Source organism: Kitasatospora sp. NPDC059827 (genome assembly GCF_042731675.1).
Classification (GTDB): Bacteria; Actinomycetota; Actinomycetes; order Streptomycetales; family Streptomycetaceae; genus Kitasatospora.
On record NZ_JBHWIV010000003.1, the window covers coordinates 1 to 55,113 of the forward strand.

At 70.5% G+C, this 55,113-nt stretch carries 55 protein-coding genes and 3 pseudogenes; 33 read left to right on the forward strand and 25 right to left on the reverse strand.

Annotated elements, in window-relative coordinates; translation table 11 throughout:
• Nucleotides 1-68: 68 nt before the first annotated feature.
• Both ACFV8H_RS02300 and ACFV8H_RS02305 read right to left on the reverse strand, forming a co-directional pair.
• Nucleotides 69-722, reverse strand: a complete 654-nt coding sequence (locus tag ACFV8H_RS02300) for an MBL fold metallo-hydrolase (protein ID WP_380396166.1) — start codon at nt 720-722, stop codon at nt 69-71.
• 57 nt (nt 723-779) lie between these two features.
• The gene (locus ACFV8H_RS02305) at nt 780-1,514 is read right to left on the reverse strand and encodes a maleylpyruvate isomerase family mycothiol-dependent enzyme (RefSeq protein ID WP_380396167.1); all 735 of its coding nucleotides are present in this window, start codon (nt 1,512-1,514) and stop codon (nt 780-782) included.
• A gap of 268 nt (nt 1,515-1,782) precedes the next feature.
• Between ACFV8H_RS02305 and uvrA the strand changes: the two genes are divergently transcribed.
• The 11 genes from uvrA (at nt 1,783) to ACFV8H_RS02360 (ending at nt 14,842) form a co-directional block, all read left to right on the forward strand.
• Nucleotides 1,783-4,779 carry an excinuclease ABC subunit UvrA gene (uvrA, locus tag ACFV8H_RS02310; RefSeq protein WP_380396168.1) on the forward strand — a complete coding sequence of 999 codons (2,997 nt, stop codon included), beginning with the start codon at nt 1,783-1,785 and terminating at the stop codon, nt 4,777-4,779.
• A gap of 122 nt (nt 4,780-4,901) precedes the next feature.
• Complete coding sequence (locus ACFV8H_RS02315) at nt 4,902-5,345, forward strand: Rieske (2Fe-2S) protein (protein WP_380396169.1); 444 nt, start codon at nt 4,902-4,904, stop codon at nt 5,343-5,345.
• 42 nt (nt 5,346-5,387) lie between these two features.
• On the forward strand, nt 5,388-7,445 hold the full coding sequence (gene uvrC, locus ACFV8H_RS02320) for an excinuclease ABC subunit UvrC (RefSeq protein ID WP_375888359.1): 2,058 nt from the start codon (nt 5,388-5,390) through the stop codon (nt 7,443-7,445).
• A gap of 118 nt (nt 7,446-7,563) precedes the next feature.
• Nucleotides 7,564-8,448: an RNase adapter RapZ gene (gene rapZ / locus ACFV8H_RS02325; RefSeq protein WP_375888361.1), complete on the forward strand. Its 885-nt coding sequence runs from the start codon at nt 7,564-7,566 to the stop codon at nt 8,446-8,448.
• Between the two features lie 64 nt (nt 8,449-8,512).
• Nucleotides 8,513-9,598: a uridine diphosphate-N-acetylglucosamine-binding protein YvcK gene (gene yvcK / locus ACFV8H_RS02330; RefSeq protein ID WP_380396336.1), complete on the forward strand. Its 1,086-nt coding sequence runs from the start codon at nt 8,513-8,515 to the stop codon at nt 9,596-9,598.
• Nucleotides 9,589-10,569, forward strand: coding sequence for a DNA-binding protein WhiA (whiA, locus tag ACFV8H_RS02335; protein ID WP_188308910.1), 981 nt, complete (start codon nt 9,589-9,591; stop codon nt 10,567-10,569). The genes yvcK and whiA overlap by 10 nt, the downstream gene beginning before the upstream one ends.
• Before the next feature lie 300 nt (nt 10,570-10,869).
• A complete protein-coding gene (gene gap / locus ACFV8H_RS02340; protein ID WP_375888364.1) occupies nt 10,870-11,874 on the forward strand; it encodes a type I glyceraldehyde-3-phosphate dehydrogenase in 1,005 nt (334 codons plus the stop codon).
• A gap of 152 nt (nt 11,875-12,026) precedes the next feature.
• Nucleotides 12,027-13,232: a phosphoglycerate kinase gene (locus ACFV8H_RS02345; RefSeq protein ID WP_380396170.1), complete on the forward strand. Its 1,206-nt coding sequence runs from the start codon at nt 12,027-12,029 to the stop codon at nt 13,230-13,232.
• 7 nt (nt 13,233-13,239) lie between these two features.
• On the forward strand, nt 13,240-14,025 hold the full coding sequence (tpiA, locus tag ACFV8H_RS02350) for a triose-phosphate isomerase (protein ID WP_375888370.1): 786 nt from the start codon (nt 13,240-13,242) through the stop codon (nt 14,023-14,025).
• Between the two features lie 87 nt (nt 14,026-14,112).
• Nucleotides 14,113-14,349: a preprotein translocase subunit SecG gene (gene secG, locus ACFV8H_RS02355; protein WP_375888373.1), complete on the forward strand. Its 237-nt coding sequence runs from the start codon at nt 14,113-14,115 to the stop codon at nt 14,347-14,349.
• A gap of 205 nt (nt 14,350-14,554) precedes the next feature.
• Entirely contained in the window at nt 14,555-14,842 is a 288-nt protein-coding gene (locus ACFV8H_RS02360) for an RNA polymerase-binding protein RbpA (RefSeq protein ID WP_030308030.1), read from the forward strand.
• Between the two features lie 126 nt (nt 14,843-14,968).
• On the opposite strand, the gene pgl is transcribed toward ACFV8H_RS02360, so the two are convergent.
• The 5 genes from pgl to tkt form a co-directional block, all read right to left on the reverse strand.
• On the reverse strand, nt 14,969-15,757 hold the full coding sequence (gene pgl / locus ACFV8H_RS02365; RefSeq protein WP_375888375.1) for a 6-phosphogluconolactonase: 789 nt from the start codon (nt 15,755-15,757) through the stop codon (nt 14,969-14,971).
• Complete coding sequence (opcA, locus tag ACFV8H_RS02370; RefSeq protein ID WP_380396171.1) at nt 15,754-16,842, reverse strand: glucose-6-phosphate dehydrogenase assembly protein OpcA; 1,089 nt, start codon at nt 16,840-16,842, stop codon at nt 15,754-15,756. The genes pgl and opcA overlap by 4 nt, the downstream gene beginning before the upstream one ends.
• Nucleotides 16,839-18,395 (reverse strand): glucose-6-phosphate dehydrogenase, encoded by a 1,557-nt coding sequence (gene zwf, locus ACFV8H_RS02375; RefSeq protein ID WP_375888493.1) that lies wholly within the window; start codon nt 18,393-18,395, stop codon nt 16,839-16,841. Before zwf ends, opcA begins: the two co-directional genes overlap by 4 nt.
• 64 nt (nt 18,396-18,459) lie before the next feature.
• Nucleotides 18,460-19,602 (reverse strand): transaldolase, encoded by a 1,143-nt coding sequence (tal, locus tag ACFV8H_RS02380; RefSeq protein WP_380396172.1) that lies wholly within the window; start codon nt 19,600-19,602, stop codon nt 18,460-18,462.
• 93 nt (nt 19,603-19,695) lie between these two features.
• Nucleotides 19,696-21,795 (reverse strand): transketolase, encoded by a 2,100-nt coding sequence (gene tkt / locus ACFV8H_RS02385; protein WP_380396173.1) that lies wholly within the window; start codon nt 21,793-21,795, stop codon nt 19,696-19,698.
• Between the two features lie 463 nt (nt 21,796-22,258).
• Between tkt and ACFV8H_RS02390 the strand changes: the two genes are divergently transcribed.
• Nucleotides 22,259-23,206 carry a heme o synthase gene (locus ACFV8H_RS02390; protein ID WP_380396174.1) on the forward strand — a complete coding sequence of 316 codons (948 nt, stop codon included), beginning with the start codon at nt 22,259-22,261 and terminating at the stop codon, nt 23,204-23,206.
• 66 nt (nt 23,207-23,272) lie between these two features.
• On the opposite strand, the gene ACFV8H_RS02395 is transcribed toward ACFV8H_RS02390, so the two are convergent.
• Complete coding sequence (locus ACFV8H_RS02395) at nt 23,273-23,914, reverse strand: DUF2461 domain-containing protein (RefSeq protein WP_380396175.1); 642 nt, start codon at nt 23,912-23,914, stop codon at nt 23,273-23,275.
• A 72-nt stretch (nt 23,915-23,986) separates the two neighbouring features.
• On the opposite strand from ACFV8H_RS02395, the gene ACFV8H_RS02400 reads away from it, so the two are divergent.
• The gene (locus ACFV8H_RS02400; RefSeq protein ID WP_380396176.1) at nt 23,987-24,319 is read left to right on the forward strand and encodes a hypothetical protein; all 333 of its coding nucleotides are present in this window, start codon (nt 23,987-23,989) and stop codon (nt 24,317-24,319) included.
• Between the two features lie 84 nt (nt 24,320-24,403).
• On the opposite strand, the gene ACFV8H_RS02405 is transcribed toward ACFV8H_RS02400, so the two are convergent.
• The 5 genes from ACFV8H_RS02405 to ACFV8H_RS02425 all read right to left on the reverse strand — a co-directional run bounded on the left by ACFV8H_RS02405 (nt 24,404) and on the right by ACFV8H_RS02425 (nt 26,856).
• Nucleotides 24,404-24,706: a hypothetical protein gene (locus tag ACFV8H_RS02405; protein ID WP_380396177.1), complete on the reverse strand. Its 303-nt coding sequence runs from the start codon at nt 24,704-24,706 to the stop codon at nt 24,404-24,406.
• 66 nt (nt 24,707-24,772) lie between these two features.
• Nucleotides 24,773-25,972, reverse strand: coding sequence for a methyltransferase domain-containing protein (locus ACFV8H_RS02410; protein ID WP_380396178.1), 1,200 nt, complete (start codon nt 25,970-25,972; stop codon nt 24,773-24,775).
• Nucleotides 25,969-26,103 carry a hypothetical protein gene (locus ACFV8H_RS02415; protein WP_380396179.1) on the reverse strand — a complete coding sequence of 45 codons (135 nt, stop codon included), beginning with the start codon at nt 26,101-26,103 and terminating at the stop codon, nt 25,969-25,971. Before ACFV8H_RS02415 ends, ACFV8H_RS02410 begins: the two co-directional genes overlap by 4 nt.
• An 82-nt stretch (nt 26,104-26,185) precedes the next feature.
• On the reverse strand, nt 26,186-26,347 hold the full coding sequence (locus ACFV8H_RS02420; protein WP_380396180.1) for a hypothetical protein: 162 nt from the start codon (nt 26,345-26,347) through the stop codon (nt 26,186-26,188).
• A complete protein-coding gene (locus tag ACFV8H_RS02425; protein ID WP_380396181.1) occupies nt 26,344-26,856 on the reverse strand; it encodes an ATP-binding protein in 513 nt (170 codons plus the stop codon). Before ACFV8H_RS02425 ends, ACFV8H_RS02420 begins: the two co-directional genes overlap by 4 nt.
• A 127-nt stretch (nt 26,857-26,983) precedes the next feature.
• Between ACFV8H_RS02425 and ACFV8H_RS02430 the strand changes: the two genes are divergently transcribed.
• The 5 genes and pseudogenes from ACFV8H_RS02430 to ACFV8H_RS02450 all read left to right on the forward strand — a co-directional run bounded on the left by ACFV8H_RS02430 (nt 26,984) and on the right by ACFV8H_RS02450 (nt 29,580).
• Nucleotides 26,984-27,796: a Scr1 family TA system antitoxin-like transcriptional regulator gene (locus tag ACFV8H_RS02430; protein WP_380396182.1), complete on the forward strand. Its 813-nt coding sequence runs from the start codon at nt 26,984-26,986 to the stop codon at nt 27,794-27,796.
• A 17-nt stretch (nt 27,797-27,813) separates the two neighbouring features.
• Nucleotides 27,814-28,026, forward strand: a complete 213-nt coding sequence (locus ACFV8H_RS02435) for a DUF397 domain-containing protein (protein WP_380396183.1) — start codon at nt 27,814-27,816, stop codon at nt 28,024-28,026.
• Nucleotides 28,027-28,557 (forward strand): annotated as a pseudogene (locus ACFV8H_RS02440) (flavoprotein); the annotation flags it as partial. It lies immediately after the preceding gene.
• The gene (locus ACFV8H_RS02445) at nt 28,529-29,161 is read left to right on the forward strand and encodes a GNAT family N-acetyltransferase (protein WP_380396184.1); all 633 of its coding nucleotides are present in this window, start codon (nt 28,529-28,531) and stop codon (nt 29,159-29,161) included. The pseudogene ACFV8H_RS02440 and the gene ACFV8H_RS02445, both read left to right, overlap by 29 nt.
• Complete coding sequence (locus ACFV8H_RS02450) at nt 29,158-29,580, forward strand: NUDIX hydrolase (protein ID WP_375888413.1); 423 nt, start codon at nt 29,158-29,160, stop codon at nt 29,578-29,580. Before ACFV8H_RS02445 ends, ACFV8H_RS02450 begins: the two co-directional genes overlap by 4 nt.
• A gap of 50 nt (nt 29,581-29,630) precedes the next feature.
• On the opposite strand, the gene ACFV8H_RS02455 is transcribed toward ACFV8H_RS02450, so the two are convergent.
• A complete protein-coding gene (locus ACFV8H_RS02455) occupies nt 29,631-30,611 on the reverse strand; it encodes a heme A synthase (protein ID WP_380396185.1) in 981 nt (326 codons plus the stop codon).
• 185 nt (nt 30,612-30,796) lie between these two features.
• On the opposite strand from ACFV8H_RS02455, the gene ACFV8H_RS02460 reads away from it, so the two are divergent.
• A complete protein-coding gene (locus tag ACFV8H_RS02460) occupies nt 30,797-32,152 on the forward strand; it encodes a choice-of-anchor A family protein (protein WP_380396186.1) in 1,356 nt (451 codons plus the stop codon).
• Nucleotides 32,153-32,478: 326 nt separating this feature from the next.
• Entirely contained in the window at nt 32,479-33,168 is a 690-nt protein-coding gene (locus ACFV8H_RS02465) for an LAETG motif-containing sortase-dependent surface protein (RefSeq protein ID WP_380396187.1), read from the forward strand.
• A 129-nt stretch (nt 33,169-33,297) separates the two neighbouring features.
• Here the strand turns inward: ACFV8H_RS02465 and ACFV8H_RS02470 are convergent, their stop codons facing one another.
• Both ACFV8H_RS02470 and ACFV8H_RS02475 read right to left on the reverse strand, forming a co-directional pair.
• Complete coding sequence (locus tag ACFV8H_RS02470) at nt 33,298-34,017, reverse strand: ABC transporter permease (protein WP_380396337.1); 720 nt, start codon at nt 34,015-34,017, stop codon at nt 33,298-33,300.
• Nucleotides 34,018-34,067: 50 nt separating this feature from the next.
• Nucleotides 34,068-34,997 carry an ABC transporter ATP-binding protein gene (locus ACFV8H_RS02475; RefSeq protein WP_380396188.1) on the reverse strand — a complete coding sequence of 310 codons (930 nt, stop codon included), beginning with the start codon at nt 34,995-34,997 and terminating at the stop codon, nt 34,068-34,070.
• A 177-nt stretch (nt 34,998-35,174) separates the two neighbouring features.
• On the opposite strand from ACFV8H_RS02475, the gene ACFV8H_RS02480 reads away from it, so the two are divergent.
• From ACFV8H_RS02480 to ACFV8H_RS02515, 8 genes are all read left to right on the forward strand, one after another.
• Nucleotides 35,175-35,990, forward strand: a complete 816-nt coding sequence (locus ACFV8H_RS02480) for a helix-turn-helix transcriptional regulator (RefSeq protein ID WP_380396189.1) — start codon at nt 35,175-35,177, stop codon at nt 35,988-35,990.
• A 49-nt stretch (nt 35,991-36,039) separates the two neighbouring features.
• Nucleotides 36,040-37,455, forward strand: coding sequence for a Fe-S cluster assembly protein SufB (gene sufB, locus ACFV8H_RS02485; protein WP_375888428.1), 1,416 nt, complete (start codon nt 36,040-36,042; stop codon nt 37,453-37,455).
• A gap of 62 nt (nt 37,456-37,517) precedes the next feature.
• Entirely contained in the window at nt 37,518-38,750 is a 1,233-nt protein-coding gene (sufD, locus tag ACFV8H_RS02490; RefSeq protein WP_380396190.1) for a Fe-S cluster assembly protein SufD, read from the forward strand.
• Between the two features lie 5 nt (nt 38,751-38,755).
• Nucleotides 38,756-39,073, forward strand: a complete 318-nt coding sequence (locus ACFV8H_RS02495) for a bifunctional 3-phenylpropionate/cinnamic acid dioxygenase ferredoxin subunit (protein WP_375888434.1) — start codon at nt 38,756-38,758, stop codon at nt 39,071-39,073.
• A 6-nt stretch (nt 39,074-39,079) separates the two neighbouring features.
• Nucleotides 39,080-39,844, forward strand: coding sequence for a Fe-S cluster assembly ATPase SufC (sufC, locus tag ACFV8H_RS02500; protein WP_380396191.1), 765 nt, complete (start codon nt 39,080-39,082; stop codon nt 39,842-39,844).
• On the forward strand, nt 39,841-41,100 hold the full coding sequence (locus tag ACFV8H_RS02505; protein ID WP_380396192.1) for a cysteine desulfurase: 1,260 nt from the start codon (nt 39,841-39,843) through the stop codon (nt 41,098-41,100). Before sufC ends, ACFV8H_RS02505 begins: the two co-directional genes overlap by 4 nt.
• A gap of 20 nt (nt 41,101-41,120) precedes the next feature.
• Entirely contained in the window at nt 41,121-41,573 is a 453-nt protein-coding gene (gene sufU, locus ACFV8H_RS02510; protein ID WP_380396193.1) for a Fe-S cluster assembly sulfur transfer protein SufU, read from the forward strand.
• A gap of 23 nt (nt 41,574-41,596) precedes the next feature.
• A complete protein-coding gene (locus tag ACFV8H_RS02515; protein ID WP_380396194.1) occupies nt 41,597-42,022 on the forward strand; it encodes a metal-sulfur cluster assembly factor in 426 nt (141 codons plus the stop codon).
• Nucleotides 42,023-42,230: 208 nt separating this feature from the next.
• Here ACFV8H_RS02515 and ACFV8H_RS02520 read toward each other — a convergent pair whose 3' ends face one another.
• From ACFV8H_RS02520 to ACFV8H_RS02530, 3 genes are all read right to left on the reverse strand, one after another.
• On the reverse strand, nt 42,231-43,118 hold the full coding sequence (locus ACFV8H_RS02520) for a hypothetical protein (protein ID WP_380396195.1): 888 nt from the start codon (nt 43,116-43,118) through the stop codon (nt 42,231-42,233).
• A gap of 135 nt (nt 43,119-43,253) precedes the next feature.
• Nucleotides 43,254-43,427: a hypothetical protein gene (locus ACFV8H_RS02525; protein WP_380396196.1), complete on the reverse strand. Its 174-nt coding sequence runs from the start codon at nt 43,425-43,427 to the stop codon at nt 43,254-43,256.
• Nucleotides 43,428-43,434: 7 nt separating this feature from the next.
• Entirely contained in the window at nt 43,435-43,821 is a 387-nt protein-coding gene (locus tag ACFV8H_RS02530) for a GNAT family N-acetyltransferase (RefSeq protein WP_380396197.1), read from the reverse strand.
• A 249-nt stretch (nt 43,822-44,070) separates the two neighbouring features.
• Here ACFV8H_RS02530 and gltX point away from each other — a divergent pair, with 249 nt between their 5' ends.
• Nucleotides 44,071-45,432: a glutamate--tRNA ligase gene (gltX, locus tag ACFV8H_RS02535; protein ID WP_380396198.1), complete on the forward strand. Its 1,362-nt coding sequence runs from the start codon at nt 44,071-44,073 to the stop codon at nt 45,430-45,432.
• A 56-nt stretch (nt 45,433-45,488) separates the two neighbouring features.
• Here the strand turns inward: gltX and ACFV8H_RS02540 are convergent, their stop codons facing one another.
• The 6 genes and pseudogenes from ACFV8H_RS02540 to ACFV8H_RS02565 all read right to left on the reverse strand — a co-directional run.
• Entirely contained in the window at nt 45,489-46,583 is a 1,095-nt protein-coding gene (locus ACFV8H_RS02540; protein ID WP_380396199.1) for a radical SAM protein, read from the reverse strand.
• 16 nt (nt 46,584-46,599) lie between these two features.
• Nucleotides 46,600-47,715 carry a radical SAM protein gene (locus ACFV8H_RS02545; RefSeq protein ID WP_380396200.1) on the reverse strand — a complete coding sequence of 372 codons (1,116 nt, stop codon included), beginning with the start codon at nt 47,713-47,715 and terminating at the stop codon, nt 46,600-46,602.
• On the reverse strand, nt 47,712-48,500 hold the full coding sequence (locus ACFV8H_RS02550) for a nucleotidyltransferase domain-containing protein (protein ID WP_380396201.1): 789 nt from the start codon (nt 48,498-48,500) through the stop codon (nt 47,712-47,714). Before ACFV8H_RS02550 ends, ACFV8H_RS02545 begins: the two co-directional genes overlap by 4 nt.
• Nucleotides 48,497-49,924 (reverse strand): FAD-dependent oxidoreductase, encoded by a 1,428-nt coding sequence (locus tag ACFV8H_RS02555; protein ID WP_380396202.1) that lies wholly within the window; start codon nt 49,922-49,924, stop codon nt 48,497-48,499. The genes ACFV8H_RS02550 and ACFV8H_RS02555 overlap by 4 nt, the downstream gene beginning before the upstream one ends.
• Complete coding sequence (locus tag ACFV8H_RS02560) at nt 49,921-50,877, reverse strand: hypothetical protein (RefSeq protein ID WP_380396203.1); 957 nt, start codon at nt 50,875-50,877, stop codon at nt 49,921-49,923. Before ACFV8H_RS02560 ends, ACFV8H_RS02555 begins: the two co-directional genes overlap by 4 nt.
• A 219-nt stretch (nt 50,878-51,096) precedes the next feature.
• Nucleotides 51,097-51,231 (reverse strand): annotated as a pseudogene (locus ACFV8H_RS02565) (DegT/DnrJ/EryC1/StrS family aminotransferase); the annotation flags it as partial.
• Nucleotides 51,232-51,396: 165 nt separating this feature from the next.
• On the opposite strand from ACFV8H_RS02565, the gene ACFV8H_RS02570 reads away from it, so the two are divergent.
• The 4 genes and pseudogenes from ACFV8H_RS02570 to ACFV8H_RS02585 all read left to right on the forward strand — a co-directional run bounded on the left by ACFV8H_RS02570 (nt 51,397) and on the right by ACFV8H_RS02585 (nt 54,977).
• Nucleotides 51,397-52,722 (forward strand): helix-turn-helix transcriptional regulator, encoded by a 1,326-nt coding sequence (locus ACFV8H_RS02570; RefSeq protein ID WP_380396204.1) that lies wholly within the window; start codon nt 51,397-51,399, stop codon nt 52,720-52,722.
• A gap of 216 nt (nt 52,723-52,938) precedes the next feature.
• A pseudogene (locus tag ACFV8H_RS02575) lies at nt 52,939-53,343 on the forward strand (NUDIX hydrolase); the annotation flags it as partial.
• A gap of 138 nt (nt 53,344-53,481) precedes the next feature.
• Nucleotides 53,482-54,135: a hypothetical protein gene (locus tag ACFV8H_RS02580; protein WP_380396205.1), complete on the forward strand. Its 654-nt coding sequence runs from the start codon at nt 53,482-53,484 to the stop codon at nt 54,133-54,135.
• 101 nt (nt 54,136-54,236) lie between these two features.
• On the forward strand, nt 54,237-54,977 hold the full coding sequence (locus tag ACFV8H_RS02585; RefSeq protein ID WP_380396206.1) for a BTAD domain-containing putative transcriptional regulator: 741 nt from the start codon (nt 54,237-54,239) through the stop codon (nt 54,975-54,977).
• Nucleotides 54,978-55,113 lie beyond the last annotated feature (136 nt).

Consider the following 55,113-nt stretch of genomic DNA (forward strand, 5'->3'; position numbering starts at 1 on the left):
CGGGCCCCCGGCGCGGGGCCCCGGCGCCGACCTGGGCGTCGCGGGGCCCCTTCGCGTCCGGGGGCGGGCTACCAGCCGCGATCGCGCCACTCGGCGAGGTGCGGGCGCTCGGCGCCGAGGGTGGTGTCGTTGCCGTGGCCGGGGTAGACCCAGGCCTCGTCGGGCAGGACGTCGAAGATCTTCTCGTTGACGTCCCGGAAGAGGCTGTCGAAGGCCGCCGGGTCGCCCCAGGTGTTGCCGACGCCGCCCGGGAAGAGGCAGTCGCCGGTGAACACGTGCGGGTGGCCCTGGGGGTCGTCGTAGACCAGCACGATCGCGCCCGGGGTGTGCCCGACCAGGTGCCGGACGGTGAGCCCGACCTCGCCGACCCGCAGGGTGTCGCCGTCCGCGAGCCGCAGCTCGGTGGGTACGGGGATGCCCTCGGCGTCGTGCTCCCCGGCGGCGGTGCGGGCGCCGGTGGCGGCGACCACCTCGGCCAGCGCCCCCCAGTGGTCCTGGTGCCGGTGGGTGGTGACGACGGTCGCCAGGGCGTCCCCGACCGTCTCCAGCAGCACCGGGGCGTCGGCGGCCGCGTCGATCAGCAGCTGCTCGTCGGTGGCCCGGCAGCGCAGCAGGTACGCGTTGTTGTCGTACGGGCCCACGGCCACCTTGCTGATGATCAGGTGGGCCAGCTCGCGCACGTCCGGCGGCCCGCCGACCTTGACCGCTCCGTGGTACGTCATCCGTCCGCTCCTCGTCAGGGTCCGACTGAAACAGGTTTCGGGATCATCCTCGCGCCCTCAGCCCAGCGGGGGAAGCGGGGGGAGGGCGGTGTCGGGGGTGCGGGCCAGGTCGGCGCCGGCGGAGCGGCCGGAGAGCCAGGCGAGCAGGGCGCGGACGGGGCCGCGGACGGTGAGGGCGGCGCCGCCGGTGCCGATCAGGCCCTTGTCCCCGGTGTCCTCGGCGACCAGCTCGACGGCGGGCAGGTCGGCGCCGGCCAGCCTGCTGGCGAGCTTGCGGAACTCGGTGACGGCGAAGACCTCCGGCCAGCGGGCGGGGGTGTAGCCGCCGTCCAGGTCGACCAGGTGGTACTCCAGCTCGCCGAGGCGCTTCCAGACGAGGTCGCAGGCCGGGAAGACCGCGCCCGAGCGGTGGCGCACCTCGGCGGCCCAGTCCTCGGGGGTCATCAGCGCGACGGCCGCCAGGAAGTGCTCGTGGGACTCGCGCAGGTCGGCGAGCTGGGCCTCCAGCGGGCGGGCGGCGCCCTCCTGGATGCCGTCCTCGCGGGCCTGCTCGCTCGCGTACTGCGGGATGTCGGTGCCGGTGCGGGCGCCGGTCAGCAGGTTGACCAGGGAGTCGGCGTTGCGGGAGACGTGGGCGAGTACGTGGCCGCGGGTCCAGCCGGGGAGCGCGGAGGGCTCGGCGAGGGCCTCGGGCGCCAGCCCGGCGACGGTCTCCAGCAGCGCCCGGGTGCCGTCCTCCACCAGGGCCAGGTGGTCGGCGGCGATCGCGGCTGCGGACTGCGGGTCGGTCATCGGATCTGCCTTCTGTACGGGGCGGTGCGTTGCCCGGAGGGGGCTTCGCTCGTTGACCAGCCGACGCTACCGCCCGGTTCCCGGTCCTGAGCAGGGGTTTTTCGGTCCGGGTACGGACGGTCCGGCGGGCGCTGTCACTCGTTCGGGTGGACTCCACTGGACGAAGTCGAGATTCGAACGTCTGAGCTATAGGCTGGCTGCCGCATCCTGGAAGAAGAACACCCCACACACCGCAAGCCCTCTCGTCCGGAGAAAGGCGCCAGAAGCAGTGGCCGACCGCCTCATCGTCCGCGGTGCTCGCGAGCACAACCTCAAGAACGTCTCGCTCGACCTGCCCCGCGACTCCCTCATCGTCTTCACGGGCCTCTCCGGCTCCGGCAAGTCCTCGCTCGCCTTCGACACGATCTTCGCCGAGGGCCAGCGCCGCTACGTCGAGTCGCTGTCCTCGTACGCCCGGCAGTTCCTCGGGCAGATGGACAAGCCCGACGTCGACTTCATCGAAGGCCTCTCCCCGGCCGTCTCGATCGACCAGAAGTCCACCAACCGCAACCCCCGTTCGACCGTCGGCACCATCACCGAGGTCTACGACTACCTGCGCCTGCTGTTCGCCCGGATCGGCAAGCCGCACTGCCCGCACTGCGGCCGCCCGATCGCCAAGCAGTCGCCGCAGGCGATCGTCGACAAGGTGCTGGAGCTCGCCGAGGGCACCCGATTCCAGGTGCTCAGCCCGGTGGTGCGCGAGCGCAAGGGCGAGTTCGTCGACCTCTTCGCCGACCTCCAGTCCAAGGGCTACTCGCGCGCCCGGGTCGACGGCGAGACGGTCCAGCTCGCCGAGCCGCCGAAGCTCAAGAAGCAGGAGAAGCACACCGTCGAGGTGGTCGTCGACCGCCTGACCGTCAAGGAGAGCGCCAAGCGGCGGCTCACCGACTCGGTGGAGACGGCCCTGCGGCTGTCCGGCGGCATGGTCGTGCTCGACTTCGTCGACCTCCCCGAGGGCGACCCGGAGCGCGAGAAGATGTACTCCGAGCACCTCTACTGCCCGTACGACGACGTGTCGTTCGAGGAGCTGGAGCCGCGCTCGTTCTCCTTCAACTCGCCGTTCGGCGCCTGCCCGGACTGCTCGGGCCTGGGCAACCGGATGGAGGTCGACCCGGAGCTGGTCGTGCCGGACGTCGAGCGCTCGCTCGACGAGGGCGCGATCCACCCGTGGTCGGCCGGGCACGCCAAGGAGTACTTCCAGCGCCTGATCGACGCGCTGGCCGGGGAACTCGGCTTCCGCACCGACATCCCCTGGGCCGGGCTGCCCGCCCGCGCCAGGAAGGCGCTGATGTACGGGCACAAGCACCAGGTGGAGGTGCGCTACCGCAACCGCTTCGGCCGCGAGCGCTCGTACAGCACCGGTTTCGAGGGCGCCGTCCCGTTCATCCAGCGCCGGCACACCGAGGCGGAGAGCGACAGCAGCCGCGAGCGCTTCGAGGGCTACATGCGCGAGGTGCCCTGCCCGACCTGCCAGGGCACCCGGCTCAAGCCGGTGGTGCTCGCGGTCACCGTCGAGGACAGGTCGATCGCCGACGTCTCCTCGATGTCGATCAGCGACTGCGCCGAGTTCCTGGGCGCGATGAGGCTCAACGACCGGGACAAGCAGATCGCCGAGCGGGTCCTCAAGGAGGTCAACGAGCGGCTGCGCTTCCTGGTCGACGTCGGCCTGGACTACCTCTCGCTGGACCGCGCGGCCGGCACCCTGTCCGGCGGCGAGGCCCAGCGCATCCGGCTGGCCACCCAGATCGGCTCCGGCCTGGTCGGCGTGCTGTACGTGCTGGACGAGCCTTCCATCGGCCTGCACCAGCGCGACAACCACCGGCTGATCGAGACGCTGGTGCGGCTGCGCGACATCGGCAACACCCTGATCGTGGTCGAGCACGACGAGGACACCATCAAGACCGCGGACTGGGTGGTGGACATCGGCCCGGGCGCCGGTGAGCACGGCGGCAAGGTGGTGCACTCCGGCGCGTTGAAGGGGCTGCTGGCCAACGAGGAGTCGCTGACCGGGCAGTACCTCTCCGGCAAGAGGTCCATCCCGATCCCGGCCGCCCGCCGCGAGCGGGACAAGAAGCGCCAGCTGACGGTGCACGGCGCCCGCGAGCACAACCTCAAGGACGTCACGGTCGGCTTCCCGCTCGGCACCTTCACGGCGATCACCGGCGTCTCCGGCTCCGGCAAGTCGACGCTGGTCAACGACATCCTCTACACCCACCTCGCCCGGGAGCTGAACGGCGCCCGCAGCGTGCCCGGCCGGCACACCCGGATCACCGGCACCGACCTGGTGGACAAGGTGGTGCACGTCGACCAGTCGCCGATCGGCCGCACCCCGCGCTCCAACCCGGCCACCTACACCGGGGTGTTCGACCATGTCCGCCGGCTCTTCGCGGAGACCCAGGAGGCCAAGGTCCGCGGCTACCTGCCCGGCCGGTTCTCCTTCAACGTCAAGGGCGGCCGCTGCGAGAACTGCACCGGCGACGGCACCATCAAGATCGAGATGAACTTCCTGCCGGACGTCTACGTCCCGTGCGAGGTGTGCCACGGCGCCCGGTACAACCGGGAGACGCTGGAGGTGCACTACAAGGGCAAGTCCATCGCCGAGGTGCTGGACATGCCGATCGAGGAGGGGCTGGCCTTCTTCGAGGCCGTCCCGGCGATCGCCCGCCACCTGCGGACGCTCAACGACGTCGGCCTCGGCTACGTCCGGCTCGGCCAGTCCGCGCCGACGCTCTCCGGTGGCGAGGCGCAGCGCGTCAAGCTCGCCTCCGAGCTGCAGAAGCGCTCCACCGGGCGGACGGTCTACGTGCTGGACGAACCCACCACCGGCCTGCACTTCGAGGACATCAGCAAGCTGATCAAGGTGCTCAGCGGGCTGGTGGACAAGGGCAACACGGTGATCGTGATCGAGCACAACCTCGATGTGATCAAGACCGCCGACTGGGTCGTCGACATGGGCCCCGAGGGCGGCTCCGGCGGCGGCACGGTGGTCGCCGAGGGCACCCCGGAGCAGATCGCGGCCTTCCCGGAGAGCCACACCGGCAAGTTCCTGCGGGACATCCTGCCGGGCGACTTCGCCGACGCCCCGGTCGCGGCGCCCGCCAGGAAGGCGCCCGCGAAGAAGGCACCCGCCAAGAAGGCGGCCGCCGCGACGGCCGCCAAGGCCCCGGCGGCCAAGGCGGCCGTCAAGAAGGCCCCGGGCAAGCGGGCCGCCGCGGCGAAGAAGTAGCTCCTGCCCGCCCTGCCGTTCCCGGACGTCCCGCCCTCCTGGACATCCCAGGAGCGGCGGGGCGGGTGCGGCATAGACTTCCGTGGTCCCTCGCAGCAGCAGCACACCGTAGGAGCGCACCGATGTCCGAGGCCCCCGAGACCAGCCCCGCCACCTCCCGGCGCACCCTGCTCTGCGGAGCCGCGGCCGTGCTGGCGGCCGGCGGCACCGTGGCGGTCACCGGCTGCGGCTCCTCCGCCGGCTCCTCGGACACCGGCGGCGCCGCCAAGGGCCCGGTGGACCTCGGCCCGGCCTCGGCCGTCCCGGTCGGCGGCGGCACGGTGTTCCGCGAGCAGAAGATCGTGGTGACCCAGCCGACCGAGGGCCAGTACAAGGCGTTCAGCGCCAAGTGCACCCACGCCGGCTGCATCGTGGACCAGGTGAAGAAGGAGCAGATCCAGTGCCCCTGCCACGGCAGCCGGTTCGGCATCGCCGACGGCGCGGTGCAGGACGGCCCGGCCCCCAGCCCGCTGCCCTCCTACGCCGTCACGGTCGAGGGCGGGAACCTCAAGGTCACTCCGAGCTGAAGCAGTTGATCGACGTGCAGCCGAACTCGGTACGGTGGACCCATGGCTGACCCGAGCACCTACCGCCCGGCGCCGGGCGCGATCCCGACCTCCCCGGGCGTCTACAAGTTCCGTGACGCCCACGGCCGGGTCATCTACGTCGGCAAGGCCAAGAGCCTGCGGCCGCGGCTGTCGTCCTACTTCCAGGACCTCGCCGGCCTGCACCCGCGCACCGCGACCATGGTCACCACCGCCGCCTCGGTGGAGTGGACCGTGGTCGCCACCGAGGTCGAGGCGCTCCAGCTGGAGTACTCCTGGATCAAGGAGTTCGACCCCCGGTTCAACGTCAAGTACCGCGACGACAAGAGCTATCCGGAACTCGCCGTCACCCTCAACGAGGAGTACCCGAGGGTCCAGGTGATGCGCGGGGCGCACAAGAAGGGCGTGCGCTACTTCGGCCCCTACGGGCACGCCTGGGCCATCCGCGAGACCGTCGACCTGCTGCTGCGCGTCTTCCCCGTCCGCACCTGCTCCAACGGCGTGTTCAAGCGCGCCCGGCAGGTCGGCCGCCCCTGCCTGCTCGGCTACATCGGCAAGTGCGCCGCGCCCTGCGTCGGCAAGGTCTCCGCGGACGAACACCGGGCGCTGGCCGAGGACTTCTGCGACTTCATGGCCGGGCGCACCGGCAACTACCTGCGCCGGCTGGAAGAGCAGATGCAGGAGGCCGCGGTCGAGATGGAGTACGAGAAGGCGGCCCGGCTGCGGGACGACATCGGCGCCCTCAAGCGCGCGATGGAGAAGAACGCCATCGTGCTCGCCGACGCCACCGACGCCGACCTGCTGGCCGTGGCCGAGGACGAACTGGAGGCCGCCGTCCAGATCTTCCACGTCCGCGGCGGCCGGGTGCGTGGCCAGCGCGGCTGGGTCACCGACAAGGTCGAGGACGTGGACACCGCCGGCCTGGTGGAGCACGCCCTCCAGCAGCTCTACGGCGGCGCCGGCCCGGACGAGCGCAACGAGTCCGTCCCGCGCGAGGTGCTCGTCCCCGCCCTGCCCGAACCGGCCGCCCCCGTCCGGGAGTGGCTCAGCGGACTGCGCGGCAGCCAGGTCGACCTGCGGATCCCGCAGCGCGGCGACAAGAAGGACCTGATGGCCACCGTGCAGCGCAACGCCCAGCACGCGCTGGCCCTGCACAAGACCAAGCGCGCCTCCGACCTGACCACCCGCAGCCGCGCCCTCCAGGAGATCGCCGACGCGCTGGAGCTGGACTCCGTCCCGCTGCGGATCGAGTGCTACGACATCTCCCACCTCCAGGGCGAGGACGTGGTCGCCTCCATGGTCGTCTTCGAGGACGGCCTGGCCCGCAAGAGCGAGTACCGGCGCTTCCAGATCAAGGGTTTCGAGGGCCAGGACGACGTCCGCTCGATGCACGAGGTGATCAGCCGCCGCTTCCGCCGCTACCTCCAGGAGCGCGAGCAGACCGGCGAGTGGGCCGTCCCGGAGGAGCCCGACGAGGACCAGCCGGGCGACGGCCCGCGCACCGAGGACGGCCGCCCCAAGCGCTTCGCCTACCCGCCGCAGCTGCTGGTGGTCGACGGCGGACAGCCCCAGGTCGCCGCCGCCCAGCGGGCGCTGGAGGAACTCGGCATCGACGACGTCGCGCTGTGCGGCCTCGCCAAGCGACTGGAGGAGGTCTGGCTGCCCGGCGAGGACGACCCGGTCGTGCTGCCCCGCTCCAGCGAGGGCCTCTACCTGCTCCAGCGGGTCCGCGACGAGGCCCACCGCTTCGCGATCGGCTACCAGCGCGCCAAGCGTTCCAAGCGACTCACCGCCGGGGAACTGGACTCCGTCCCGGGCCTCGGCGAGACTCGCCGCCAGGCGCTGCTCAAGCACTTCGGCTCGCTGAAGAGGCTCCGGGCCGCCACCGTCGACGAACTCTGCGCGGTACCCGGCATCGGGCGCCGCACCGCGGAAACTGTTGCGGCGGCGTTGTCGTCCCGTACACCCGCCGCACCCGCGGTCAACACCGCGACCGGCGAGATCATCGAGGACGGGGCTGACGAGGCCGCCGAGCCGGTGGCCGCAGCACCCCAGACCGCACCATCCCAGGAGACGCCATGACGGCCGACGCCGCCCGTCTGTCGGCGCGCCCCGACCCCGCCGGACTGTCCGGGACGGGGAAGGGCGGCCGTGCCGTGCGCGTTCTCCCCAGCAGAAAGACCGAGAGCGGGGAACCGAAGTGACCGTGTCAGACGTGGCCGAGAACGCACCGGAGCTGGTGATCATCTCCGGCATGTCCGGAGCCGGCCGCTCCACCGCAGCGAAGTGCCTGGAGGACCTGGGCTGGTTCGTGGTGGACAACCTGCCGCCGGCCCTGATCCCGACCATGGTCGACCTGGGCGCCCGTTCCCAGGGCAACGTCGCCCGGATCGGCGTCGTCGTGGACGTCCGCGGCCGCCAGTTCTTCGACGACCTGCTGACCTCGCTGGACGAGCTGGAGAAGCGCGGCGTCCGGCTCCGGGTGGTCTTCCTGGACTCCTCCGACGACGCGCTGGTCCGCCGCTTCGAGAGCGTGCGCCGCCCGCACCCGCTGCAGGCCGACGGCCGGATCGTGGACGGCATCGCCCAGGAGCGCGACCTGCTGCGCGACCTGCGCGGCGAGGCCGACCTGGTGATCGACACCTCCAACCTCAACGTGCACCAGCTGCGCGCCAAGCTGGACGCCCAGTTCGCCGACCACGACGAGCCCGAGCTGCGCGCCACCGTGATGTCCTTCGGCTTCAAGTACGGCCTGCCGGTCGACGCCGACCTGGTGGTGGACTGCCGCTTCCTGCCGAACCCGCACTGGGTGCCCGAGCTGCGGGCCCGTACCGGCACCGACTCGGACGTCGCCGACTACGTGTTCCAGCAGCCCGGCGCCAACGAGTTCCTGAACGGCTACGCCGAGCTGCTGCGCATCGTCACCGAGGGTTACCGCAGGGAGGGGAAGCGCTACATGACGCTTGCCGTAGGCTGCACCGGTGGCAAGCACCGTAGCGTCGCCATGTCCGAGCGTCTGACCAAGCGTCTCATCGCCGACGGAGTCGAGACGGTGCTCGTCCACCGTGACATGGGTCGGGAGTAACCGCCGCCTTCCCTGCCGGGCCGCCGGCGGAGCCGGTGGCGGGGCCGAGGAACGCGAGGTGATTGTGGCGGGATACGTGCCCGGGCGACAGCTGCAGAGCAGGACCGCGGAGCGGGCGGCCGGCCCGTCGCCGGGTCGGCCGCGGAGCAGTCCCGCCCGGGCCAATCCGGCCCCCCGGATCACGGCGCTCGGCGGCGGGCAGGGCCTGTCCGCGTCGCTGTCCGCGCTGCGCCGGCTGACCAGCGACCTCACCGCGGTGGTCACCGTCGCCGACGACGGCGGCTCCAGCGGGCGGCTGCGCGAGGAGCTGGGGGTGCTGCCGCCCGGCGACCTGCGCAAGGCGCTGGCCGCGCTGTGCGGGGACGACGACTGGGGCCGCACCTGGTCCGAGGTGATCCAGCAGCGCTTCACCGGCAACGGCGAGCTGGGCGGCCACGCCGTCGGCAACCTGCTGATCGTGGCGCTGTGGGAGAAGCTCGGCGACCCGGTCGCGGCGCTGGACTGGGTCGGCCGGCTGCTGAACGTCCAGGGCCGGGTGCTGCCGATGTCGGCGGTGCCGCTGGACATCGAGGCCACCGTGCGCGGCCACGACCCGGCCCGCCCGGCCGAGCTCACCGCCGTCCGCGGCCAGGCCGACGTGGCCGTCACCCCCGGCACCGTGCAGTCGATCCGGCTGCTGCCGGACGGGCCGCCGGCCGTCCCGGAGGCCGTCACGGCGGTCCGGGAGGCGGACTGGGTGGTGCTCGGCCCCGGCTCCTGGTTCACCAGCGTGCTGCCGCACCTGCTGGTGCCCGAGCTGGCCAAGGCGCTGGTGGAGACCCGCGCCCGCCGCCTGCTCACCCTGAACCTGGCCCCGCAGCCCGGGGAGACCGAGGGCTTCACCCCGCAGCGCCACCTGGAGGTCATCGCCGACCACGCTCCCGACCTCGCGGTGGATGCGATCCTGGTGGACGAGCGCGCCGTCACGGGCGGCGCCTTCGGCCAGGCGGACCTGGCCGGACTGGAGAAGGCCGCCGAGCGGATGGGTGCCGCACTGGTGCTCGGCACGGTGGCCCGCACCGACGGCACCCCGCGACACGACCCGGAGCTGTTGGCAGCCGCGTACGACCGGATTTTCCGGACACATGGAAGGATCGGGCCATGGCGATGACTCCAGCGGTGAAGGACGAGATCAGCCGGCTCCCGGTCACCCGGGCCTGCTGTCGCAAGGCTGAGGTGTCGGCGATCCTGCGGTTCGCGGGCGGGCTGCACATCGTGAGCGGCCGCATCGTGATCGAGGCGGAGCTGGACACCGGCGCGGCGGCGCGGCGGCTGCGCAAGGACCTGCTGGAGATCTTCGGGCACTCCTCCGACCTCGTGGTGATGGCGCCCGGCGGCCTGCGCCGCGGCAGCCGCTTCGTCGTCCGGGTGGTCAAGGACGGCGAGCTGCTCGCGCGCCAGACCGGGCTGGTGGACGGCCGCGGCCGGCCGATCCGGGGCCTGCCCCCGGCAGTCGTCTCCGGGGCCACCTGCGACGCCGAGGCCGCCTGGCGCGGGGCCTTCCTGGCGCACGGCTCGCTCACCGAGCCGGGCCGCTCCTCCTCGCTGGAGATCACCTGCCCCGGCTCGGAGGCGGCGCTGGCCCTGGTCGGCGCGGCCCGCCGGCTCGGCATCCCGGCCAAGGCCCGCGAGGTGCGCGGGGTGGACCGGGTGGTCATCCGCGACGGTGACGCGATCGGCGCGCTGCTGACCCGGCTGGGGGCGCACGAGTCGGTGCTCGCCTGGGAGGAGCGCCGGATGCGGCGCGAGGTCCGGGCCACCGCGAACCGGCTCGCCAACTTCGACGACGCCAACCTGCGCCGCTCGGCCCGCGCCGCGGTGGCGGCCGGCGCCCGGGTGCAGCGCGCGCTGGAGATCCTCGGCGAGGAGGTGCCCGAGCACCTGGCGGCGGCCGGCCAGCTGCGGATGCAGCACAAGCAGGCCTCGCTGGAGGAGCTGGGCGCGCTCGCCGACCCGCCGCTGACCAAGGACGCGGTGGCCGGCCGGATCCGCCGCCTGCTGGCGATGGCCGACAAGCGGGCGGCCGAGCTGGGCCTGCCGAGCACCGAGGCCAACCTGACGGACGAGATGGCGCTCAACTGATCGTTCGCGGTCGATGACCGATCTTCGGTCGGTGTCCGGATTCCGGGCACCGGCCGTCGTCGTGTCCGGGGTCGGACGGGGGTCGGACGGGGATCCGAAATTGGTCAAGACCACTTGACCAGGACCAACGGCCCGGAGGGGTAAGGACGGAGGGCCCCGGAACGCGCCACGCCACGTCTTGCCAGGTGGCGCGATGTGCCCTCCCAGGGTCGGGAGAGGTAGGGTCGTAGGCGGTCGGGGACTTCCCAAATCTCATCCCCGTCGGCTCAGCGCCGGCGTACCTAACGAGGAGATCGGTTCGTGACGATCCGGGTAGGCATCAACGGCTTCGGCCGCATCGGCCGCAACTTCTTCCGCGCCGTCAAGGCCCAGGGCGCGGACATCGAGATCGTCGGTGTCAACGACCTCACCGACACGAAGACCCTGGCTCACCTGCTCAAGTACGACACCACCCTGGGCACCCTCCAGGCCGAGGTCTCGCACACCGAGGACAGCATCACCGTCGACGGCCACACCTTCAAGGTGACCGCCGAGCGTGACCCCGCCAACCTGCCGTGGGCCGCCCTGGGCGTCGACATCGTCGTCGAGTCCACCGGCATCTTCACCAAGGCCGAGGCTGCGAAGAAGCACCTCGCCGCCGGTGCGAAGAAGGTCATCATCTCGGCGCCCGCCACCGACGAGGACGTCACCATCGTCCTGGGTGTCAACGACGAGAAGTACGACGCCGCCAACCACCACATCATCTCCAACGCCTCCTGCACCACGAACTGCGTGGCGCCGATGGCGAAGGTGCTGAACGAGAGCTTCGGCATCGTCAAGGGTCTGATGACCACCGTCCACGCGTTCACCAACGACCAGGTGACCCTGGACTTCCCGCACAAGGACCTGCGCCGTGCTCGTGCGGCCTCGCAGAACATCATCCCGACCTCGACCGGTGCCGCCAAGGCGACCGCCCTGGTCCTGCCGGAGCTGAAGGGCAAGCTGGACGGCACCTCGCTGCGCGTCCCGGTCCCGACCGGCTCGATCACCGACCTGGTCGTCACCCTGGAGCGCGAGGTCACCAAGGAGGAGGTCAACGCGGCCTTCCAGAAGGCGGCGGAGGGTTCCCTCAAGGGCATCCTGGCCTACACCGAGGACCCGATCGTGTCGTCGGACATCGTCAACGACCCGGCCTCCTGCATCTTCGACTCGCAGCTCACCATGGTCCAGGGCAACCAGGTCAAGGTGCTCGGCTGGTACGACAACGAGTGGGGCTACTCGAACCGCGTCGTGGACCTGGTCACCCTCGTCGGTGGCCAGCTCTGACGCAGTGGGAGCTGACGTGATGTAGGGGCGAGGGCCCGGACGGCGACAACGTGCCGACCGGGCCCTCGTTCTGCGTACAAGGACTTCTCAGGCGGCCCCTGCGCCGTGCCGCCTCTGCGCATCAACCATCTCCCCAGGAGACAGAAGAACCCGTGAAGACCATCGAAGACCTGGACGTCGCCGGCAAGCGCGTCTTCGTGCGCGCCGACCTGAACGTCCCGCTGTCGGACGGCCGGATCACCGACGACGGCCGGATCCGCGCCGTGGCGCCGACCATCGCCAAGCTCGTCGAGCGCGGCGCCAGGGTCGTCGTCGCCTCCCACCTCGGCCGCCCCAAGGGTGAGCCGGACCCGCAGTTCTCGCTCGCCCCGGTCGCCGAGCGGCTCGGCGAGATCCTCGGCAAGCCGGTCGCCTTCGCCACCGACACCGTGGGCGAGTCCGCCACGGCCACCGTCGCCGCGCTGTCCGGCGGCGAGGTCGCGCTGCTGGAGAACCTGCGCTTCAACGCCGGTGAGACCAGCAAGGACGACGCCGAGCGCAAGGCCTTCGCCGAGCGGCTGGCCGCCCTGGCCGACCTGTACGTCGGCGACGGCTTCGGCGCCGTGCACCGCAAGCACGCCTCGGTGTACGACCTGCCCGGCCTGCTGCCGCACGCCGTCGGCGACCTGATCGCCACCGAGGTCGGCGTGCTGAAGCGCCTCACCGAGGAGGTCGAGCGCCCGTACGTGGTGGTGCTCGGCGGCTCCAAGGTCTCGGACAAGGTCGGCGTGATCGACAACCTGCTCGGCAAGGCCGACCGCATCCTGATCGGCGGCGGCATGGCGTACACCTTCCTGTACGCGCTGGGCAACGAGGTCGGCATCTCGCTGCTGCAGAAGGACCAGGTCGACACCGTCCTGGAGTACCTGGAGCGGGCGAAGCAGAACGGCGTCGAGTTCGTCCTGCCGGTGGACGTCGCGGTCTCCGCATCCTTCCCCGACACCAAGACCCACGCGCCGGTCGAGGACTTCGCGATCGTCGACGCGGACAAGATCCCCGCGGACAAGGAGGGCCTGGACATCGGCCCGAAGACCCGCGAGCTGTTCGCCTCGAAGCTGGCCGACGCCAAGACCGTGTTCTGGAACGGCCCGGTGGGCGTCTTCGAGCACCCGACCTTCGCCGAGGGCACCAAGGCCGTCGCCCAGGCCCTGGTCGACAGCGACGCGTTCACCGTGGTCGGTGGCGGCGACTCCGCTGCGGCCGTCCGCATCCTGGGCTTCGACGAGAACGCCTTCGGACACATCTCGACCGGCGGTGGCGCGAGCCTCGAGTACCTGGAGGGCAAGACCCTCCCCGGTCTCGCCGCCCTGGAGGACTGAGAAACACATGACTGAGCGTCTCCCGCTGATGGCGGGCAACTGGAAGATGAACCTCAACCACCTCGAGGCCATCCAGCACACCCAGAAGCTGGCCTTCGCGCTGGCCGACAAGGACTACGAGGCCGTCGAGGTCGCCGTCCTGGTGCCGTTCACCGACCTGCGGTCGGTGCAGACCCTGGTCTTCGGCGACAAGTTGAAGATCAAGTACGGCTCGCAGGACATCTCGCGGCACGACGGCGGCGCCTACACCGGCGAGGTCTCCGGACCGATGCTGGCCAAGCTCCAGTGCACCTACGCGGTGATCGGCCACTCGGAGCGCCGCCAGTACCACGGCGAGAACGAGGAGATCGTCAACGCCAAGGTCAAGGCCGCCTACCGGGCCGGGGTCACCCCGATCCTGTGCATCGGCGAGCCGCTGGAGATCCGCAAGGCCGGCACCCACGTCGAGCACACCCTGGCCCAGCTGGACGGCGCCCTGGAGGGCGTCCCGGCGGACCAGGCCGAGTCGATCGTGGTCGCCTACGAGCCGGTCTGGGCGATCGGCACCGGCGAGGTGGCCACCCCGGAGGACGCGCAGGAGGTCTGCGCCGCGATCCGGGTCCGCCTGGCCGAGCTGTACAGCGCCGAGCTGGCCGACAAGGTCCGTGTGCTGTACGGCGGTTCGGTCAAGTCGTCGAGCGCGGCCGGCCTGATGGCCAAGCCCGACATCGACGGCGGCCTGATCGGCGGTGCCTCGCTGGACGCCGACGAGTTCGTCAAGATCGTGCGCTACCGTGAGCAGGCAGTAGGCTAACGCCGCCGCAGCAACGTAGGCTTTGGGGCCGGACCGCCGACAGCGGTCCGGCCCCGTCGCCGAAGATACGAGAGAGTTGGTCCGGTCGTGGTTCTCGGGTTCTCGATTGCCCTGATCATCTTCAGCCTGCTGATGATCCTGCTGGTGCTCCTGCACAAGGGGAAGGGCGGCGGCCTGTCGGACATGTTCGGTGGCGGTGCCATGTCCACCGGTGGCGGTTCGGCGGTGGCCGAGCGCAACCTGGACCGCATCACCATCGTGGTCGGCGTCGGCTGGTTCGCCTCCATCATGGCGCTGGGCCTGGTCCTGAAGTACAAGAGCTGACGCAGCCCTGACGCCCCGTCGCCCGAGCGCCTATCCTGGGACGGTCGGGGGCGGAGGCGATGGTGGCGGAGGCTTAAGTCCTGCTTACACTAGGACGACTTTCGCCACCGACGCGCACCGCGGCGGGTCGGCGCACCAGCACGCAGGGAGTCAGACCGTGGCAAGTGGCAACGCCATCCGTGGGAGCAGGGTCGGGGCAGGCCCGATGGGGGAGGCGGAGCGCGGCGAGTCCGCTCCGCGCAACAGGATCTCCTTCTGGTGCGCCAACAAGCACGAGACGCGCCCCAGCTTCGCCGCCGAGGCCGTCATCCCGGACACCTGGGACTGCCCGCGCTGCGGCTTCCCGGCCGGGCAGGACGAGCACAACCCGCCGGCGCCCTCGCGCAACGAGCCGTACAAGACCCACCTCGCCTACGTCCGGGAGCGGCGCACCGACGCCGACGGCGAGGCGATCCTCGCCGAGGCGCTGGCCAAGCTGCGCGGCGAGATCTGAGGAGCTGACGACAAAGGGCGCCACCCGTCGAGTGACGGGGGCGCCCTTCGGCGTTCCTGCTGTTCCGGCGTTGCCTTGCCGTCCCGGTCGCTGCGGCTGCTGCGGCTGTTACGGCTGCTGCGGTTGTTACGCCGAGGCCGGCGGGTACAGCTGCGGCGGGATCCGTTCGGCGGCGGCGCGGTCCAGCAGCCACAGGGTGCGGCTGCGGCCGTACGCGCCAGAGGCGGGCGCCTGGAGCTCGCCGGGGCCGGACAGGGCCAGCGCGACCGCGCCCGCCTTGTCCTCGCCGGCGGCCAGCAGCCAGACCTCGCGGGCCGCCCGGATCGCCGGGAGGGTGAGCGAGACCCGGGTCGGCGGGGGCTTGGGGGCCCCGCGCACGCCGATCACGGTCAGCTCGGTCTCCCGCACGCCCGGGTGCTCCGGGAAGAGCGAGGCGACGTGGGTGTCCGGGCCGACGCCGAGCAGCAGCACGTCGAAGGCCGGGACGCCGAGCCGGTCGCCCGGTCCGGCGGCCTTGGCCAGCTCCTCCGCGTAGCGGGCGGCGGCCGCCTCCACGTCCGAGCCGTCCACCCCGTCCGAGGCGGGCATCTCGTGCACCCGCGCCGGGTCGAGCGGGACGGCGTCCAGCAGCTCGGCGCGGGCCTGGACGGCGTTGCGGTCCGGGTCGGCGGCGGGGACGAAGCGCTCGTCGCCCCACCACAGGTCCAGCCGGCCCCAGTCGACCGCGTCGCGCGCCGGGGAGGCGGCGATCGCGGCCAGCAGGGCGTTGCCGTTGCGGCCGCCGGTGAGCACCACCGAGGCGGTGCCGCGGGCGGCCTGGGCGTCCACGATCCGGGTGATCAGTCGGGCCGCGGCCGCCTGGGCCATCAGCTCCTTGTCCCGGTGGACGACCAGCTGCGGGGTCGCGGCCGTCATGCGCTGCCCTTGGCGGCGCGCTTGCCCGCGGCCTTCTTCGCGGCGGGCTTGTCCGCGTCGGCGGTCACCCGGGCCGGGTTGGCCACCGCGGCGTCGGCGGCCGCGGCCGCCGCGTCGGCGACGGGCTCGGCCGCGGCCACCGGGGCGGTCTGCTCCGAGGGCTCGCGCAGCCGCTCGACGGACGTGCGCACGGCCGACGAGTAGATGTCGTCCGGGTCCAGCCGGCGCAGCTCCTCGGCGATCAGCTCCGAGGTCTCGCGCCGCTTGAGCGCCACCTGGCGGTCCGGCGAACCGGGCATGGAGAGCGTGCCCATCAGGCCGTCCGGACGGTCCAGGGTGATGTCCCCGTCCTTGGTGCGCAGGTGCACCGCGGTGATGCCGGGGCCGCCGGTGACGACCCGCTCGACCGGCACATTCAGCCGGTTGAGCAGCCACAGGCCGAGCAGCTCGACGCTGGGGTTGTAGGACTCGCCCTCGACCACCACCGAGTTGACGGCGGCCGGCCGCTGGTCCAGCGCGGCGGCCAGCATCGAGCGCCAGCCGGTGATCCGGGTCCAGGCCAGGTCGGTGTCGCCCGGGGTGTAGCTCTGGGCCCGCTGGGCGAGCTGGCCGACCGGGGACTCGGCGGTGACGGCGTCGGTGATCCGGCGCTGGGCGAGCGCGCCCAGCGGGTCCTGCGCCGGGTGCTGCGGCGCGTTGTCCGGCCACCAGACCACGGTCGGGGCGTCCGGCAGCAGCAGCGGCAGGACCACCGACTGGGCGTGCGAGGCGAGTTCGCCGTGCATGCGCAGGATGACCGTTTCTCCGGAGCCGGCGTCCGAGCCGACCAGGATCTCGGCGTCCAGCCGGGTCTCGGCGCGGGCCCGGGGCGAGCGGCCGGCGCGCTTGATCACCGCGAGGGTGCGCATCGGGTGCTCGCGGGAGGCCTCGTTGGCGGCCTTGAGGGCGTCGTAGGCGCTGCCCTCGTCGGTCACGATGACCAGGGTGAGCACCATGCCGGCGGCGGTGGAGCCGCTGGTCCGGCGCGCCTCCATCAGCGCGGCGTTGATCTTGCTGGACGTCGTGTTGGTGAGGTCGATCTTCATGGCCGCCGCCAGCTCCTGCCGTCTCGTGCGAGCATCTCGTCCGCCTCGGTGGGGCCCCAGGTGCCCGCCGCGTACTGGGCGGGCTTGCCGTGGGCGTCCCAGTACTTCTCGATCGGGTCGAGGATCTGCCAGGAGAGCTCGACCTCCTGGTGGCGCGGGAACAGGTTGGCGTCGCCGAGCAGCACGTCGAGGATGAGCCGCTCGTACGCCTCCGGGCTGGACTCGGTGAAGGACTCGCCGTAGGCGAAGTCCATCGTGACGTCCCGGACCTCGAAGGAGGTGCCCGGTACCTTGGAGCCGAACCGCACCGTCACGCCCTCGTCCGGCTGGACCCGGATGACCAGGGCGTTCTGCCCCAGCTCCTCGGTCGCGTAGGAGTCGAACGGCAGGTACGGGGCGCGCTGGAAGACCACCGCGATCTCGGTGACCCGGCGGCCCAGCCGCTTGCCGGTGCGCAGGTAGAACGGGACGCCCGCCCAGCGGCGGTTGTTGATCTCCAGCTTGATGGCCGCGTAGGTGTCGGTCTTGGAGTCCGGGTTGATGCCGTCCTCGTCCAGGTAGCCGACCACCTCCTCGCCGCCCTGCCAGCCGGCCGCGTACTGGCCGCGCACGGTGTGCCGGCCGAGGTCGGCCGGGAGCTTGACGGCGCTGAGCACCTTGAGCTTCTCGGCCACCAGCGCCTTCGGGTGGAAGGACGCCGGCTCCTCGATGGCGGTGAGCGCCATCAGCTGGAGCAGGTGGTTCTGGATGACGTCACGGGCGGAGCCGATGCCGTCGTAGTAGCCGGCCCGGCCGCCGATGCCGATGTCCTCGGCCATGGTGATCTGCACGTGGTCGACGTACGACCGGTTCCAGATCGGCTCGAACATCTGGTTGGCGAAGCGCAGCGCCAGGATGTTCTGGACCGTCTCCTTGCCCAGGTAGTGGTCGATCCGGAAGACCTCGTCGCGCGGGAAGACCTCGTGGACGACCTTGTTGAGCTCCTGGGCGCTCTCCAGGTCGTGGCCGAAGGGCTTCTCGATGACGGCGCGGCGCCAGGAGCCCTGCGGCGGGTCGGCCAGGCCGTGCTTCTTGAGCTGCTGGACGACCGTGGGGAAGAACTTCGGCGGGACGGACAGGTAGAAGGCGAAGTTGCCGCCGGTGCCCTGGGCCTTGTCCAGCTCCTCGATGGTCTCGCGGAGCTTGTCGAAGGCCTCGTCGTCGTCGAAGGTGCCCTGGACGAAGCGCATGCCCTTGGCGAGCTGCTGCCAGACCTCCTCCCGGAACTGGGTCCGGGCGTGCTCCTTGACCGCGTCGTGGACCTCCTTGGCGAAGTCCTCGTCCTCCCACTCGCGGCGGGCGAAGCCCACCAGGGAGAAGCCCGGCGGCAGCAGACCCCGGTTGGCCAGGTCGTAGATGGCCGGCATCAGCTTCTTGCGGGACAGGTCGCCGGTGACCCCGAAGATGACCAGGCCGGACGGCCCCGCGATGCGCGGGAGCCGCCGGTCGGAGGGGTCACGAAGCGGGTTGACGGGGGCGGCCGGGAGGTCGTCCGCGTCCGATTCCGACGTCAACTCGGGGAAATCAGTGCTCACTTGGTGTGCTCCGCTTTCGTGCGCTGGCTGTGTGAGCGGGGGTTCACTTCTCGTTGGCGAACGCGGCCAGCGAGGCGGTGACGGTGTCGAGCAGCTCCTGCCAGGACTGCTCGAACTTCTGCACGCCCTCGTCCTCCAGCACCTGGACGACGTCGTCGTAGTCCACGCCGGCGGCCGCGATGGCGTCCAGGACGGCCTTGGCGTCGGCGTAGTTGGGGACGATGGTGTTGCCGGTGACCACACCGTGGTCGCCGGTGGCGTCCAGGGTGGCCTCGGGCATGGTGTTGACGGTGCCCGGGGCGACCAGCTCGGTGACGTACAGGGTGTCCGGCAGGGCCGGGTCCTTGACGCCGGTCGAGGCCCACAGCGGGCGCTGCGGCTTGGCGCCCGCGTCCTCCAGGGCCTTCCAGCGGGCGCTGCCGGCGGTCCTGCCGTCGACCGAGCCGAAGACCTCCTCGTACGCCTGGTAGGCGAGGCGGGCGTTGGCCAGCGCGGCCTTGGAGCGCAGGTCCTTGGCGTCGCCGCCGATCTTGTCCAGGCGCTTGTCGATCTCGGTGTCCACGCGGGACACGAAGAAGGAGGCCACCGACTCGATCTGGGAGAGGTCCAGGCCCTTGGCCTTGGCGGCCTCCAGGCCGGTCAGGTAGGCGTCGATGACGGCCTTGTATCGCTCCAGCGAGAAGATCAGCGTGACGTTGACGCTGATGCCCAGGCCGATGACCGCGGCGATGGCCGGCAGGCCGGCCTTGGTGGCGGGGATCTTGATCAGGACGTTCGGGCGGTCGACCAGCCACCACAGCTGCTTGGCCTCGGCCACGGTCGGGGCGGTCTCGTGCGCCAGACGCGGGTCGACCTCGATGGAGACCCGGCCGTCACGGCCGTTGGAGGCGTCGTAGACCGGGCGCAGCACGTCCGCGGCGTCGCGCACGTCCGAGGTGGTGATCATGCGGATCGCCTCGTCGGTGGTGACCCCGCGGACGGCGAGGTCGCGCAGCTGGCCGTCGTAGGAGCTGTCGCCGCTGCCGGCGATGGCCTTCTGGAAGATGGTCGGGTTGGTGGTGACACCCACCACGTGCTTGTTCTGCACCAGCTCGGCCAGGTTGCCGGAGTTCAGCCGCGCGCGGCTGAGGTCGTCCAGCCAGATCGCAACGCCTTCGTCGCTGAGGCGCTTCAGTGCGTCAGTCATGGTGCTTCAGTCCTTCGTCTTCTTCTGCTTCGTGGGGTAGTCAGAGGGGCCGGGCCGTCGACGTGCGGGTCTCGGGCCCGGCCGCGGGAACTGCTAGCGGTTGACGGCTTCGAGGGAGCGCAGGGCGTTGTGCGCCTCGGCGACGACGCGCTCGGAGGTCAGGCCGAACTCCTCGAACAGCACCTGGTAGTCGGCGGAGGCACCGAAGTGCTCCAGCGAGACGATCCGGCCGTGGTCGCCGACCAGCTCGCGCCAGCCCTGGGCGATGCCGGCCTCGACCGAGACACGGGCCTTGACCGACGGCGGCAGCACGCTGTCGCGGTAGGCCTGGTCCTGCTCCTGGAACCACTCGAAGGACGGGACCGAGACCACGCGGGTCGCGATGCCCTCGGCCTCCAGGACCTCGCGGGCCCGGACGGCCAGCTGGACCTCGGAGCCGGTGCCCAGCAGGATCACCTGCGGGTCGCCGTTGCCGGCCTCGGCCAGCACGTAGGCGCCCTTGGCGGTGCCCTCGGCGGAGGCGAAGACCTCGCGGTCGAAGGTCGGGACGTTCTGGCGGGTGAGCGCGAGGCCGACCGGGCCGGGGTGGCTGGTCTGGCGCTCGATCACGGTGCGCCAGGCGACGGCCGTCTCGTTGGCGTCGGCCGGGCGGACCATGGCCAGGCCCGGGATGGCGCGCAGCGAGGCCATGTGCTCCACCGGCTGGTGGGTCGGGCCGTCCTCGCCGAGGCCGATCGAGTCGTGCGTCCAGACGTAGGTGACCGGCAGCTTCATCAGCGCGGCCAGGCGCACGGCCGGGCGCATGTAGTCGGCGAAGACCAGGAAGGTGCCGCCGTACACGCGGGTCTTGCCGTGCAGGGCGATGCCGTTCATGGTCGAGCCCATGGCGTGCTCGCGGATGCCGAAGTGGATCGTCCGGCCGTACGGGCTCGCCGACTTCAGCGGGTTGCCCTCGGGGAGGAAGGAGCTGTCCTCGTCGATGGTGGTGAGGTTGGACTCCGCGAGGTCGGCCGAGCCGCCCCACAGCTCCGGGATCACCGCGCCGAGCGCCTTGAGGGTCTCGCCGGAGGCCTTGCGGGTGGCGACGTCCTTGCCGGCGGGGAAGGAGGGGACGGCCTTCTTCCAGCCCTCGGGCAGCTCGCCGGCCTGGATGCGGTCGAACTCGGCGGCCCGGTGGGCGTTCGCGGCGCGCCAGGCGTCGAAGCCCTGCTGCCACTGGTCGCGGGCGGCCTTGCCGCGCTTGATGACCTGACGGGCGTGCTCGATGACCTGGTCGCTGACCTCGAAGGTCTTCTCCGGGTCGAAGCCCAGGACCTTCTTGGTGGCGGCGATCTCGGCGGCACCGAGCGCGGAGCCGTGCGCCTTGGCGGTGTTCTGGGCGTCCGGGGCCGGCCAGGCGATGATCGTGCGCATCGCGATCAGCGACGGGCGGGAGGTCTCGGCCTTGGCGGCGGCCAGCGCACCGGCGAGGGCCTCGACGTCGATGTCGCCGTTGGCCTTCGGGGTGACCCGCTGGACGTCCCAGCCGTACGCCTCGTAGCGCTTGAGGACGTCCTCGGAGAAGGCGGTCTCGGTGTCGCCCTCGATCGAGATGTGGTTGTCGTCGTACAGGGCGACCAGGTTGCCCAGCTTCTGGTGGCCGGCCAGCGAGGAGGCCTCGGCCGAGATGCCCTCCTCCAGGTCGCCGTCGGAGACGATGGCCCAGACGGTGTGGTCGAAGGGGGACTCGCCGGCCGCCGCCTCCGGGTCGAACAGGCCGCGCTCGTAACGGGCGGCCATCGCCATGCCGACCGCGTTGGCGATGCCCTGGCCGAGCGGTCCGGTGGTGGTCTCCACGCCCGCGGTGTGGCCGTGCTCCGGGTGGCCCGGGGTGCGGCTGCCGGCCACGCGGAAGGCCTTGAGGTCGTCCAGCTCCAGGCCGTAGCCCGAGAAGTACAGCTGGGTGTAGAGCGTCAGGCTGGTGTGCCCGGGGGAGAGGACGAAGCGGTCGCGGCCGACCCAGGCCGGGTCGGTCGGGTCGTGGCGCAGGAAGCGCTGGAAGATCAGGTAGGCCGCGGGGGCCAGCGACATGGCCGTCCCGGGGTGCCCGTTACCGACCTTCTGGACAGCGTCCATCGCCAGGACCCGCGCCGTGTCAACCGTGCGCTCGTCCAGGTCGCTCCACTCGAATGCGTTCTTCGGCGCAGTGCTCACCCTGTCTCAGGGCTCCTTCCATTGTGAAGAGTGACCCCGTGAATGGGGACCGGGTCGGCCACGGCGCTGTGGTCCCGACTGTGGATGGTGCCGGTCACGGAGGGTAGATCCCGCTTCTGCGTGCGAGCCTACCGTCCGGGCCGGGGCTCACCCTCCGTGCCGGGACAACCGGGATTTCCGCATGGTGATTCCCACTAGGGCGTTCTGATCCCTTTCGTCCCAGGCTCTCCCGATTCGGCTGGGCGCGCCGCCCGGGTGGTCAAGGCGGGTTGCGGGGACGCGGCGGAGGCGCTTCGTGGCTTCACCCAGTCGGTCGACCCGGGGGAGGGCCGTCCGCCCCGCCGGGGGACCCCGGAGCCGGTTGGGATGTATGGAGCGTCTATGGTGTCGTGGTACGCGCAGAGCGGACGATTCGGGACCCTTCGTTCCTGTGGACGCCTGCGAAGTTTCATCTTCAGTTGGGGTGTTAGTGACCGCCGTCGAAACCCGTCCCGCCGGGGTCACCGGGGCGACTCCTGCGCACCGGCCCATCGGGGCCCGTGTCGGCGCCTTCGTCGCACTGACCAAGCCGCGGATCATCGAGCTGCTGCTGATGAGCACCGTGCCGGTGATGTTCCTGGCCCAACAGGGCGTGCCGAACATGCTGCTGGTGCTCAAGGTCGTGGTCGGCGGCTACCTGTCGGCGGGCGGCGCCAACGCCCTCAACATGTACATCGACCGCGACATCGACGCGCTGATGACCCGCACCGAGCGGCGGCCGATCGTCACCGGGATGGTGTCCCCGCGCGAGGCGCTGGTCTTCGGCATCGCGCTCGGTGTCCTCTCCACCCTGATGCTCGGCTTCGGGGTCAACTGGCTCTCCGCCGGACTCGCGCTCGGTGCGCTGCTGTTCTACGTGTTCGTCTACACGCTGGGGCTCAAGCGGCGCACCTCGCAGAACATCGTCTGGGGCGGAATCGCCGGCTGCATGCCGGTGCTGATCGGCTGGTCCTCGGTGACCGACTCGGTGTCCTGGGCGGCGGTCGCGCTGTTCCTGGTGGTCTTCTTCTGGACCCCGCCGCACACCTGGGTGCTGTCGATGAAGGTGCGCGACGACTACGAGCGGGCCGGCGTGCCGATGCTCCCGGTCGTCAAGGGCAACGTGGCGGTCGGCAAGCAGGTCGTCGCCTACTCCTGGGTGATGGTCGCGGTCTCGCTGGCGGTCTGGCCGCTCGGGCACATGAGCTGGCTGTACCCCGTCGCCGCGGTGCTGCTCGGCGGGTTCTGGCTGCGCGAGGCGCACGCGCTGTACGGGCGGGCCAAGGCCGGGATCGTGGGCGCGAAGCTCAAGGAGATGCGGCTGTTCCACTGGTCGATCACCTACCTGTCGCTGCTGTTCGTGGTGTGCGCGATCGACCCGTTCGTGAAGTAACGCTGGTCTGACATCGAAGAGCCCCGGTCCTGGTGGACCGGGGCTCTTCGCGTTGTCTTCGTGTTGTCACCGGGCCAGTAGCTCGGAGGGGCCGACGTGGTCGTCCAGCCAGTCCTTGAGCGGCTGGGAGGCTTGGAGGAAGGCGGTGATCCGGGTGTGGGCGGTGCGGGTGCCGAGCCACTTCGCGGGCGGCCACTCCTGCCAGGCGACCAGTCCCTTGTGGCGGAGCAGCTCGATCCGCGGGTGGTCCTTGGGGAAGCCGCGCGGGGCGGTCTTGAGGGAGTCCCGGCCGAACACCTGGGGGCCGTCCTTCTCCACCGCGGCGATCACCCGCTCCAGCTCGGCGCCGCTGACGTCCTCGGCGACGGCGGCGCGGTAGCGGTCCAGCTGGTCCGGCGCGAGCTGGTACATCCCGTTGCCGCAGGCCAGGCCGTCGGCGGAGAGCTGGATGTAGCCACCGGCCTCCAGGTGCGCGCCGATGTGCGTCTTGTACGGGGACTTGTCGGCGCTGAACCGGACGTCGCGGTTGGGGCGGAAGATCTTCCCCGGCCCGAACTCCGGCTCCAGCTCGGCGAGCAGCAGCTCCATCGGGGCCCGTACGGCTTCGTCGTACTGCGCCTTGTGGGCCTGCCAGAAGGTCTTGGAGTTGTCGGCCTCGAGGTGCTCGTAGAAGTCCAGCGCCTCGGCCGGCCAGCCTTTGAACGTCATGTTCCGAGTATGTGGCCCGGTGCACAGGGCGCTCCCGTCGCCAGCGCCTCTACCGGTGGGTAGCATGCGGGCATGAGCAGCGCAGAGACCGCCACCGCCGCCACGCCGGACGCCCGCACCGAGCGCCGCGCCAAGCGCATCGCCAAGCACCTGACCAGCTTCGCCCAGCAGCACGGCGGCAGCGCCGACGCGGTCGTCGAGTACGTCGGCGGCGTGGCCACCCGCATCGTCGTGGTCGGCGCCGACGGCGCCTGGGGCGACCAGGTCGCCCCCACCTACGCCGTCGGCCGCCGCGCCGCGGAGCTGGCCGGGCTCACCCTGCACGAGAACTTCGAGGGCGAGCTGGGCCTCAAGGTCAAGACCGGCCCGTACGAGTGGAAGCGCATGGCGGGCATCCAGATCTGACCCCGCAGGCCAGCGCGGACGCGAACGGCCCGGTTCCCCGAGTGGGGGAGCCGGGCCGTCGCCGTCTCGGCCGGAGGAAACGGATCACAGCGGGATGACCCGACGCAGCCGGACGATGTCGGCCATGGTGACGGTGGGCAGGGTGCCGGCGAGGGCGGCGGCGATGATGCGGTCCTGCTCGGGGTCGGCATCCATCTCCGCCTCGCACCACCAGCGGTTCAGGACCTGCTCGACCCGGTCGATCGGGGCCTGCCCTAGCTCGCGGTAGAAGGCCATGCGGCGGGCGCCGGTGAGAGCCCCGGCGATGCCGTCCGGGGTGCGTGGCACACGCGGCGGCGACTCCGGGTGGTGTGCGGGCTGGACGCTCATCCGATCCTCCTGCTGCACGACACCACCGTATCGGTTGTCGCCTCTGCTGTGGCCGCTGTTGTTCCGGGCTCGCGATCGCCCTGGTCACAGCGCCTTCTGGTCGAGCGCTTGGACGGGGTTGCTGGGGCGGTCGAGCCAGGGCCACTGGGTGTTCGCGGTGACGGTGAGGCCGAAGCGGTCCGGTGAGGGGCGGTCGTGCTGCTCCCACCAGTGGTGGGCGGCTTCGACCTCGTCCCAGAGGCGGCGGGGGCCGTGCTGCCAGACGGTGAAGTGATCGCTTTGGCCGTTGGCGTGGTCGACGGCGGCCCAGGAACGGGCGTCGGTGGTCGCGATCCAGAGCCGGGCGGCGACGCCGTCGACGCCCGGCTCGTCCTCCCAGGCGGTCCACACGTCGCCCAGGCGGAGGCCGAGGGCGAAGCGGGCCTCCCAGTGGTCGCCCGTGATGTTCCACGGTGGCAGCGTGGTGACGGATTCCTTCGGTACGTGGTCGTCCCGGACGACATCACGGAAGATCCGCAGGTCCTGCCGCTGGTTGCGCATCAGCATGAACGCTGAGTGCGGGCTGAAACGGCCCTCGGCCCGGTCGTGGCCGACGGTGAGCTTGAGCAGGCCCCAGCAGAGCAAGGGGTTGTCCCAGGGGGTGAGGATGATGCCGCCCGGGCGGGTCTGCTCGATCCAGGCCCAGGGCACGCGGCGGACCGAACAGGTGGAGATGATCCGGTCGTACGGGTGCCGGCGGGGCCAGCCCTGGGCGCCGTCCCCGCAGACGAGGTCCACGTCCAGACCGGCAGCGTTCAGGGCGGCCCAGGCTTGCTCGGAGACCTCGGGGTCGATCTCGATCGAGGTGACGTGCCCGGGGCCGAGGCGGTGGGCCAGCAGGGCGGCGTTCCAACCGGTGCCGGTGCCGACCTCCAGGACGTTCATGCCGGGCCGGACGTCGAGGTCGCGGAGCATGCGGACGACGATCGAGGGGGCCGAGGCGGAGGAGGAGGGCCAGGCATCGGCCGGATCGGCCGATGCCTGGCCGTCGTTGACCTGGGTGACGACGGGCGCGTCGGCGTAGGCCGCCTCGAACCAGCGTTGGTGGTCGGTCGAGAGGGCGCAGGGCTCGTAGCCGCCCTGGTCGTCCTCCAGCCAGATCCGCTCGGGGAGGAAACGGTGGCGAGGGATCGCGGCGATCGCATCCTTCCACTCGCGGGGGACCGGGCCGTCGAGCGCTTCGCCGACGGCCCGGAGCAGGCCGCGCACGGCGGCCTGCTCCGGTCGATGCACGGGGTCCGTCACTTGTCGCCCTCGTCCTTCTTGTGCTTCGGGTCGGGCGCCGGGCGCTGACCGTCGGGGGACGGCTTGCTCGTGCCGGGGTCCTTCTTGCCCCCGTGCTTGCCGCCGCTGGGCTTGTCGGTTCCCCAACCCATGGGTCCTCCTTGAGTGTTGATGCGTGTTGATGCGATTTGGTGAGCCCGGCCGCGCCGCCGGGGCGGCGGCGCGGCCGGGAGTTCAGTGGGCGCGGTTGATCAGGATCAGGGCCGCGGTGATGACGTGCAGGCCGGCGGCGGCGGACACCCCGTAGGCGGCCCAGACCCGGGCGGGGGCGGGGAGGGGCGGGGGCGGCGGCGCATCGTCGGAGTCGGAACTCGGCTCGGGAGGTTGCGAGTTCACCGGGGGTTCGGCGTGGGCGTCGCGAGGTCGGCGTGGACGACCTTGCCGAAGGGGAGGGGCGTGACGCCCCAGTGGCCGTTGGTCAGTTGGTGGACCATCGCCAGACCCCGGCCGGACGTGGCCTCGGGCCCGGCCTGGACCATCACGGGCATCGACCGGGAACCGTCACCGACGAGGATGCGGACGGTCCGGTCGGTGGGGCGGCGGAGACCGACGAGCAGGTGGGTCCGGCAGCAGGTCTCGACGGAGTTGGTGACGAACTCGCTGACGATGACGACGGCGTCGTCCACCAGCTCGTCCAGCTCCCATTCCCGCAGCTTCGCATGCACGAAGCGCCGGGCAGCGCCCACCGATTCGGGCCGGTACGGCAGGCAGATGATCGCCGGTGCGCTGGCGTCGGCCGGGGTCGGCTGAGCGGTCGGCGGCGAACTGGCCCTGAGGTCGGCCTGGTTGGGCCGGAGTGCGGCCTCGAATCCGAAGGGCTTTGGACGTGTCTGTCCTGAAGGCATGAGGAGCTCCGGAGGTTGCTCGGCGCAATCGGCACATCACCTGGTGTAGTCATGGTGGCGCGATTCCCCTTACGATTGCCAGGTCTCAACCTTCGCTGTTCTGCCAGGTCACAGAGGGGGAGCGGCAGTGGAATCGACCGAGCATGACGAGTCGTCATCTCTTGCCATCAGGTTCGGTAACGAGATCCGCAGGTTGCGAAGGGCGAGGGGCTGGTCGCAGGTCCACCTCGGCAAGCTGATGGGCTACTCGCACGGCATGGTCTCGTACGTCGAACGAGGGAAGAAGCCCGCCACTCTTAAATTCGCGGTGAAAGCCGATGAGGTGTTCGAAACCGGCGGCACCTTCGTCGAGTTGTGGCGAATCTGCTCCCGCGCCTCCCTGCTGGAGGGGTTCCCCGAGTACGCGCTCGACGAGGCCCGTGCCACCGAGATCCGACACTTCGAGATGGGCATCGTGCCCGGATTGCTCCAAACACCGGACTACGCCGAGGCGTTCGCCTCGGCCGCCGTCCGGCGAGGCAGCATCGACGACAAGCAGGCGCTGGAACGGCTGGACTTCCTCGCCACCCGCCAGCGGCTGATCGACCGGCACCCGGCTCCTCGGCTCCACTTCGTCCTGGACGAAGGGGCGTTGCGGCGGACCGTCGGAGGGGAGGAGGTCATGGCGAGGCAGTTGGAACACCTCCAAGTCCTCGCCGCCCGACCGAACATCACGATCCAGGTCGCTCCGTTCTCGCTCGCGGAAGAACTGCCGTTCACCATGATGGTCACGCTGCTGACCGTGCCGGGTCGAACACTCCTGGCATACTCGGAGTGCCAGCTGCGCGGCTTCCTCGCACGGGACAACGCGACTGCTCGCGCCTGGGAGCGGGATTTCCACCAGCTCCAGGTGGAAGCGCTGCCGAAGGCCACGTCGCTGGAGATGATCCGCAGTTCGTGAGGCGTGAGAGGAACATCATGATTCCCCCTGTAGACCTGTCCGACGCCGCGTGGTTCAAGTCCAGTCACAGCAACAACGGTGGGTCCTGCGTCGAGGTCGCCCCGAACGTCTCCGGTCTGGTTCCCGTCCGTGACTCCAAGGACCCGCAGGGCCCTGCGCTCGTGTTCCCGGCGGGGACCTGGAGTTCGTTCGTCGCCGGTGTCCAGGCCGGCGAGTTCGGCGAGGTCTGAGTGACCGAGAGCCGCAAGCGGTTCCTCTATGTCGTCGTCTGCGCTTCGGGAATCGCCGACGGCGTGGGCGGACTGATCACCGCCGCTCACGACGAGGGGTGGGAGGTCGGGGTGATCGCGACTCCCAACGCGCTCGATGGCTTCCTGGACCAGGAAGCCATCGAGGCCCAGACCGGCTATCCGATCCGCTCGGCCTGGCGCACACCCGGCAGTTCCCGGCCGCTGCCAGGGGCCGATGCCATCGCGGTCGTCTCCGCCACCTTCAACACGATCAACAAGTGGGCCCTCGGAATCACCGACACACTCGCGCTGGGCATCCTCTGCGAGGCGTACGGGCTCGGCATTCCCGTCGCCGTCCAGCCCTACGTCAACTCGGCCTTGGCCGCTCACCCGGCCTACTCGGAGAGCCTGTCCCGGCTGCGGTCGATGGGTGTCCTGATCGGCGACGCCGTGCCGCACAAACCCAAGTCCGGCGGGGCGCGCGACGAGTACAACTGGGCCCATGTGCTCGACCTGCTCAGGCCTGCTCTCGAAGCGTTTCCGAACGGACTACGTGACGTTCGTGGGCAGGGGCGGCGTGACGGTGGCGGTTCGGCTGTTGGACGGCGAGCAGGCGGCCGAGCTGGAGGGCCAGTTGAAGGAGGTGTTCGCGGAGGCGTTCGCGGAGCCCCCTTACGGCGAGGGGCCGACCGATGTGGAGCGGGCGTTTCGCCGGTTCCGCTCGCAGGCGCGGCGGCGGGGGTTTCGGGCGGCGATCGCCTTCGACGGTGACACCGTTGTGGGCATGGCGTACGGCTACCCGCTGTCGGTGAACACCGGATGGTGGGGCACCCTGATCGATCCCGTGCCCGAGGATCTCCGGCGTGAGGATGGAAAGCGCACGTTCGGGCTCTTCGAGTTGGCGGTTCGACCCGGGTGGCGCCGCCAGGGTGTCGCCACCCGCATGCATCGCGTCCTCATCGAGGGCATCGACAATGCCCGGGTGATGCTGAACTCCCGAGCAGAGGCGACTGCGGCCCAGGCGTCATACCGAGCGTGGGGCTACAGGCGCGTCGGGTCGGCGATCCCTTGGGAGGGCGCGGCCCGGCATGACGTGATGGTCCTCGAACTGACCCGCCCGGCGGCGCGAACATGACGACACTCCACTCTGTTTCCGTTGCGGGGGTGGTGGTGCGGGAGGACGGGCGGGTGTTGGCGATCCGGCGGGCTGACAACGGGGCGTGGGAGCCGCCGGGTGGCGTGCTGGAGTTGGATGAGGGCATCGAGGACGGAGTGTGCCGGGAGGTCTACGAGGAGACCGGGATCCATGCTGGTGTGGAGCGGCTGACCGGGGTCTACAAGAACCTGCGGCGAGGGGTTGTCGCGCTCGTCTTTCGCTGTCGGCCTGAGGGCGGAGAAGTGCAGCTCTCGGATGAATCGATTGAAGTCGGCTGGCTCACGGCGGACGAGGTATCCGAGCGCATGGCAGAGGCCTATGCCGTGCGTGTCCTGGACGCGCTTCGAGAGGATTCGGCACCGAGCATCCGTACGCACGATGGACGGCGGCTGTTGTGACACAGCGACGGCCCCCATCCGAACTCGGATGGGGGCCGTCGCGACGGTGCTCAGACTGTGGCGGGCTGGGGGGTCTGCGTGGGCAACTGGTCGGCGACCGCCTCGGCCTCGCGGGTGCGGAGGGCGAGGGGGATGCGGAGGGCGGCGATCCACGTCAGGCTCGCGCCCAACATGTGCAGGCCGACCATGAGTTCAGGGGCATCCGTGAAGTACTGGATGAAGCCGAGGACGCCCTGGAGGAGCAGGACGATCAGCAGTTCCCTGGTGCGGGCCTTGGCTGCGGGCGGGGCCTTCACGGCTGCGAAGACGAAGATCATCGCGATGGTGAGGCCGACCGAGACGAAGGCGAAGTCGGCGTGGAACTGGGCCAGCCTGTCGTAGTCGATCGGGATGCGGGGGACGATCTTGTTGTCCTGCGGGGTGCCCGGGTGGTGGCCCGCGCCGGTAACCAGGGTGCCCGCCGCGACCAGGAGGCCAACTACGGTGACCAGGACGTAGGAGAGCTGGTGGATGGGACGGGCTACCGCGAGCTTGGGGGCGCCGTCTCCTTCGTTGCTGCGCTCCCACATCAGCAGGGCGACCCAGACCAGCGCCATCGCGGCGATCATGTGCAGCGCCACCGTGTACGGGTTGAGGCCCGTCAGCACCGTGATGCCGCCGAGGACCGCGTTGCTCATCACGATCCAGAACTGGGCCCAGCCGAGCTTGGTCATGCTGCGCCGCCACGGCCGGTGGCAGCGCGCCGCCAGGATCGCCCAGCCGACCGCCGCGCTCAGCACGTACGTCAGCATCCGGTTGGTGAACTCGACGATGCCGTGGAAGCCCATCTCCGCGGTGGGCGTCAGGCTCTCGGCGGTGCAGCGGGGCCACGTCGTACAGCCGAGGCCGGAGGCGGTGAGCCGGACGGCGCCGCCGGTGACGACGATCACCACGCTCATCACCAGCGCGGCGAACGTGGCGCGCCGGACCATCGCGGCGGAGGGCTGCCAGCGCTCGGCGAGCAGGGAGAAGGGGTTCAGCACGCGCTCCATCGTAGGCGGCCTTACGGGCGATCTTGGGGCGGGGCGCGGGGTGCGGCCGCCGGTGATCAAACCGGACTGTTCGGACAAGGCGGTCAGTGGTCTTGACCATTCACCCGTTTGGCCGAAAGAGTGCGGATTGGTCCATACCTTTTTCGGGCCTCTCCCACTCCTCCCGCACAAGCGGAGACCCGCACATGCGCATATCCACCTCCGCCGCCGCGCTCGCGGTCGGCGGCTCGCTCGCCCTGGCCGGACTGATCGCCCCGGCCGCCCAGGCCGTCGGCACCACCGGCGCCACCGGCACCGACCAGGAGTGCCGCAGCCTCGGGGTCGCCAACCTCTACGGCGAGTTCATCGAGGGCGACGACACCCACACCCCCGACGCCGAGGGCGCCGTCGCCGTCGGCGGCAACGCGAACTTCACCGGCGGCTTCTCCGTCGGCCAGGAGCTCACCGCCGCCGAGGTCGACGCTCTGCCCGGCAAGAACGCGCTGGTCGTCGCGGGCAAGATCACCGGCCACAACACCCAGGTGATGAAGGGCAACGGCGTCTACGGCTCGAAGGCCGACGGTGCCGTGGTCGAGGCCCACCAGGGCAAGATCACCCAGGGCGCCTCGCCGATCGACTTCAAGGCCGAGTTCGCCAAGCTGCGCGCCGCCTCCACCGCGCTGGCCGCCGTGCCGCAGACCGCCGGGGCGACCGTCCAGGCCGACGGCGGCAAGCTGACCTTCACCGGCGGCGACGCCAAGTACAACAGCTTCACCGTCGACGCCGGGAAGCTCCAGGGCGCCAAGGGCGTCTACGTGAAGGTCCCGGTCGGCGCGGTGGCCGTCATCAACGTGACCGGCGGCTCGTACGACATGGCCGCGGCCGGGACCAGTGGCTTCTTCCTCTGGGACGCCGGAAAGTCGGACTTCGTGCTGGACGACAAGCTGCAGAGCGCGTCGAACGGGGCCATCCGCTCCAAGCTGCTCTGGAACTTCCCGACCGCGACCAAGGTGACCAAGAAGGGCGACGCCGCCTGGGCCGGCTCCGTGCTGGCACCGAACGCGGCCGTCTCGCTGAACACCCCGGGTGTCAACGGCCAGCCGCCGTCCGGCGGTGCGCCGATCAACGGCTCGGTGATCGCGGCCTCGCTGACCGGTACCTCCGGCGCGGAGACCCACCACTTCCCCTTCACCGGCTGCCTGCCCGGCACCACCGTGCCGACCACCCCGGCCACGCCGCCGGTCACCCCGCCGGTGACACCGTCCGGCACGCCGACCACTCCGGTGACGCCGAGCGCCTCGACCGGCCCGTCCGGCTCCCCGAGCACCCCGGTGACCGGCAAGCCGAGCCCGAGCGGCTCGGCCAGTCCGTCCGCCTCCTCCTCGGCGGCCGTGCCGGGCGGTGCTTCGGCCAGCCCGTCCGCGTCCGCGAACGAGGGCGGCAACCTGGCGCACACCGGCTCCGGCCCCGTTCTGCCGCTGGCCATCGGCGGCGCCGTCGTCCTGGCGGCCGGTGGCGGGATCGTGGTCGCGGCCCGGCGCAAGGCCGCGAAGCGGGCCTGAGAGGTCCGAAAGGCCTGAGTGTTCCGACTGTTCGTCGACGTGTCGACAGGGCGCCCCCGGTGATTGAACCTGATCACCGGGGGCGCCGTTGTTCTGAAAGTGACCAAGTTCATTCAAGTGTGCCGAATTCGCGTTCTGCGAGGTGGCGGCTGTGATGGGCTGGTCGAGCACATCCAAGAACGCACGGACAGACGAAATCCGGTCGTACGGCGGGGTGTGGCGAGGTGCGGAAGTGCCGGTAGAGTCCCCCGGACATGTCGTAGTGGGCCACTGCGAACCACTTCAACCCGCCTGCTGCGTACGACCGTTCGGAGGGGAACAGGGTAATGGCGCGACAGCAGCGGCACATTCGGATGGGCGCGGCGGCACTCGCCGGTACGGCGGCGGCCGGAATTCTCCTGCCGCTGGCACTGGCCACCAACGCCTCGGCGCACGTGCCGACCTGGTCGGTGACCTGCGACAAGGTCGTGGTCGACCTGATCAACTACAGCCCCAAGGCCGACGTGAAGAACACCGTCAGCCTCACCATCGGTGACGAGAAGGTCGTGGACGCCCAGGGGTTCCCGGCGGAGTTCCACGGCAAGTACCCGGTGAAGGACCACGACGCCCCGATCGTCGCCCACCTGGTGGTCAAGACCACCGAGACCCCGGCGGAGAAGGGGTGGAACATCGACGAGACCAAGACCATCGCGCCGTGCCACACCCCGACCCCGACGCCCACCCCGACCCCCACCAAGACGCCCACCCCCACGCCGACCCCGACGCAGACGCCGACCGGCACCCCGTCGGCGACGCCCACCCCGAGCGGGACCCTGTCGGCCACCCCGACCCCGACCCCCAGCCGGACGACCCCGGCCGCCCCGGCCCCGGCGCCCAGCACCAGCGCCCCGGCGCTGGCCCAGACCGGTGGCAATGACGCCACCCCGATGATCGCGGCGGCCGGCGGCGGCGTGCTGCTGGTCGGCGGCGCGCTCGTGCTGCTCGCCCGCAAGCGTCGCGGCGGCACCCAGGGCTGACCCCCGGTGACCGGCTAGAACACCTGACGCCCCCGACCTCAACAGGTCGGGGGCGTCAGGCGTTGACGGGGAGGCGGCCACTCCCGGTGGCCACTCCTGGCTGCTGCTCCGGGTGGCTGCTCCGGGTGGCTACTCCCAGCGGAAGAACCGGGCGGCCGCGGCCAGCCCCAGGACGGCCCAGCCGGCCAGGATCCCGAGGTCCGACCAGGGCACCCCGGCGCCGTGCTGGAGCACCGAGCGCAGCCCGTCCGAGAGCGCCGAGATCGGCAGCAGCTCCAGCGCCGACCGCACGGCGTCCGGGAACTTGCTCAGCGGCACGATCACCCCGCCGGCCAGCAGCAGCAGGATGAACACCAGGTTGGCGGCGGCCAGGGTGGCCTCGGCCTTGAGGGTGCCGGCCATCAGCAGGCCGAGCCCGGAGAAGGCGGCGGTGCCGAGGACCAGCAGGGCGGCGACGGCCAGCGGGTTGCCGTGCGGGGACCAGCCGAGGGCCAGGGCGATCACCGACAGCAGGGCGACCTGGAGGATCTCCGTCACCAGGACGCAGCCGGTCTTGGCGGTGAGCAGCGTCCAGCGCGGCAGCGGGCTGGCGCCGAGCCGCTTGAGCACGCCGTAGCGGCGCTCGAAGCCGGTGGCGATGGCCTGTCCGGTGAAGGCGGTGGACATCACGGCCAGGGCGAGCAGGCCGGGCGCCAGGAAGTCGACCCGCTTGCCGGGGCCCTCCACGGTGACGACGTCCACGGCGGAGAACAGCACCAGCAGCACGGTCGGGATGACCACGGTGAGCAGCAGCTGCTCACCGTTGCGCAGCAGCATCTTCGTCTCGAAGGCGGTCTGGGCGAGCAGCATCCGGCCGACGGGTGCGGCACCGGGCTTCGGCGCGTAGTCGGTCGTGGTGGTCACGAGCGGAGCTCCCGTCCGGTCAGGTCGAGGAAGACGTCTTCGAGGCTGCGGCGCTGTACGGCCAGCCGCTCGGGCAGGATGCCGGAGGCCGCGCACCAGCCGGTGACGGTGGCCAGCAGCCGGCTGGGGTCGAGGGGTGCCTCGACGCGGTAGCTGCCGGGGGCGGTCTCGGTGGCGGTGGTGCCGGCGGGCAGTTCCTTGAGCAGCGGGCCGAGGTCGAGGCCGGGCGGGCCGTCGAAGCGCAGGGCGTCCTCGGCGCCGCCGCGGCACAGCTCGGTCACGGTGCCGTCGGCGATGACCTTGCCGCGGTCGACGACGGCGACGCGGTCGGCGAGCTGTTCGGCCTCGTCCATGTGGTGGGTGGTGACGACCACGGTGACGCCGTCCCGGCGCAGGTCGCGGACCAGGTCCCAGGTGGCGCGGCGGGCCTGGGGGTCGAGGCCGGCGGTGGGCTCGTCGAGGAAGACCAGTTCGGGGCGGCCGACCACGGCCATCGCGAGGGCGAGCCGCTGCTGCTGGCCGCCGGAGAGCCGGCGGTAGGTGGTGCGGCCGCAGGAGCCGAGGCCGAGGCGCTCGACCAGGGCGTCCACGTCCAGCGGGTGGGCGTGCAGTTTGGCGGTGTGCCGGAGCATTTCGACGGCGCGCGCGCCCGCGTACACGCCCCCGGACTGGAGCATGACGCCGATCCGGGGCCGCAGGGCGGCGCTGTGGGCGACCGGGTCGAGGCCGAGGACGCGGACGGTGCCGGCGTCGGGGCGGCGGTAGCCCTCGCAGGTCTCGATGGTGGTGGTCTTCCCGGCGCCGTTGGGGCCGAGGACGGCGGTGATCGCGCCGGTCGCGATGGTCAGGTCGAGGCCGTCCACCGCGACCTTGTCGCCGTAGCGTTTGACCAGCCCGGAGACCTGGACCGCGGGTTCGGAATGCATACCGGCGAGTCTAAGAGGACCGAACACCCGGGCCGAACGCCCGGTCCGGAGACCGGCCTTGGTGATCATCGATGCAGGTCAGGTAAGGCTTACCTGCGTGACAGATGACACGAGTGAGGCCTGCATCACGGCTTGTCCTGCCGGAAGTAATTACGCAACACTGGTGTTGTGAAAAACATGCGCGAGCACACCCCGCAGCAGGAGGCCGAGTCGGCCCCCGGCTGCGACGTGCCCGTGACGGCCGCCGAGGTGCTGCTGGAGGGCCACCGGGCCACCCGGGACCGGGTCGCCCGGTCGATCCTGGACCACGGCCCCTCCTCCGCCGCCGACCTGGCGACCAGGCTCGGCCTCACCGCCGCCGCCGTCCGCCGCCACCTCGACGGCCTGGCCGCCGCCCGTCTGGTCGAGTCCCGCGAACAGCGGGTCTACGGCAGCCGGGGCCGGGGCCGCCCGGCCAAGGTCTTCGCCCTCACCGACGCCGGCCGGGACGCCTTCTACCAGGCGTACGACCAGCTCGCCGCCGACGCGCTGCGCTGGATCTCCGACGCGGTGGGCGGCGGCAAGGCGGGCGAGGAGGCGGTCGCCGCCTTCGCCCGCGCCCGGTTCGGCAAGCAGGGCGAGAAGTACCGGGAGACACTGCGGGGGGCCGAGGCGCAGGAGCGTCCGGAGGCCCTCGCCCAGGCGCTGAGCGCGGACGGGTACGCTGCCACGGTGCGGCGTGTCCCGTCGGCCGTGGCCAAGGCCCCGGCGGGCGCCCAGCTCTGCCAGCACCACTGCCCGGTCGCGCACATCGCCGAGCAGTTCCCGCAGCTCTGCGAGGCGGAGACCGAGGTCTTCTCCCAGCTCCTGGGCACCCATGTGCAACGGCTGGCCACCATCGCCCACGGCGACGGGGTCTGCACCACCTATGTGCCGGCACCCGGTGCCGCATCGTCGCCTGCCCTGCCCCCGGCGGGCCGCGGTTCCGATGCAGTGCCGACTGCCAGCACATGAAAACTCCGCGTCCACCGAAGATTCAGCGTCCGCGCGTTAGGAAGCTCGCATGACTGACACCGTTTCGCACCCCGAGCTCGAAGGCCTCGGCAATTACGAGTACGGCTGGGCCGACCCGGACGCCGCCGGCGCCGCGGCCAAGCGCGGGCTCAGCGAGGAGGTCGTCCGCGACATCTCGGCGAAGAAGAACGAGTCCGAGTGGATGCTGAACCTGCGGCTCAAGGGCCTCAAGCTGTTCGGCAAGAAGCCCATGCCGACCTGGGGCTCCGACCTCACCGGCATCGACTTCGACAACATCAAGTACTTCGTGCGCTCCACCGAGAAGCAGGCCGAGTCCTGGGAGGACCTGCCCGCGGACATCAAGGCCACCTACGACCGGCTGGGCATCCCGGAGGCGGAGAAGCAGCGCCTGGTCGCCGGTGTCGCCGCCCAGTACGAGTCCGAGGTCGTCTACCACCAGATCCGCGAGGACCTGGAGGAGCAGGGCGTCCTCTTCCTGGACACCGACACCGCGCTGCGCGAGCACCCGGAGATCTTCAAGGAGTACTTCGGCACCGTCATCCCGGCCGGCGACAACAAGTTCGCCGCGCTGAACACGGCGGTGTGGTCCGGCGGCTCGTTCATCTACGTGCCGAAGGGCGTGCACGTGGACATCCCGCTCCAGGCCTACTTCCGGATCAACACCGAGAACATGGGCCAGTTCGAGCGGACGCTGATCATCGTCGACGAGGACGCCTACGTCCACTACGTCGAGGGCTGCACCGCGCCGATCTACTCCTCCGACTCGCTGCACTCGGCGGTCGTCGAGATCATCGTCAAGAAGGGCGGCCGCTGCCGCTACACGACCATCCAGAACTGGTCGAACAACGTCTACAACCTGGTCACCAAGCGCGCCGTGGCGTACGAGGGCGCGACCATGGAGTGGGTCGACGGCAACATCGGCTCCAAGGTCACCATGAAGTACCCGGCCGTCTACCTGATGGGCGAGCACGCCAAGGGCGAGACCCTGTCGATCGCCTTCGCGGGCGAGGGCCAGCACCAGGACGCCGGCGCCAAGATGGTGCACATGGCGCCGAACACCTCCTCCAACATCGTCTCCAAGTCGGTGGCGCGCGGCGGCGGCCGGACCTCCTACCGCGGTCTGATCGAGATCGGTGAGGGCTCCAAGGGCGCCAAGTCCAACGTGCTGTGCGACGCGCTGCTGGTCGACACCATCTCCCGCTCGGACACCTACCCGTACGTGGACGTCCGCGAGGACGACGTGTCCATGGGCCACGAGGCGACCGTCTCCAAGGTCAGCGAGGACCAGCTGTTCTACCTGATGAGCCGGGGCATGACCGAGTTCGAGGCGATGGCGATGATCGTCCGCGGCTTCGTCGAGCCGATCGCGCGCGAGCTGCCGATGGAGTACGCGCTGGAGCTCAACCGGCTGATCGAGCTGCAGATGGAGGGCGCGGTCGGCTGACGACCGGCCGAACCGCCGCCATCCATCCGGATTTCCTGAGGAAGAGAGCACTACGAACAGCCATGGCTGACGTTCAGAACACCACCGGCTCCACCACCGCCGGTTCGATCGAGGTCGGTACCGCCGGCGCGGGCGAGCAGCTCGCCGGCCCCGGCACCGGCCGGACCAGCGTCCACCAGCCGATCGACGCGCGCGTCGCGGTCAAGCCGTCCTTCGACGTGAACGACTTCCCGGTGCCCACCGGCCGCGAGGAGGACTGGCGGTTCACCCCGCTGCACCGCCTCGCCGGCCTGCATGACGGCACCGCCGCCGCCGGTGAGCGGGGCGAGGACAAGGTCGAGTTCGCGCTGCCGGACGGCGTCACCGCCGAGACCGTCGGCCGCGACGACGCCCGGCTGGGCAAGGCCGGCACGCCGGTCGACCGGGTCGCCGCGCAGGCGTTCAGCGCGTTCGAGCAGGCCCTGGTGGTCACCGTCCCCAAGGACGCGGTGCTGACCGAGCCGGTCAGGATCGACGTGCGCGCCGAGGGCGGGGTCCGCTTCGCCCACGTGGTGATCGACGTCAAGCCGTTCGCCGAGGCCGTCGTGGTGCTCAACCACGAGGGCACCGGCACCCGGGCCGCCAACGTCGAGCTGCTGGTCGGCGACGGCGCCAAGCTCACCTTCGTCTCCGTCCAGGACTGGGACCGGGACGCCGTCCACGTCGCCCAGCAGAGCGCGCTGGTCGGCCGGGACGCCTCGTTCAAGTCCGTGGTCGTCACCTTCGGCGGCGACCTGGTGCGCCTCCACCCGCGGGTCAACTACGCGGCCCCCGGCGGCGAGGCCGAGCTGTTCGGCCTGTACTTCGCCGACGCCGGCCAGCACCTGGAGCACCGCCTGGTCATCGACCACGACACGCCGCACTGCCGGTCGAACGTGGCGTACAAGGGCGCGCTGCAGGGCCAGGACGCCCACGCGGTCTGGGTCGGCGACGTGCTGATCCGCGCCGCCGCGCTCGGCACCGACACCTACGAGCTCAACCGGAACCTGGTGCTGACCGACGGCGCCCGGGTCGACTCGATCCCGAACCTGGAGATCGAGACCGGCGAGATCGTCGGCGCCGGCCACGCCTCGGCGACCGGCCGCTTCGACGACGAGCAGCTGTTCTACCTGATGGCCCGCGGCATCCCGGCCGACGAGGCCCGCCGTCTGGTGGTCCGCGGCTTCTTCGCCGAGCTGCTCCAGCAGATCGGGGTCGCCGAGGTCCAGGAGCAGCTCCTGGTGAAGATCGACGCAGAGCTGGAAGCGGCGGTCTGATCCCGATGAGCTTCCTGCGTGCCTGCGCGCTGAGCGACCTCCAGGAGGACGTGCCCAAGCGCGTGGACCTCAACGGCGTGCCGGTCTCGGTCGTCCGCACCGACGAGGGGGTGTTCGCGATCAACGACACCTGCTCGCACGCGAACGTCTCGCTCTCGGAGGGCGAGGTCGAGAACTGCATGATCGAGTGCTGGCTGCACGGCTCCAGCTTCGACCTGCGCACCGGCAAGCCCTCCGGCCTGCCCGCCACCAAGCCGGTCGCTGTCTACCCCGTAAAGATCGAAGGGGACGATGTGCTCGTCTCCGTCAACCAGGAGTCCTGAGTACACATGGCAACCCTTGAAATCCGCGACCTGCACGTCTCCGTCGACGCCGAGAACGGCCCGCGCGAGATCCTGAAGGGCGTCGACCTGACCGTGAAGCAGGGCGAGACCCACGCCATCATGGGTCCGAACGGCTCCGGCAAGTCCACCCTGGCCTACTCGCTGGCCGGCCACCCGAAGTACACCGTCACCGGCGGCACCGTGCTGCTGGACGGCGAGGACGTCCTGGAGATGTCCGTCGACGAGCGCGCCAAGGCCGGCGTCTTCCTGGCCATGCAGTACCCGGTCGAGGTCCCCGGCGTCTCGGTCTCCAACTTCCTGCGCACCGCCGCCACCGCCGTCCGCGGCGAGGCCCCCAAGCTGCGGCTGTGGGTCAAGGAGGTCAAGGAGGCGATGGCCGCCCTGCAGATGGACCCGGCGTTCGCCGAGCGCAACGTCAACGAGGGCTTCTCCGGCGGTGAGAAGAAGCGCCACGAGATCCTCCAGCTGGAGCTCCTCAAGCCGAAGATCGCGATCCTCGACGAGACCGACTCCGGCCTGGACGTCGACGCGCTGCGCATCGTCTCCGAGGGCATCAACCGGGTCCGCTCCACCGGCGAGGTCGGCACCCTGCTGGTGACCCACTACACCCGCATCCTGCGGTACATCAAGCCCGACTACGTCCACGTCTTCGCGGGCGGCCGCATCGTCGAGTCCGGCGGCGCCGAGCTGGCCGACAAGCTGGAGAACGAGGGCTACGAGGCGTATGTGAAGGGGGGCGCTTCCGAGTGACCCACGCTTTTACGGGACTGCTGGACACCGACGCGATCCGCAAGGACTTCCCGGTCCTGCAGCGTCTGCTCCACGAGGACAAGCCGCTCGTCTACCTGGACAACGCGGCCACCTCGCAGAAGCCGCGCCAGGTGCTCGAGGCGCTGACCGGCTACTACGAGCGGCACAACGCCAACGTCCACCGCGGCGTGCACGTGCTCGCCGAGGAGGCCACGGCGCTGTACGAGGGCGCCCGCGACAAGGTCGCGGCCTTCGTCAACGCGCCGAGCCGCAACGAGGTGATCTTCACCAAGAACGCCTCCGAGTCGCTCAACCTCGTTGCCAACATGCTCGGTTGGGCCGACGAGCCGTACAAGGTCGACGCCGACTCCGAGATCGTGATCACGGAGATGGAGCACCACTCCAACATCGTCCCGTGGCAGCTGCTCTCGCAGCGCACCGGTGCGAAGCTCAAGTGGTTCGGGCTCACCGACGAGGGCCGGCTCGACCTGTCCGACATCGACGAGCTGATCACCGAGAAGACCAAGGTGGTCTCCTTCACCCTGGTCTCCAACCTGCTCGGCACCGTCAACCCGGTCGAGACGATCGTCCGCAAGGCCCAGTCGGTCGGCGCGCTGGTCGTCATCGACGCCTCGCAGGCCGCGCCGCACATGGTGCTCGACGTCCAGGCGCTGGAGGCCGACTTCGTCGCCTTCACCGGCCACAAGATGCTCGGCCCGACCGGCATCGGCGTGCTCTGGGGCCGCCAGGAGCTGCTGGAGGACCTCCCGCCGTTCCTCGGCGGCGGCGAGATGATCGAGACCGTCACCATGGGCTCGTCCACCTACGCCCCGGCGCCGCACAAGTTCGAGGCCGGCACCCCGCCGATCGCCCAGGCGGTCGGGCTCGGCGCGGCCATCGACTACCTGTCGGCCATCGGCATGGACAAGATCGCCGCGCACGAGCACGCGATCACCGAGTACGCGGTGGAGCGCCTGCTGGAGGTCCCCGACCTGCGGATCATCGGTCCGCGCACGGCCGTGGACCGCGGCGCCGCGATCTCCTTCACCCTCGGCGACATCCACCCGCACGACGTGGGCCAGGTGCTGGACGAGCAGGGCATCGCCGTGCGCGTCGGACACCACTGCGCGCGTCCGGTCTGCCTCCGGTACGGAATTCCGGCGACCACGCGGGCGTCGTTCTACCTGTACTCGACGCCGGGCGAGGTCGACGCGCTGATCGACGGCCTGCACCACGTCCGGAACTTCTTCGGCTGACGGGACAGGGCAGGACGATCATGAAGCTCGACTCGATGTACCAGGACATCATCCTGGACCACTACCGCAACCCGAAGGGCAAGGGGCTGCGGGACGGCGACGCCGAGGTGCACCACGTCAACCCGACGTGTGGCGACGAGATCACCCTGCGGGTGAAGCTCGACGGCACGACCGTCGCCGACGTCTCGTACGAGTCCCAGGGTTGCTCGATCAGCCAGGCCAGCGCCTCGGTGCTGAACGAGCTGGTCGTCGGCAAGACCGTCGGCGAGGCCCAGGCCGTCCAGGAGGCCTTCCTGGAGCTGATGCAGAGCAAGGGCCAGGGCGAGGGCGACGAGGAGGTGCTGGAGGACGCGGTCGCGTTCGCCGGCGTCTCCAAGTACCCGGCCCGGGTCAAGTGCGCGCTGCTCAGCTGGATGGCCTGGAAGGACGCCACCGCCCAGGCGCTCGCCAAGCACCCCGTTGTGAACGACTGAACCTGCAGAGGGAGGACAAGACCATGAGTGACGAGAGCACCACCACCGCCGCCGCCACCGCCGATGCCACGGCCTCCGCTGCGGACACCGCCGCGGAGGAGCAGCCGAACGGCGTCGTCATCGTCGGCACCACCGCCGGCACCGTCTCGGTCGAGGACCTGACCGAGGCCCTGATGGACGTCGTCGACCCCGAACTGGGCATCGACGTCGTCAACCTGGGCCTCATCTACGGCATCCACATCGACGAGTCCGACGTGGCCACCATCGACATGACGCTCACCTCGGCGGCCTGCCCGCTGACCGACGTCATCGAGGACCAGGCCAAGACCGCCACCGACGGCCTGGTCCAGGACCTGCGGATCAACTGGGTCTGGATGCCGCCGTGGGGCCCGGACAAGATCACCGACGACGGCCGCGACCAGCTGCGGGCCCTGGGCTTCAACGTCTGAGGTCGTCCGTCGATCGTCGATCGTCAACCGCTGCCCGGGACTCCTTCGTGGAGTCCCGGGCAGCGGCGTTTCCGCCTCCGGGGTGAACACCCTCGCATCATCTGCTTTATTGAGCAGTTCTACCGCCGTTCCCCACCGTCCACCCCCCACCCGCCTGCCGGCGGGTGCCCACCCCGGCCCTCGTCGCGCGCCGCTGATGGAGCCTGTCTCAGGCTGCGATCTGTGCAGGCCGAGTGCTGGTCATTGCGGAGCGCAGGGCGGTTCGGACTCGGGCGGCACCTGCGGCGGCCACGTCCGTGCCCTCGCGGGCCGTGGGGGTTCGGGTGGCCAGGCCGGCGCACGGGCGGCAGATGCCGGGGCGGGGCACGGGGTCGTGGCACTTGGCGCACTCGGCGTACCGGGCCGGTGGCCGTGCAGCGGGCTGGGCGGGCGGCATCTTGTGCTCCAGGCGGTAGCGGAGCACCGCGGCCGCCGAGTGCACCGGGGTGGGCAGGCCCGACAGCAGGGCTTGGGCGAGGTCGGCGTGGGCCGCGCCGCGTTGCAGCCACTGTGCGACGAGGGGCGCGAGTGCGGCGGCTTCGGCCTCGCCCAGGCGCAGCCGGGGCTCGGGGCGGATCACCCGGAACAGAGTGGCGACCGCTTCGCGGATCTCGGGTGCTTCCTCCCCTCCTCCCCGGTTGCTTTCGTCGGCCGGGCTCGTGGGGAGGGAGGGTTCTTGCTGCCGGTCCTTTACAACAGGGCTGCCAGCACGGCCGGTTGCCGGTTCGCCGGGCGCCGGACGGGTGGTACTCGGCGGAGCCGTGAGGTGCGGGGTGTCGTAGATGTGGGCTTCGGTGATGATCGTGCCGTCGGGCATCCGGATCTTCTCGACCCGGTAGTACCCGGCCTCGGTCAGCTCCTTCAACGCCTTGCGGACGGCGCCACGCCCCTGCGGGCTGCTGTCGGCCATGTGCCGCCCGTCCTCGCGCCAGCCGTCGGGGCGGGAGAGGAGGTCCGCGAGCAGGCCTCGGGCGGTGTAGCTCAGCCGCCGGTACTGGAGCACGGCGTTGGGTAGCACGGTGAAGTGACGTACGTGTTCGGTACGATGGATACGCATCGGGAGGTTCCGCTCCGGGTGCCAGACCCCGGAGCGTTGGCGCGCTGCCGGGGTCACCTGTTTTCGGTTAGATTACGGAACGTAGCACGGCGATTGACGCACCGTCAGGCTGTTGGCAAAATCCAGCGTTGGCGACTACCTGACGGCGATGAGTTCCCCGCGCTCGACGGCCTCGCGCAGGACGGCCGCGAAGTCCTGGGGCAAGGGGGTGATCGTGTCGAGGGCTTCGGTGGTGAGGGGGATTTCCTCCAGGAGGTATTCGCCCCTGCCTTCCTGGCTGAACTCGGGCCCGGTGGCCGCCGCGAGCATCCACGCACTACTGAGGCCTGAACAGCCTCATGGAGCGCTCGTTCTTCTCGAAGCCGAGCGACTGGTACAACTGCGCGCCGTCTGCGCTTGTGTTGAGGCTGACCAGCCCACAGCCTTGGTCCCAGAACCAGGTCAGGAGTCTGGTCGTGACCGCCCTGCCGTTCCCTTGGCGGCGGCAGCCTGGTGTCGTCTGGACAAGGTGCACATACCCGGCCCGGCCGCTGTAAGTCGGCCCGGGTGGCGCTTCGTAGATGCTTCCGAGTGCGACTGAGACGACAGAATCGGCGGGCCCGTCGATGACGAATCCAGCCATGTCCTCAGCGCGGGCAAGGCCATCCACCAGGTAGGCGGTGAGGTCCTCGAACCACCGGCCGGTCGGGGGTACCTTGATCATCTGCGCGCGGAGGCGGGCTATCGACAGCGCGTCTGCTCCTGTTGCTCTCCGTACATCCACACCGGCTCATCCTTCGATCGGGTGAACTCGCGATACGCCTCTGGACGCCTGGGGTGCCGTCCGTGTCCATCATCAGGTCAGCACCGATCACGGTGAGCGGCAACTCGGACCTACGGGCGCCGCTACCGTGTTCGCATGACTGTTGCCTCTTCGCCTGTCCGAGTCCGCTTCGCTCCGAGCCCTACTGGCATGTTCCACGTCGGTGGTGCCCGTTCGGCGCTCTACAACTGGGCGACGGCACGACAGCGCGGCGGCAAGTTCGTCCTTCGGATCGAGGACACCGACGCGGCCCGCAACCGCGAGGAGTGGACCGAGGGGATCATCAGCGCGCTCGCGTCCATCGGCATCTCGAAGGCGGACCCGGCCTTCGAGGGCCCCTACTTCCAGTCGGAGAACGAGACCCGGCACCGCGAGGCTGCCGCCGAGCTGTACGCGGCCGGCCGGGCGTACTACTGCGACTGCACGCGGGAGCAGGTGGCCGAGCGCACCGGTTCCCAGCAGCTCGGTTATGACGGGTTCTGCCGCGATCGGGGCCTGGGCTTCGAGGCCGGTCGGGCTCTTCGCTTCCGCACCCCGGACGACGGGGCCACCGTGGTGGTCGACCTGATCCGCGGCAATCCCGAGTTCCCCAACGCCGCCATCGAGGACTTCGTGATCGCAAGGGGCGACGGCAGCCCGGTCTTCCTGCTGGCCAATGTGGTCGACGATCTCGACGAGGGGATCACCCAGGTGATCCGCGGCGAGGAGCACCTCTCGAACACCCCCAAGCAGCAGCTGCTGTGGGCAGCCCTGGGCGCCGAGCCGCCGGTCTGGGCGCACTTGCCGGTCATCGTGAACGAGAAGCGGCAGAAGCTCTCCAAGCGGCGCGACAAGGTGGCACTGGAGGACTACCTGGCTGAGGGCTACCTGCCGGAGGCGATGGTCAACTACCTGATGCTGCTGGGCTGGGGCCCGAAGGACGACGTCGAGATCCGTCCGTACGCCGAGCTGGAGCAGTTGTTCCGTGTGGAGGACGTGAACGGCTCCTCTGCGTTCTTCGACGTCAAGAAGCTGGCCTCGTTCAACGGCGAGTACCTTCGGGCGCTTCCGGTGGACGAGTTCGAGGCGGCGTGCGCACCGTGGTTGTCCTCCCCGCGGGCCCCTTGGGTGGCGGAAGCGTTCGATCCGGTGCAGTTCGCCGCCGTGGCCGGCCTGGCACAGACGCGGATCTCGGTGCTGTCGGAGATCACCGCGTACGTCGACTTCCTGTTCCTGGATGAGCCGGTGCGCGACGAGGCGTCGTGGGCGAAGGCGATGAAGGAGGGGGCGGCGGACCTGCTTCGGGAGGCTCGGCAGCGGCTGGCCGAGGCTGTGTGGGAGACGGCCGCACTCAAGGCGGTGCTGGAGGAGACGGCGGCCGTCTTCGGGTTGAAGCTGGGCAGGGCCCAGGCTCCGGTCCGGGTAGCGGTGACCGGCCGGACGGTGGGACTGCCGCTGTTCGAGTCCTTGGAGGTCCTCGGCCGCGAGCGGACCCTGGTGCGCCTGGACAAGGCTCTGGCTGAGTTGGCGTGATGCATGGGGCCCGCACGCCCTGGTGGGTGTGCGGGCCCTGCTCGTCCTCCGGCCGGTCAGCGCAGGTCGACCAGGCGGTGTTCGGTTCCCTCCGGTTCGGCGGGCATCGACCACAGCGGGCAGACCGGGATCGTGGTGCGATCGCAGTCGTTGCTGATCAGGGTCTTCTGCAGGTGGTCGTACGCCGCGCAGCCGCCTCCGCAGGTGGAGCTGTGCGAGCAGGTGCGGCAGTTCGCGGAGATGGTGTTGACGAGGGTGAGTTCGCTGATGCCGTTCTGGAGACGGGGGTGGATCGCCCCGTTGCGGAACTCGCCGTAGTGAAGGTCGGTGTCGAAGAACGCCGAGCAGATGTACACCCGGCCGTCGGGGAAGATCGCGAGGCGTTCGAGGTTGCGGGCGGTGCAGCCGCCGTATCCGGCGGACCGCAAGGCGGGAAGCTGGTCGGCGGTGGCGAACGCGGGCGGGTAGAAGACGCGCACGCGGCGGCCGGCGGCGGCTTCACGGATCTGGCCGCACAGCTGCACCCACTCGTCCGGGGGGATCTGGAAGTGGGGCTTGTCCAGGCCCAGGCCGGTGGGGGTGAAGTAGTGGAAGGAGAGCATCTCCAGGCCGATGGAGTCGGCGAGGTCGATGGCGTCGAACACGTCGGCCCGGTTCGCGGTGGTGACGGTGAAGATGGCGCGGGTCTGGAAGCCGTCGGCGACGGCGCGCTCCATGCTGGTGAGCAGGGGGCGCCAGGTCTTCTCACCCCGCATCTGCTCGTGGGTCTCCTGGTGGGCGCCGTCCATGGAGAAGGAGAAGGAGTCGAGGCGGCCCTGCAGCAGGGGCCAGGCCTTCGGGGGGATGAGGCCGTTGGAGGTCAGGACGGCCTTGTACCCCTGGGCCTTGCAGATGTCGAGGATGTCACCGAACTGGGGGTGGGTGGTCGGCTCGCCACCCAGCAGGTAGACCTTGTACTGGCCGTAGGCGACGCGGAGGCTGGAGAGGATGTCCTCGACCATCGCGGAGGTCATGCGCCGCTCGGCGTCGAGGCGGTCGCCCATGTAGCAGTGCTTGCAGCGCAGTTGGCACTTCTCGGTGATGTAGAGGAACAGGAACGGTTCCTTGGCCGCCGTGGCGTGCACGGCGGCGTGCACGAGGGTTTCGGTCACGGTCTCGTCTCCCTTATCAGCGCAGGGCATGCAGCGAGTCGTCTTCGCGGGCACCCCAGGCGGAGACCGTCCACAGGATGCACAGCGGCGTGGTGTCGCGGTCGCAGGAGTAGAAACCCTCATCCCGGTAGGCGGGGATCTGGGAGTACGCGGGGCAGCCGCCGCCGCAGGTGCCGGTGTTGGGGCAGCCGGTGCACACCGGGTCGGTGGTGAGGTAGGCGTTGAGCTCGTTGTTCGGGTCGGGGTTCAGGACGAGCCGGTCGCCGTTGAAGGTGGCGTGGTGCCGGCCGTTGTCCATGAAGACGGGGCACGCGAAGACGGTGCCGTCCGGGTAGACGTGCGGCCGGTCGAGGGTGCGGGCGGGACAGCCGGGGTAACCACGGTCGAACCACGCCGCCTGGTCGCCGGCCTTGACGAAGGTGGGCGGGTAGTAGACCGCCAGGCGCGGCTCCGGCGGGAAGGCTTCGATCTCGGCGCAGAAGTCCATCCACTCGGTGGGGTTGAGCGGCTGGAGGAATCGGGCGCCGTTCCCCGTCTTGCCGAGGTTGTGGAAGCTGAGGGTGTGGGCGCCGAGTTCGGCGAGGAAGGGGATGAGGTCGAGGGCTCCTTCGCGGTTGGTCTGCGAGACGGTGCACATCACGCGGACCTGGTAGCCGAGTTCACGCGCCTGGGAGATGTGGCGGACGACCTTGTCGTAGTTGGTGGGGTTGCCGCGGATCTTGCGGTGGATGCGCGGGTCGGCGGACTCCAGGGAGAAGTTGAAGCTGCTCAGGGCACTCGGCGGGATCTTGCCGAACAGCTCGTCGTCGAAGTCGCCGTTGCTGCTGATGGTGACCTGGTAGCCGCGCTTGCGACCCTCGCTGACGATGGTGGGCAGCTCGGGGTGCATGGTGGGCTCGCCGCCGAGGAGGTAGAGCTTGTCGTGGCCTCCGGTGATCCGGAAGTAGTCCATGATCTTGACGGCGGTCTCGATGGTCATGGTGTTGGCGGCGTTGAGGCGGTCGTTGCCGACGTAGCAGGTCTTGCAGCGCAGGCCGCAGGCGGTGGTCGGGTAGAGGAAGACGAACCGTTCGCGGGTCTGGCGGTAGATCGGCAGCCTCGGGGTCGGCATGCCGAGAGAGACGGTGGTCATCGGGGTCCTTCCGGTTCGGTGTGGAGGAAGGCGAGGCACTGAGCGGACAGGAGTGCGGCCAGGGCGGTGCCGGCCGTGACGGGCAACGGGCAGGTGGCGCCGTCCGGCGGCGCGACATTGACGGGGTTGCCGGGGTACAGGGCTTCGGATCGGGTGGCCAGCGCGGTACCGAACCAGCGCTCCAGGCCGATTCCGACCGGGGTGTCGGTCCAGGAGTCCGTGGCGTCTCTGTCCTGCCATAGGCCGGCGAGCCGCTGTTGCGGGCTGCCGGAGGGCAGGCGCAACCGGCCCTTGTGCTCCTGGACCCGGGGCATCGGCCAGGCGGAGAAGTAGGTCGCGGCCCGGGCTTCGAGCGCCGGCAGCAGGCCCGCCGGGTCGTGGACAGCGGTCTTCGGGTCGGTGAGGAACTTGAAGACCACATCGCCCTTGCGGAACACCGACAGCGGACAGTCGGCGAGGTAGCAGGCGGACCGCTGAACGGCCGGCACGGCCGTGATGCAGTGTTCCGTGAAGGCCAGCAGGGTGTTGAGGGTGTCGAGGGTGAGGATCTCTCCGCAGTGGTCGAAGTCGAGGCCGGCGGCCTGGTGGATGTCGCGCAGACGCTCGGCGAAGATGCGCTCCCGGTCGTGGTCGCTGCGGGCGGTGACGACAAAGAGGTCGATGTCGCTGGTCGTCTTGTCGCTGCCGCGTGCGTACGAGCCGCCGACGAAGGAGCACAGGAGGTCGTCGCCGAAGATCTCGACGGCGGCTCGGCTGGCCGTTGAGACGGCCTGGGCGCCGGTCATGCGGCCAGCCCGGTGGTGCCGCCGGGGCAGTCGGCGATGGCCTCGGCCGCGGCGAGGCCGCCGACGGCGGCCTGGAGGATGCCCTGGGCCAGCCCGGTGCAGTCGCCGGCTGCGTACAGACCGGGGGCCGTGGTCTCGAGGCTGTCGGTGAGGCTCAACTCGTCCCAGAGGTTCTCCAGCTCGAGGCCGATCACGGCGATCTGGGCGGCGGCTTGGCTCGTCAGGGCGCTGCCGCTGAAGTAGGCCATCAGGTCTTCGAAGGCGTCAGACAGAGCGGCGTGGATGTCCCGGGGCAGGATGCCCGCGAGGTCGGCGACCTGGTAGTCGCGAAGGGAGGGGTGGAAGCCGCTGAGTTCGGCGAACTGCTCGAGGCTGGTGCAGTCGAGGGCGCGGCTACGGAAGTCGGGGTACCACTGGAGGACGGGCTTCCCCGGCCGGTCGGTCCTCAGTCTCCGGTACGGCACGAGGAGGTTCTCCTCGATCCAGGCGGTGCTGTGCGGAGTACCGTCGAGGGCTCGTAGCTGTGCCAGCAGGGCGAAGTTCGCGGTGCTGCCCGACTTCGCCTCAGGGATGACGTGGCCGTCGAGGAGCGTGTGGTCGCCGTAGTCCGTGAACTTGATTCGGCCGCCACCCGGACCGGCGCAGTAGCAGAACGTCTTGATCTTCACGCCGTTGGTGACGATGGTGGTCTTGAAGTCCTCGTGGATGTCGGACCCGCGCCGCAGGAGCGCCGTCGGGGCCTCGAAGCGGACTCCCACGGAGGGAGCGGGCGCGGAGTAGGAGAGTTCGAGGCGCCGAAGAGCCTGCTGCCACCAGCGTTGGCCGCGCCGTCCAACTGCGACGATCACCGAACTCGTGTGCACAGTCTCACTGGTGCCGGCCCGCCCCGCAGTCTCGGCTTGCCACCCTTGTCCGAGCGGACGGAGGGACGTGACCTGCGTCTGCATCCGCAACTCGGTGCCCGGGGCGGCTGTGATGCGGTGGTGGAGCCGTTCGATCAGCGTGCGGACCTGCTCCGCGCTGAGCGAGGCCACCGGGTAGTCCTTGACCTTGAACGGGCCGTCGGTGGGGCGCGCTCCGCGGAAGGCAGGCTGCTCCGCACCGCACAGTCGCCGCACGGCCCGGTCGGCGAGGGCTTCGGCCCGTTCGGTGCCGAGGAGTTCGGCGAGGCGCCTGCCGCTGGGGAACTGCGAGAGCTTGACCCCGTCCCCGTAGTGGATGGAGCCGCCGAATCCGGAGATCACGTTGCAGATGCCCTTGCACCCGTTGCAGGAGCGCATGAGGTCCACCGGGCAGGTCCGACGCTGGTAGGGGCGGCCGGCGTCGACCAGCAGCACCCTGGCTCCGTTCTCAGCGAGGCGATCGGCGGCGACAAGCCCAGCGGGGCCGGCACCGATCACCAGCGTGTCGACGATCGTGGTCAACTGCGGCCTCCGTAGTGGCTCTCGATCCAAGAGGAGGCTGCCCGGGCGGCCTCGATGGTCGGTCGGTTGGCGTCCTCGATGAGGTCGGTGACGGCCGGGTGGTACAGGTGCTGGTAGTTCGAGCACTCATGCAGGACGGGCGTTGCGCACAGGTCGACGACCAGCCGGCGGGCGGCGGCGTCCACGAGGCGTGCGATGTGGTCGCGGTACTGCGGTGTGAGACCAGACGTCGCGAGCACCAGGTCGAAGCCGCTGTCCCGAACGGTGTCGGGCAGGTCCGTGATCCGTAGAACAGTCGTCCCGGCGGACCCGGTCCGCAGGAGCCGACGAAGCTTCTTGGGGTTGCGGGTCAGGAGGAAGACGCGGCGATCATCGCCGAGTTCATGTGCGACGGCTTGGGCGAGCATGCCGCCCCCGACCACGACCAGGTTGCTCGACTGAGCGGTCGACACTCCCGGCAGGGTTCGGGCGAGGTCACGGTAGTCGAGTCGAGCGCGGAGACCGAAGCGGCGCCGCGCCTGGTCGGCCAGCAGGAGCACCTCTGCTCCCGCCGGCCGAAGCGGATGGTCAATGGGCAGCCGGTCGAAGGCCGCATGCACCTGCTGGAAGACGAGCTGTTCCCCGAGGATCAGCGACATCGTGCCTGCGGCGATCTGGGTCAGTCGGGAGGCGGCGGCGTCGTGGCCAGTGATCCTCCGGCTGAGCCGGATCGAGAGCGGCGCGGTGGCCACCATTGCAGGTTCCGCCTCGTACCACTCGACGCGGTGGCAGGTGCGCAGCAATAGCCCGGTCGCCGAGCTCGTACCGACCGCGCCGTCCAACTGTTGAAACGACGCTCCCAATTCACCGAGCGAGTTCGTGGTGGCGTCGTTGAAGGCGCACCATGCAATCCGGCCTATGGCATGTGCTGAGCTGGTCCTGCCTTCGAGCGGTGGATCAGCTGTCTGGGTCATGAGTACCTCCTCAGTTCCACTGCTCTGGCGCTGGCTAGAAACGCCGTCGATGAATGGGGGCCGCGGACAGCCAAGGCGAGAGCACGGGGCACCCGGTGATACGAAGTGGTGGTGCCGCGCCCTATCTCTGGCGCTTGGCCTCATCCAGCGTGAGACGGACACGCTTTCCCGTGAGCAGGGGGGCAGAATTCGAGCCTCGCGGCCAGCCATGCCGGTGGGCTTGTCCCACAGGTGGGTGACCATGACCGCCCGAGTGCGGGGGGTGATCAGCTTCTCAATCCGGTTCGGGTCGATGTTGCCGTCCGCTCGGGTCTCGCACAGCACCGGCACTGCACGGAGGTGGAACAGCGGCGAGGCGGTGGCGTGGAGACTCCTTCCGCTTCACGAAGGAACTTCTTCGGTGCACGAAGAGTAGAGCCCAACTCACGGCCACCAACCAGGCTTTGTCTGTAGTCCCGGGGTGGTCCCGGCATCGCTTGCAGTAAGCTCGCGGTCACTGTCGATGATGGGATTGGTCTCGTGGACGACCAGATCCGGCACCCCCTCGCGTACGCCCGCGCGCTTCGCGGCTGGTCCCAGACCGACCTCGCGGCCCGCATCCACCACGCCGCCAGGAGCAGGCCCGAAGGCCTTCGCTCCGGCACCGACAAGGCCGCCGTCAGCAAGTGGGAGAACTGGCGCAAGACGCCCAGCATCGAATCCCAGCTCCTGATCGCTGAAGCCTTCGACGTCCCGATCGCCGACCTGGAAGCCTTCGAGTGGCCCCACTGGCTGCCCGGCCAGGAACAACCGGTGCCGCTCGGGGCGGCATCCACCGTTCACGCACTTCGAGACGCACAGAGAGCCGCCATGGACCATCGCCGCCGCACCTTCATGACCTTCAGCGCGCTTGCGCTGGCCGGGCTCTCGGCCCAGTGGGCCGCCCTCGAACCCGACCGGCTCACCACTGCTCTGAACGGCAATCGCGTCGACGCCGAACTGGTCGACTGGATGGAAGACACCAGTGCCAAGTTGACCGCCCTGCCCACCGAACAGCGCCAGCACACGTCCAAGCTGATCGATGCTCAGCTCGACACCGTGATCGACCTGCTGGAACACGGTCGCTACACCGAACCCGTCGGCCAGCGGCTTCACCTGCTGGCCGCCTCCCTGGCCAGCACCTGCGGTTGGCACCGGTTCGACCAGGGGCATCACTTCGCGGCGGGCAAGCTCTGGAACGCGGCGCTCACCAACGCGCACGCCGCCCGCGACCGCGACCTCGGCGCCGGCATCCTCTCCGACTTCGCCTACCAGTCGATCTGGCTCACCCAGCCCGATGCCGCCGTCGAACCGCTCAGCCAGGCGCTCATCCACACCCAGCACCCAACCGCCCGATCCCTGCTCTACCTCCGCCGGGCCCGCGCACACGCCGCCCTTGGTGCTGCCTCCGACTGTCACCGCGACCTCGCCGCCGCCGAGGCGGCCTTGCTGACCGACAGCCCCGACCCGGCCCCAGGCTGGTGCCGGTGGATGAGCGCGGCAGACCTGGCCGTCGACTCCGGCCAGTGCATGCTCGACCTCCGCCGTCCCGGCGAAGCGCACGCCCGCATCGACGAGGGCATGAGTCTGTTGCCACGCTCCCGCGACAAGACCCGCGGGATCTTCCTGGCATACGAGGCCCGCAGCCTCCTACAGGCACGCGAGGTCGAACAGGCCCTCGCCGTCACGAACCAGTCCCTCGATCTCGCCACCCGGATCGGTGCCGAACGGTGCGTCACCCTGGTACGCGAACTCGCCCCGGTGTTCCAGTCCTATCGCCAGGTCGACGGCGTCGACGACCTCATGGATCGCCTCAAGGCGAGCTGACGCTACGGGTTCAAAGCCGGCACATTGGTGGGGAGGGGACGAGCTTCTTCGTCAGCTGTCCGCTGGGCGAACCTCTCGGTCGGAATGTTCGTGCGGCAGCCAACAATGACGCTGTCGAGGACATCGACGTGATGTGGGTTCCTCGAAACTTGGTGGCCCGCTTCATCGACGCCGATACGATTCCCCACCCGTCCTCGCCGTCCTGGAGGAGCAGACGTGACACAGCAGAGTGCGGAGGAACGCCCGGGCATTTCCGCCGCGATCGTGGTCCACGAAGGCCGCGTTCTGATGGTGCGACGGCGGGTCAGCGAGGGCCAGTTGTCGTGGCAGTTCCCGGCCGGTGAGATCGAGGCCGGTGAGTCGCCCGAGGAGGCGGCGGTTCGCGAGACGGCGGAGGAGACCGGACTGGGTGTGGCCGTCGTCGGTTTCCTGGGCCAGAGGGTGCATCCGAAGACTGGTCGGCTGATGTCGTACACCGCCTGCGACGGCTTCGGCGGTACCGCTGAGGTAGTGGATACGGACGAGCTGGACGCCATCGCGTGGGTGGCGCTCGCCGAGATCCCCGAGTACGTGCCGTACGGGCTGTTCGAGCCGGTTCAGGCATACCTGGACATCGCGCTCACTGTCTGGCCACCGGCTCCATGGGTGACCACCCATGGAGCCGGTGGTCGCATTGGCGCCGTGCACTGCCCGGGCGTCACGGTGGTGTGACGGGGGGCGGTGCAGGCTGGGCGCAGGTTCTTCAAGGAGGTGCTGACGATGAGCACTCGACGGATCCTGCGGGCCGGGGCGAGCACGGCCGTGGCCGCGGTCCTGGCTCTCGGCGGCGGCGCGCTGGGCGCGTTCCCGGCACACGCCCAGGACTTCGGCCCGGACACCTGCCGCCAGGGCTTCGTCTGGCGGGACGCCCGGCCGGGCGACCACGTCTGCGTGACCCCGGACATCCGGTCCCAGGCGGCGTTCGACAACAGCCAGGTGCCCTTCCGGACCCAGGCGGACGGCTTCTGCGTCCAGGGCTTCGTCTGGCGCGAGGGCTGGGTCGGCGACACCGTGTGCGTGACGCCGGAGACCCGGGCGCAGGCGAAGTCCGACAATGCCCAGGCCGACGACCGGCGGCTGGCGGTGCGGATCTGGGCCGACGACACGAACGGCCGACTGGAGCTCAGCGGTGACCACTTCAACGTCGACGGCCGGGTGCGGCTGCAGATCGTCCTGAACTCGACCGGCACCGTGGAGTGGTCGCAGACCGTGACGGCGGTGCGCAACGCCGGGTTCGCGGGCGGCAGCTTCGGCCAGGTCACCGGCAATCCGTTCAACTGCGAGACGAAGAACGCCACCGCTCGGGCGATCGACCTGACGTCCGGCCGGGTCACGGCGTCGATCCCGGTCGGGTACTGCGTCAACTTCGACTGAGTTCGGTTGAGGTCTGCTGAGGTCTGCTGGGGTCGACAGCCCGCGGCGTGCGGAGCAGCATGGAGAAGAGGCTCGTCCGTACGCGAAGAGTGGGTGGTTCGATGGCCTGCGGCGATCGGCGCCCGCAGGGCAGTGGCGCGGGCGTTCGACTGGGCCTGCTCGGCGGCTTCGCCCTTGCGGCGGGCGGCGCGCCGGTGGCCGTGTCCGCGGGGGCGGAGCGATTACTCGCGTTCGTCGCGCTGTGCTGCAACGGGAACGTGCCGCGCGGGCTGGTCGCCGGGACGCTGTGGCCGGACGCCACGGAGCGCTGCGCGCTGGCCAGCCTGCGCTCGGCGCTGTCCCGCCTGCCGACGGCGGGCCGTGCGGCGCTGGAGATCGGCCCGGCTGAGCTGAGGTCGGCCGACGGCGTCGTCGTGGATCTGCGCGACGCCCGGTCGCTGGCCCGCCGGATCCTGGCCCCCGGTACGGAGCCGGGGCGGGACGCCTTCGGGCTGGCCGCGGTGGAGGACCTCTCGGCGGACCTGCTGCCGGGCTGGTACGAGGACTGGGCGCTGCTGGAGGCCGACAACTGGCGGCGCCTGCGGGTGCACGCCCTGGAGGCCCTGGCCCGCGCGTTCGTCGGCGCCGACCGGTTCCCGGAGGCCGTGGCCGCGGCCGGCGCCGCCGTCCGCGCCGACCCGCTGCGCGAGAGCAGCCAGGCGTGCCTCATCCGCGCCCACCTCGCCGAGGGCAACCCCGGTGACGCCCTCCAGGACGTCGCCCGCTACGAACGCCGGCTGCGCACCGAACTCGGCCTGCCCGCCCCGTCCCGCCTGTGGAGCCTGGTCGCCCGGGCCCGTTAGGGCTCGGGCCCCATTTCGCCCGTCGTCGGGTGAACACCCGCGCGTGATCTGCTTCGTTGGGTAGTTCTACCGCCGTTCCCCGCCATCCACCCCCCACCCGCCTGTCGGCGGGTGCCCGCCCCGGCCCTCGCCACGT

What these genes read in the sequence shown, in the direction of transcription:
- ACFV8H_RS02415 (WP_380396179.1), bottom strand. Translation starts at nt 26,103, where the DNA reads ATGGGTTGGGGAACCGACAAGCCCAGCGGCGGCAAGCACGGGGGCAAG.
- ACFV8H_RS02470 (WP_380396337.1), bottom strand. Translation starts at nt 34,017, where the DNA reads ATGCTGCTCGCCCAGACCGCCTTCGAGACGAAGATGCTGCTGCGCAAC.
- ACFV8H_RS02460 (WP_380396186.1), top strand. Translation starts at nt 30,797, where the DNA reads ATGCGCATATCCACCTCCGCCGCCGCGCTCGCGGTCGGCGGCTCGCTC.
- ACFV8H_RS02480 (WP_380396189.1), top strand. Translation starts at nt 35,175, where the DNA reads ATGCGCGAGCACACCCCGCAGCAGGAGGCCGAGTCGGCCCCCGGCTGC.
- ACFV8H_RS02495 (WP_375888434.1), top strand. Translation starts at nt 38,756, where the DNA reads ATGAGCTTCCTGCGTGCCTGCGCGCTGAGCGACCTCCAGGAGGACGTG.
- ACFV8H_RS02515 (WP_380396194.1), top strand. Translation starts at nt 41,597, where the DNA reads ATGAGTGACGAGAGCACCACCACCGCCGCCGCCACCGCCGATGCCACG.
- ACFV8H_RS02400 (WP_380396176.1), top strand. Translation starts at nt 23,987, where the DNA reads ATGAGCAGCGCAGAGACCGCCACCGCCGCCACGCCGGACGCCCGCACC.
- tal (WP_380396172.1), bottom strand. Translation starts at nt 19,602, where the DNA reads ATGACTGACGCACTGAAGCGCCTCAGCGACGAAGGCGTTGCGATCTGG.
- gltX (WP_380396198.1), top strand. Translation starts at nt 44,071, where the DNA reads ATGTTCCACGTCGGTGGTGCCCGTTCGGCGCTCTACAACTGGGCGACG.
- sufB (WP_375888428.1), top strand. Translation starts at nt 36,040, where the DNA reads ATGACTGACACCGTTTCGCACCCCGAGCTCGAAGGCCTCGGCAATTAC.
- ACFV8H_RS02585 (WP_380396206.1), top strand. Translation starts at nt 54,237, where the DNA reads ATGGCCTGCGGCGATCGGCGCCCGCAGGGCAGTGGCGCGGGCGTTCGA.
- ACFV8H_RS02300 (WP_380396166.1), bottom strand. Translation starts at nt 722, where the DNA reads ATGACGTACCACGGAGCGGTCAAGGTCGGCGGGCCGCCGGACGTGCGC.
- ACFV8H_RS02530 (WP_380396197.1), bottom strand. Translation starts at nt 43,821, where the DNA reads ATGATCAAGGTACCCCCGACCGGCCGGTGGTTCGAGGACCTCACCGCC.
- whiA (WP_188308910.1), top strand. Translation starts at nt 9,589, where the DNA reads ATGGCGATGACTCCAGCGGTGAAGGACGAGATCAGCCGGCTCCCGGTC.
- ACFV8H_RS02455 (WP_380396185.1), bottom strand. Translation starts at nt 30,611, where the DNA reads ATGGAGCGCGTGCTGAACCCCTTCTCCCTGCTCGCCGAGCGCTGGCAG.
- ACFV8H_RS02560 (WP_380396203.1), bottom strand. Translation starts at nt 50,877, where the DNA reads ATGACCCAGACAGCTGATCCACCGCTCGAAGGCAGGACCAGCTCAGCA.
- ACFV8H_RS02315 (WP_380396169.1), top strand. Translation starts at nt 4,902, where the DNA reads ATGTCCGAGGCCCCCGAGACCAGCCCCGCCACCTCCCGGCGCACCCTG.
- uvrC (WP_375888359.1), top strand. Translation starts at nt 5,388, where the DNA reads ATGGCTGACCCGAGCACCTACCGCCCGGCGCCGGGCGCGATCCCGACC.
- pgl (WP_375888375.1), bottom strand. Translation starts at nt 15,757, where the DNA reads ATGACGGCCGCGACCCCGCAGCTGGTCGTCCACCGGGACAAGGAGCTG.
- ACFV8H_RS02360 (WP_030308030.1), top strand. Translation starts at nt 14,555, where the DNA reads ATGGGGGAGGCGGAGCGCGGCGAGTCCGCTCCGCGCAACAGGATCTCC.
- tpiA (WP_375888370.1), top strand. Translation starts at nt 13,240, where the DNA reads ATGACTGAGCGTCTCCCGCTGATGGCGGGCAACTGGAAGATGAACCTC.
- ACFV8H_RS02425 (WP_380396181.1), bottom strand. Translation starts at nt 26,856, where the DNA reads ATGCCTTCAGGACAGACACGTCCAAAGCCCTTCGGATTCGAGGCCGCA.
- ACFV8H_RS02450 (WP_375888413.1), top strand. Translation starts at nt 29,158, where the DNA reads ATGACGACACTCCACTCTGTTTCCGTTGCGGGGGTGGTGGTGCGGGAG.
- sufD (WP_380396190.1), top strand. Translation starts at nt 37,518, where the DNA reads ATGGCTGACGTTCAGAACACCACCGGCTCCACCACCGCCGGTTCGATC.
- sufU (WP_380396193.1), top strand. Translation starts at nt 41,121, where the DNA reads ATGAAGCTCGACTCGATGTACCAGGACATCATCCTGGACCACTACCGC.
- ACFV8H_RS02445 (WP_380396184.1), top strand. Translation starts at nt 28,529, where the DNA reads ATGTGCTCGACCTGCTCAGGCCTGCTCTCGAAGCGTTTCCGAACGGAC.
- ACFV8H_RS02545 (WP_380396200.1), bottom strand. Translation starts at nt 47,715, where the DNA reads ATGACCACCGTCTCTCTCGGCATGCCGACCCCGAGGCTGCCGATCTAC.
- opcA (WP_380396171.1), bottom strand. Translation starts at nt 16,842, where the DNA reads ATGAAGATCGACCTCACCAACACGACGTCCAGCAAGATCAACGCCGCG.
- ACFV8H_RS02520 (WP_380396195.1), bottom strand. Translation starts at nt 43,118, where the DNA reads ATGCGTATCCATCGTACCGAACACGTACGTCACTTCACCGTGCTACCC.
- ACFV8H_RS02305 (WP_380396167.1), bottom strand. Translation starts at nt 1,514, where the DNA reads ATGACCGACCCGCAGTCCGCAGCCGCGATCGCCGCCGACCACCTGGCC.
- ACFV8H_RS02465 (WP_380396187.1), top strand. Translation starts at nt 32,479, where the DNA reads ATGGCGCGACAGCAGCGGCACATTCGGATGGGCGCGGCGGCACTCGCC.
- ACFV8H_RS02525 (WP_380396196.1), bottom strand. Translation starts at nt 43,427, where the DNA reads ATGCTCGCGGCGGCCACCGGGCCCGAGTTCAGCCAGGAAGGCAGGGGC.
- ACFV8H_RS02435 (WP_380396183.1), top strand. Translation starts at nt 27,814, where the DNA reads ATGATTCCCCCTGTAGACCTGTCCGACGCCGCGTGGTTCAAGTCCAGT.
- sufC (WP_380396191.1), top strand. Translation starts at nt 39,080, where the DNA reads ATGGCAACCCTTGAAATCCGCGACCTGCACGTCTCCGTCGACGCCGAG.
- ACFV8H_RS02475 (WP_380396188.1), bottom strand. Translation starts at nt 34,997, where the DNA reads ATGCATTCCGAACCCGCGGTCCAGGTCTCCGGGCTGGTCAAACGCTAC.
- ACFV8H_RS02395 (WP_380396175.1), bottom strand. Translation starts at nt 23,914, where the DNA reads ATGACGTTCAAAGGCTGGCCGGCCGAGGCGCTGGACTTCTACGAGCAC.
- ACFV8H_RS02550 (WP_380396201.1), bottom strand. Translation starts at nt 48,500, where the DNA reads ATGACCGGCGCCCAGGCCGTCTCAACGGCCAGCCGAGCCGCCGTCGAG.
- ACFV8H_RS02580 (WP_380396205.1), top strand. Translation starts at nt 53,482, where the DNA reads ATGAGCACTCGACGGATCCTGCGGGCCGGGGCGAGCACGGCCGTGGCC.